Source organism: Bradyrhizobium sp. Rc2d, assembly GCF_900099855.1.
GTDB lineage: Bacteria > Pseudomonadota > Alphaproteobacteria > Rhizobiales > Xanthobacteraceae > Bradyrhizobium.
The window spans coordinates 111,985-166,845 of the sequence record NZ_FNCU01000004.1 but is presented as its reverse complement, the minus strand read 5'-3'; the positions used below and the strand labels follow the sequence as shown (position 1 = coordinate 166,845).

The window sequence follows — 54,861 nt, the reverse complement described above, 5'->3', positions numbered from 1 at the left end:
CCAGCTGCCGTGGCGGCCGGTTAGGCCTGACCGGCTTGGCCCTGAGCGGCCATTTGCCGCTCCATGTTCTGACGATAGAGACCGACGAAGTCGACCGGATCCAGCATCAGCGGCGGGAACCCGCCGTCGCGGACGGCGGTCGCGATGATCTCGCGCGCGAACGGGAACAGCAGGCGCGGGCACTCGATCATGACCAGCGGATGCAGATTCTCCTTCGGCACATTGGCGATCCGGAACACGCCGGCATAGGCGAGCTCGAACGAGAACATCACCTTGCTCGCCGCCTCGGCCTTGCCCTCGACCGACAACGTCACCTCGAACTCCTGTTCGCTGAGGTTGTTGGCGCTGACGTTGATCTGGATGTTGATCTGGGGCGGCTGGCTCTGCTGCTGGAGCGAGCTCGGCGCGTTCGGATTTTCGAACGAGAGGTCCTTGGTATATTGCGCCAGCACGTTGAGCTGGGGAGCCTGGGCCGCCTCGGGAGGGGTGCCGTTACCGTTGGTCATGAAAGTCTCTCCTTACCCGATTTGGGCTGAATTTCGCGGCGGTTGGCTAACATAGGGCTGCCTCATTCCACAAGGACGAACGACCCCGGGTGAGATATCGGAGCCGCGCCCGCAACTGTGCGGTTCACCCCGGTCTTTTGCGCGAAATTGCGCCCTAAACGATTGAAGAAGCGCGATTTCCGGGCAGGATCGGGTTTCCCCTTAAGCATAAAACGCGCTACACTCAGCGCTGTGCCAAAAGGCGCCATTGGCCGGGCAAGATTTCGTGCCTACATCCCAGGGACCAGACGCGCGGACCTAAAATGGTGATGTAGACTTGCCGTTTCCGTATGGAACGGTCTACTGGCCGGATTGATTTTCCCGGCGACGACCTCAAATCGAAGACCCAAAGCAAAGACCAGAAAGCGAATACGACGTGGACATCTACACTATCATTTTCCTGGCGCTGGCGGTCTTTATCTTTCTGCGGCTGCGCAGCGTGCTGGGACAGCGCACCGGCAACGAACGGCCGCCGTTCGACCGCAATGCGCTCCAGGGTGCCCAGGACAAGAACGTCGTGACCATGCCGGGCAAGGTGATCGACCAGGCCCCGCTGGCGCCGACGGCCGAGCCGGCCCCGCCCGTCGACCGCTGGAAGGGCCTAGCCGAGCCGGGCACCCCGCTCGCGCAGGGTCTCGACGCCATCGTCGACAAGGATTCCACTTTCGACCCGCGCCATTTCATCTCGGGTGCCCGCGGCGCCTATGAGATGATTGTGCTCGCCTTTGCCAATGGCGACCGTCGCGCGCTGCGCGACCTGCTGTCGTCGGAGGTCTATGAGAGCTTCGATGCCGCGATCAAGGAGCGCGAAAAGAACGAGCAGAAGACCGAGACGCGTTTTGTCTCGATCGACAAGGCTGAGCTCGTCGGCGCCGAGCTGCGCGACCGCACCGCCCAGCTCACCGTACGCTTCGTCTCGCAGATGATCTCGGCCACCCGCGACAAGGCCGGCAACATCGTCGACGGCAGCGCCGACACGGTCGCCGACATCACCGACATCTGGACTTTCGCCCGCGACACCTCCTCTCGCGATCCGAACTGGAAGCTGGTTGGCACCGGAAGCGCGAATTAAGATCTTCTTGAAGAACAGCGCGACGGCGCTTTGCGCAGGTGTCGTCGTGCTGTCGTCGTTTTCGCTCGGCGCTGAGGCGGCGCGGCGTCACTACCGCAGCCACCACCATCATCCCCCGACATTGCCTGCCGCCCCGCCGCGGGCCTTGCCCTATCCGCAACTTCCCCTGCCGTTCGAGATTTCCGGCGCGCAATATCTTCCGCTGGCGTGGGCGGACGTGAAGGGTTGGAGCGAGGACAATCATCTTGCCGCCTACAAGACCTTCCGTGCGAGCTGCCGGTCGATCAACGCGCAGACCGGCGTATCCGAGCCGAAGGCCGAATCCAAAGCCGAATCCAAAGCACTTGGCGCCTCGCTGAGCGAGCCCTGCCGGGCCGCCAAATCGCTCGCGCTCACCGACGACGCCAAAGCCAAAACCTTCTTCGAGGACAATTTTTCGCCCTTGCGCATCTCGCGCCTCGGCGAGCCCGACGGCTTCGTCACCGGCTATTACGAGCCCGTGCTGGAGGGATCGCGGACGCAGACCGACGTCTACAACGTTCCAGTCTATCGCCGCCCCTCCAACCTGTTCGTGCGCGGCTACAAGCAGGACTCGGTCAGCCTGCCCAACAAGGGTCCGGTCTATCGCAAGATCGGCCGCCGCAAGCTGGTGCCCTATTATGACCGCGGCGAGATCGAGGACGGCAAGATCGCCGGCCGCGGGCTGGAGATCGCTTGGCTCAAGGACCCCACCGATCTCTTGTTCGCGCAGATCCAGGGCTCGGCGCGGATCAAGTTCGACGACGGCGGCACGGTCCGGCTCAATTACGACGCCTATAACGGCTATCCCTACACGGCGGTCGGCCGCATCCTGATCGAGCGCGGCATCATTCCGAAGGAAGAGATGTCGATGCAGAAGATCAGGGAATGGATGACGCAGAATCCTGAGGGCGCCAAGGAGCTGCGCCGCCAGAACCGCGCCTACATCTTCTTCCGCGAGGTCAATTTGTCCGACAAGGAGGAGGCGGTCGGCGCGCAGGGCATTCCGCTGACGGCCGGCCGCTCGATCGCGGTCGACAAGTCGCTGCACGTCTACGGCACGCCATTCTTCATCGAGGGCGAACTGCCGATCGATTCCGAACGCGCCAAGACACCGTTCCACCGGCTGATGATCGCGCAGGACACCGGCTCGGCCATCATCGGACCTGCCCGCGCCGATCTTTATTTCGGCGCGGGCGCCGACGCCGGCCGCGTCTCCGGGCGGCTCCGCCATCCCATGCATTTCGTGATGCTGGTGCCGAAGAGCCTCGATCCCAGCGTGCGCGGCACGCGGTTGCCGGTGCCGGACCCGCGTCCCTCGGAAAAGATCGCAAAGCTGTTTCCGCAGACCGACCCGGCGAAGGATCCGAAGAACGCGGCGGCGTCGGCGCAAGCTGCTGAATCAACCAAGGCTGGCGCGCCCTCGCCTGCCGTGCCACAAGCCAAGGACGCCACCGTTGCGGTGGCAAGCCCGGTGCCGCTGCCGGAGCCGCGTCCCAACATCAAGCCCGACCGCGAACAGCGCAAGCGCGCGAATCGTCGTTCCCACCCGCAGCAATGAAGCGACCGTCCCGTCCGCCCGTGCTGGAGCCGCGTCCCTCGCCGCGCCGCCGTGCGCTGAGCGAGGAGGAGCGCGCACTGTGGGACAATGTTGCGAAACAGGTCAAGCCGCTGAGGAAGTCTCGCGTGGCGAAGGCGCCGGCCGCGCCGCGCGGTGAGCCAGCACCGACGCTCCCGTCCGCACGACCCGCGCCGCCCGCAAGGCCGGTCGCCGCTGCGCCGGTGCCGCGCGTCGCAAAACCGTCCGTCCCGCCATTGGCGCCGATCGGCAAGCGCGAGCGCGCAAAGCTATCGCGTGGGCGCAGCGAGATCGAAGCGCGGCTCGACCTGCATGGCATGACCCAGACGCGCGCCCATCGTGCGTTGACCGGCTTTCTGCACCGCGCCCAGCACGACGGCCTGACTTTCGTTCTGGTCATCACCGGCAAGGGCCGCAGCGGCGGCGAAAGCGGCGTGCTGCGCCGCCAGGTTCCGGAATGGCTCAGCCTGCCGGAATTCCGCGCCTTCGTCGTCGGCTTCGAGGAGGCCCATATCGGCCATGGCGGCGAAGGTGCGCTGTATGTGCGGATTCGGCGGGCGAGGGTCTAGAGCGGCCGGACAATTGCGAGCGCGGACTTCTCTTGCCTCTCCCGCTTGCGGGAGAGGCCGACGCGCGAAAGCGCGGCGGGTGAGGGCTCTCTCATCTTGGGCAATCTCTTTGTGGAGACACCCTCACCCCAGCCCTCTCCCGCAAGCGGGAGAGGGAGCGCACTGCCTAAAACGGCCGGATGATTCCAACGCGCGGGATCAGCGTGATGATCAGGCCGAAGGTGTTCGTCTTCCGATCCTCGGCCGGAATCGGCGACGTCTCGCGCGCGGCAGGAAGCATCTTCACCGCATGCAGGATCAGGAACATGCAGACCGCCCAGTTCGAGATCCAGCGCGAATAGTCGAACACCATCGCGAACATCACGAGATAGGCGAGGCTGATGCCGATCACTGCCGCGAGGACGAGGCGCCGGTGCATATCCTTCGCGAGCGCGTCGATCAGGCTCGCAAGATAACGCCACAGCGGCGTGTGCAGCCAGATCAGTAGCGCAAACACGGGCACGCCGAGAATGTTGTGCGGCAGCCGGCCCCAGGTGTCGGCAACCTCCTTCGCCAGCGGCTGATACCAGATGTAGCTGAATTGCAGCAGATCGGTGCGGGATGGATCGGCCATCCGGCTCTTGAGATACGCGACGAAATCCGCTTCCGGGATCGGCATCGTTCCCAGAAACTGCGCCGCGAAGAACAGCGCGGAGACGATGGCAAAAGCGGCGACACCGAACGTAATGTTGGTGCGATTGCAGCCACAAGCCAGGTAATGCCTGATCACGACGATGGTGATGATCGTCGGCACATACATCAGGAGATGGATGTGATGGATCAACACGAGCACGATCGAGAACAACGCAGCCGTCGCCACGAAGAGCAGCGAGCCCGCCGGCATCAGCAAGAGGACGATCGCCAGCGCGCAGCCATAGATGTCGAAATGGCCGAGCGTATGCATGAAGTTCTTGAGGAAGAACGGCGAGCCCGCGGTGAAGACGAACAGCGGCAGCGTCTTCGCGGTGAAGCCGAACGTCTTCTGGAACAGCCTTGCGTACAGCCCCAGCGTCGCCAGCCACGTCACGCCGCCGAGCGCGAACACCAGCCATACCGGCACCTTCGGCGTGAACAGCGCGACGATCGCCCCGATCAGCGCGCGCTTGATGAAGCCGAAATGGTAGTCGACGAGGAGGTGGATATAGGGGACGTAAGGCGGCAGCTGGATCTTGTGGACGAAGACACCGACGAGGACGGCGGCGTTGATCGCGAGCAGCAGGCGCCAGGGGTTTTGCCAGAGGCTAGCGGGCATTTGGTACTTGCCGCGCATAAAACTCCGCCGTCGTCCCGGACAAGCGAGCATAGCGAGCGCTGATCCGGGACCCATAACCACAGAAGGTCGTTTGAGCCGAGATCGGAGTCGCCATCTGTTTCAACAAGGACCGCCGGGGGTAATGGGTCCTGGCTTTCGCCAGGACGACGGCGGAATAGATACAGCGCCGGGGCAAAATTACAAAATAAACCGGCTCAGATCGGCATTCTTGGCGAGGTCGCCAACGTGCTTCTGCACGTAGTCGGCATCGACCCGGACGGTCTCGCCATTGCGGTCGGGGGCGGTGAAGGAGATCTCGTCCAGCACCCGCTCCATCACGGTCTGGAGCCGCCGCGCGCCGATGTTCTCGACGGCGGAATTGACGGCCACGGCGACGTCGGCCAGCGCATCGACCGCGCCATCGGTGATGTCGAGCGTCACGCCCTCGGTTTGCATCAAGGCGACATATTGCTTGATCAGCGAGGCTTCGGGCTCGGTCAGGATGCGCCGCATGTCGTCGCGGGTCAGCGCCTGCAATTCGACGCGGATCGGCAGGCGCCCCTGCAATTCCGGCAGCAGGTCCGAGGGCTTTGCGACGTGGAAGGCGCCGGAGGCGATGAACAGGATGTGGTCGGTCTTGACTGCGCCGTGCTTGGTCGAGACCGAGGTGCCCTCGATCAGCGGCAAGAGATCGCGCTGCACGCCCTCGCGGGAGACATCGCCGCCGACGCGGCCGTCACGGGCGCAGATCTTGTCGATCTCGTCCAGGAATACGATGCCGTTGTTCTCGACGGCGCTGATCGCTTCCAGCGTGAGCTGCTCGGTGTCCAAGAGCTTGTCGGATTCCTCGTTGACGAGGATCTCGTGCGAGCCCTCGACGGTCAGCCGCCGCGTCTTGCTGCGGCCGCCCAGCTTGCCGAAGATGTCGCCGATCGAGATCGCACCCATCTGCGCGCCCGGCATGCCCGGGATCTCGAACATCGGCATGCCACCGCCGGACGACTGCGTCTCGATCTCGATTTCCTTGTCGTTGAGCTCGCCGGCGCGCAGCTTCTTGCGGAAGGATTCGCGGGTTGCGGAAGAGGCATTGGCGCCGACCAGCGCATCGAGCACACGCTCCTCGGCCGCGAGCTGCGCCCGCGCCTGCACGTCCTTGCGCTTGCGTTCACGCACCTGGACGATCGCGACCTCGACGAGATCGCGCACGATCTGCTCGACATCGCGGCCGACATAGCCGACCTCGGTGAACTTGGTCGCTTCCACCTTCAGGAACGGTGCATTTGCGAGCTTGGCGAGCCGTCGCGCGATCTCGGTCTTGCCGACGCCGGTGGGGCCAATCATCAGGATGTTCTTCGGCAACACCTCCTCGCGCAAGGAGCCTTCGAGCTGCTGCCGCCGCCAGCGGTTGCGCAGCGCGATCGAGACGGCGCGCTTGGCATCGGCCTGGCCGACGATGAAACGGTCGAGTTCGGAAACGATTTCGCGGGGGGAGAAGTCTGTCATGGCACCTTAGCTAGGGTCAGATGCGCCCTGGGACAAGCCGCTTTTTTCGGCCATCAGATGATCGGCGGACCGGATTGCCATTGCTTCACGGCGTCCACCGGATGGATCAGCATCAGGATATTGAGTGTCAGATTGTCGCGAATGTGGAGCGCCAGCATGATTTCGAAGGCGAGCCCGACCAGAATGGTTACTGACACCGGCAGCACACGGGCAACGAGGAACCCCAGCACCATGAAGACCGTGTCCGACTGCGAGTTGACGATGCTGTCGCCGTAATAGTCCAGCGAGATCGTACCGGCGCGGTAGCGTTCGATGATGAACGGCGAGTTTTCGACGATTTCCCAGGCACCTTCGATCAGCATGGCGATGATCAGCCGCGCCGGCCATGACAAAGGCAGCGCGGGAAGTCGCGCAAACAGCAGCCAGGTCAAACCGTAGAACAGGAAGCCGTGCAGGACGTGGGAGAAACTGTACCAGTCGGCGATCTGCTGGGAATTCTCCGAGCTGTTCACCACGCCATGCCACAGCTTCACATAGCCGCAGGTGCAGATCGGCACGCGTCCCACCGCGAACAGGATCGAGGCTTGCAGCACCAGCAGCAACAGCGCGATGCCGACCCAGGCGAGCGGCGGTACCGCCACTTTGCTCTGATGCGTGCTCGTCAGCGTCACGATTCACGCACCATCAACAGCGCCGGTCCATCCGGCGTCTCGACCATGCGGTCGCGGACGAAGCCCGCCTTCTCGTAGGCGCGTATCGCGCGCGCGTTGAGCGGATCAGGATCGGTGACGATCCGCGGCACCCCGTTCCGCAGCTGCGCCTCGACGAACTGGCGAATGAACGCCGCGCCATGGCCGCACGCGATCATGTCGCTTTCGCCGACGAACTGGTCGATCCCACGCGTGCCCTCCGGTTGCGGCCCGAAGCCCGTATTCCAGGCGGTCAGGCGGTAGCATTGAAGATAGCCGAAGGGCCGGTTGCCGGCCAACACGATGAACTGGTCCATCGCGGGTTCAGTGAGGTCGCCGCTGACCAGCGCAAGCTGCTCATCGGGATCGCCCCACCATTCCCGCACATGCGTCTCGCCCAGCCACCGCCGGATCAGCGGCAGATCGGCCGGGGTCATCGGGCGGAAGATGTAGGTTATGGCCATCAGCTAGCCGCGGCGATGCTGCGCCCCCTCTCCCGCTTGCGGGAGAGGGGTGTTTCCGCAATGGGACAATCCCCCAGAGGAGAAAGCCCTCACCCGCGCCTTCGGCGCGACCTCTCCCGCAAGCGGGAGAGGTTACAGCCAGTCCGGTGCCCCGCCGTTGAGTCACAGGTAGGCCCTACCCTGTCGCCAGGCTCTCGATGGTCACATTCCGGTTGGTGTAGACGCAGATGTCGGCGGCGATGTCGAGGGAGCGGCGGACGATGGTCTCGGCGTCCTTGTCGGTATCGAGCAGGGCGCGGGCCGCGGCGAGCGCATAATTGCCGCCGGAGCCGATCGCCATCACGCCGGCCTCGGGCTCGAGCACGTCCCCGGTGCCGGTCAGCACCAGCGAGACGTCCTTGTCGGCCACGATCATCATGGCCTCCAGCCGCCGCAGATAGCGGTCGGTGCGCCAGTCCTTGGCCAGCTCGACCGCAGCGCGGGTCAGCTGCCCCGGATATTGCTCGAGCTTGCTCTCCAGCCGCTCAAAGAGCGTGAAGGCGTCAGCGGTCGCGCCGGCAAAGCCGCCGATGACGTCGCCCTTGCCGAGCTTGCGGACCTTCTTAGCGTTGGACTTGATCACGGTCTGGCCGATCGAGACCTGGCCGTCGCCGCCGACCACCACCTTGCCGCCCTTGCGGACCGTCAAAATCGTGGTGCCGTGCCAGCCCGGCGAGCTGTTCTGGGAAACCTGCATGAATGATCCTCGTTGTCGGGCCTGATTTAGGCGGTCGGGGCCAATGGGACAACCGGCGGACAACGGGCCGCTCCGGGCCTAATTCGCTCACCATAGGCAGAAGTAGAGGCCCGGCTACCCGTTCCCGCAGTAGCGAAGGCGTCATTTGGCTGTTAAAAGACCGGCGTTTTCGGCCCCGAACTAGGATGAAAGCTAGTTTTGATGCGCACCGCGACGATCAAGCGCAAGACCAAGGAGACCGACATTGAGGTCACCGTGAACCTCGATGGCACCGGCGTGGCCAATATCGCGACCGGCATCGGCTTTTTCGACCATATGCTCGATCTCCTCGCCCGCCATTCCCGCATCGACCTCACGGTCAAGGCGGTGGGCGACCTGCACATTGATCATCACCATACCACCGAAGACACCGGCATCGCGCTCGGCCAGGCGGTCAAGCAGGCGCTTGGCAACATGGCGGGCATCACCCGCTACGCCGGCGTGCACATGCCCATGGACGAGACGCTGTCGCGCGTGGTCATCGACATCTCGGGCCGGCCGTTCCTGGTGTTCAAGGCCGACTTCCCCCGCGACAAGATCGGCGAGTTCGACACCGAGCTGGTGCGCGAGTGGTTCCAGGCCTTCGCCATCAATGCCGGCGTGACTCTTCACGTCGAGACCCTATATGGCGATAACAGCCACCATATCGCCGAGTCCTGCTTCAAGGGTCTGGCGCGGGCGCTGCGCACTGCGGTCGCGATCGATCCGAAGGCTGTGGGCGAAATCCCGTCCACCAAGGGCTCGCTCGGCGGCTGACGTCTCGGTCCGGCGGCGGGCGCCGCCTCCGGTATCACTGAATTCAGAGAACGGGGCATCACCATGCCTGTCTACACGGTTCATGCTCCCTCCCCTGCCGGAGCCGATTTGCGTGCCACCGACAAGTTCGTCTTCGTGCGCGACGGCTTCCACTTCTGGGCGATGATCTTCGGCCCGGCCTGGCTGCTGTGGAATCGGCTGTGGCTGGCGCTGATCGGCTGGCTGATCTTTGTGGCCGCGTTCAATGCGGGGCTGTCCAGCCTCGGTCTCGGGCGCTCGTCGATCTTCTACGCGGATCTCATTATCGCCCTGCTGATGGGCTTTGAGGCCTCGAGCCTTCGCCGTTGGACCTTGTCGCGCGGCAAGTGGCGGCAGCTCGACGTCGTGATTGCCGACAAAGAGGACACCGCCGAGCACCGCTTCTTCGAGCGCTGGAGCCAGAAACAGCACGGCATCGTCAACGATCAATGGGCCGTCGATCGCGGCGGCCCGCCGCCGACCCGCGGCGTGCCGGGTCAGCAATTCTCGAACCCGCCGCCATTGCCGGCGGGCGGCATCATTGGGTTGTTTCCAGAACCGGGAGGGTCAAGATGAGCGTCGCCATCATCGATTACGGTTCCGGCAATCTGCATTCCGCCGCGAAAGCCTTCGAGCGCGCCGCGCGCAGCCTGGACAATCCGCAAAAGGTGTTCGTTACCAGCGATCCGGACCAGGCCTACAGCGCCGACCGTCTGGTGCTGCCGGGCGTCGGCGCCTTCGCCGATTGCCGGCGCGGACTTGATGCCGTCAACGGCATGGTCGAGGCGATCACCGAAGCGGTGCGCGTCAAGGCGCGGCCCTTCTTCGGAATCTGCGTCGGCATGCAGTTGATGGCAAGCCGCGGCAAGGAGCATGTCACGACGGACGGCCTGAATTGGATCGGCGGCGATGTCGAGAAGATCACGCCGCGCGACGAGAACCTGAAGATCCCGCACATGGGCTGGAATACGCTGGAGGTTTTGCGCGAGCATCCGGTGCTGAACAAGCTGCCGCTTGGCCCCAAGGGCCAGCACGCCTATTTTGTGCACTCCTATCACCTCAACCCCGCCAACGAGGCGGACGTGCTGGCGCGCGCCGATTACGGCGGCCCTGTCACCGCGATCGTCGCGAAGGACACCGCGATCGGCACGCAATTTCACCCCGAGAAGAGCCAGCGTTTCGGCCTGGCCCTGATCTCGAACTTTTTGCGATGGAAGCCGTGATCCTCTTTCCCGCGATCGACCTCAAGAACGGCCAATGCGTGCGCCTCGAGCAAGGCGACATGGCGCGGGCGACCGTGTTCAACCTCAATCCCGCGGCGCAAGCGCAGAGCTTTGCCGCGCAGGGTTTTGAGTATCTCCACGTCGTCGACCTCGACGGTGCCTTTGCCGGCAAGCCGATGAATGCCGAGGCCGTCGAGGCGATGCTGAAGACGATCAAAATTCCGGTGCAGCTCGGCGGCGGCATTCGCGATCTCGCCACCGTCGAAGCCTGGCTCGACAAGGGCATCACCCGTGTCATCATCGGCACCGCCGCGGTGCGCGATCCCCAGTTGGTGAAGGCTGCGGCGAAGAAATTCCCCGGCCGCGTCGCGGTCGGTCTCGATGCCCGCGACGGCAAGGTCGCGGTCGAAGGCTGGGCCGAGACCTCGCAGGTCACGGTGCTGGAGATCGCAAAGCGTTTCGAGGATGCCGGCGTTGCCGCCATCATCTTCACCGACATCGCGCGCGACGGCCTGCTCAAAGGCCTGAATCTAGATGCGACCATCGCACTCGCCGACGCAATTTCGATTCCAGTGATCGCCTCCGGCGGCCTCGCCTCGATCGAGGACGTCAAGGCGATGCTGACGCCGCGGGCCAAGAAGCTCGCCGGCGCGATCGCCGGCCGTGCGCTCTACGACGGCCGGCTCGATCCCGCCGCCGCCCTCACCTTGATCCGCAACGCATGCGCCTAGGAGCTGACACATGTTCAAGGTGCGCGTGATCCCCTGCCTCGACGTCAAGGACGGAAGGGTCGTCAAGGGCGTCAACTTCGTCGATCTGCGCGATGCCGGCGACCCTGTCGAAGCCGCGATCGCCTATGATGCCGCCGGGGCCGACGAGCTCACCTTCCTCGACATCACCGCGACCCATGAGAACCGCGGCATCATGCTGGATGTGGTCCGGCGCACGGCGGAAGCCTGCTTCATGCCCGTCACCGTCGGCGGCGGCGTGCGTGAGGTCAACGACATCAAGACGCTGCTGCGCGCCGGCGCAGACAAGGTCTCGATCAACAGCGCCGCGGTGTCGCGACGCGAGTTCGTCAAGGAAGCCGCCGAGAAGTTCGGCGAGCAGTGCGTGGTGGTGGCGATCGACGCCAAGCGCGTCAAGCGTCCGGGCGGCGACCGCTGGGAGATCTTCACCCATGGCGGACGCAATTCGACCGGTATCGACGCCATCGAATATGCCCAGGAAGTGGTCTCGCTCGGCGCCGGTGAAATCCTGCTCACCTCGATGGACCGCGACGGCACCCGGCAGGGTTTTGACATTCCGCTGACCCGGGCGATCGCCGACAGCGTCTCCGTCCCGGTGATCGCCTCGGGCGGCGTCGGCAATCTCGACCACCTCGTCGACGGTATCCGCGACGGGCACGCCACCGCCGTGCTGGCCGCCTCGATCTTCCACTTCGGGGAATTCACCATCCGCGAAGCCAAGGAGCACATGGCCCGCTGCGGACTGCCCATGCGCCTCGATGCCTGACGACTCCCGTTCACAAAAGTGCTACACGAGCCGGTGAGGACCGGCTCGTTCGGCCGGACCGCGTTTTCCGAGTAGTCTGTATGCCGCGTTTCACGATCCACGATCTGGCCGAGACCATCGATGCCCGCGCGGCCTCCGGTGGCGAGGCGTCCTATACCCGCAAGCTTCTGGACAAGGGCGCCGAGCATTGCGCCAAGAAGTTCGGTGAGGAAGCAGTCGAAACCGTAATCGCAGCAGTCGAAAACGATCGCGCGCATCTGATCGCCGAAAGCGCCGACCTGCTCTACCATTTCCTTGTGCTGCTCAAGGCACGCGGCGTAAAGCTGGAGGAGGTCGAGGCCGCGCTGGACAAGCGGACGTCGATGTCAGGGTTGGAAGAAAAGGCGTCGCGCAAGAGCGGCAACTAGCCGAGGTGGAAAGATCGCGTCATGGATATCCGCGCACCCGAGCAGCAGTATAATCCGTACCGCGTCTATACGCGCGAGCAGTGGTCCAGGCTGCGCGACGACACGCCGATGACGCTGGAGCCGGGCGAGTTCGACCGGCTGCGCTCGCTGCACGATCGCCTGGACTTGCAGGAGGTCGAGGACATCTACCTGCCGCTGTCGCGCCTGTTGTCGATCTATGTCGACGCCATGCAGCGCCTGTATTACGCCGAGCGCCAGTTCCTCAATATCCGCGACCGAAAAGTGCCCTACATCATCGGCGTCGCCGGCTCGGTCGCCGTCGGAAAATCCACCACGGCCCGCGTGCTTCAGGCGCTGTTGGCGCGCTGGTCGCCGCGGCCGAAGGTCGAACTGATCACGACCGACGGATTTCTGTATCCCAACGCGGTGCTCGAGCGGCAGGGCATCATGCAGAAGAAGGGTTTTCCGGACAGCTATGACTTGCCGCTGCTGCTCAGCTTCCTCTCCGACATCAAGTCCGGCCGTCGTCACGTCCGCGCGCCGGTCTATTCGCATCTGACCTACGACATCGTGCCAAACGAGTGGGCCGAGATCGATCGGCCCGATATTCTGATCGTCGAAGGCGTCAACGTGCTGCAGACCGGAAAGCTGCCGCGTGATGGCAAGGCGGTGCCTGTGGTCTCCGACTTCTTCGACTTCTCGGTCTATATCGATGCCGACGAGGCGGCGCTGCGGCAATGGTACATCAAGCGCTTCCTGGCGCTGCGCGACACCGCCTTCACCAATCCAAAATCCTACTTCAACCGCTACGCCCTGTTGTCGGACGAGGAAGCGACCGCCACCGCGATCGCGATCTGGGAACGCACCAACCTCGCTAATCTCGAGGACAACATTCTGCCGACCCGTCCACGCGCGACGCTGATCCTGAAAAAGGGCGCCGACCACACGGTGGAGAGCGTGGCGCTCAGGCGGCTGTAATCGCGTCGGTGAACATGGGTCCGTGGCTGGTCCGGGCTGAGTGTCTTTTGTTGCTGACCGACAATCGGTATTCCGCTATGCCTTCAAAAACGGCTGGGAGGCAGCATGGTTGATCGTCTCAGAAGCGCCGCGGAGCAGCTTGAAGCGCCGATCTGCCCGGACTGCCATATCGAGATGAAGTGGTTCCGCTCCGAACTGCTCGCGGACGAGCCGACCCCGATCATCGCGCATCTCTTCGTGTGCCCACATTGCAAGCGCGCGGCAAAGACGGACACCATATTCAAGGGCCCCCAAACGCCGCCTGATAAGCTCGCTGCGCCGCGTTTTACTGCTCATGAAGGAACGATCGTCCCGCCGGACGACACGGGGCATGCTCGGCTCCCGGCCTGCCCCGCACCATAGCTGGCGCCGGCCGGGCTCAGGTTCCCATGAGATTCGCGATCAGACTGCCAGGTGCCGGGACGGGGCCAGCCCGGCCAGCGCCTCGTCCAGCTTCTCGCGGTCGAGCGGCTTGATCAGGAATCCGTTCATGCCTGCCTCGAAGCAGGCGTAGCGGTCCTCGACCAGCGTATTGGCGGTGAGCGCCAGGATCGGCGTGTGCTGGCGACCCGTGGCTGCCTCATGTGCGCGGATGCGTTTTGTCGTCTCGATGCCGTCGAGCTGCGGCATCTGGATGTCCATCAGCACGAGGTCATAGGGCGTGCCGGCCGATGAAGCGGCGAGCCAAGATTCGAGCGCCGCTTCGCCATGGACGGCGATGACGACGCGATGGCCGAGTTTGGTGAGCAGCGAGCGCATCAACAATGCGTTGATCTCGTTGTCCTCGGCAACGAGAATCGAAAAGCCCCTCGCCTGCGTTGCGCTGGTGGATTCTGCCACCGGCTCCGGCGCGAGATCGGGCGAGGCGACCTCCGGCGTTAGCGCGAGGCGTGTGGCGAGCGAGGCCGCGCGCAGCGGCTTCACCAGGAATCCGGTGAAGGCCGGGGAGAATTTCTCGTGGCGCGAGCTCGACGTCAGCAGCACGAGCCGCTGCATCGCATGCGCCCGCGCCGCTTCGCCGAGATGGTCGGCAGCGGCAGGACCGATCGCGCGATCGACCAGCATGGCGTGCCATGAACGCTCCGGCAGCAGCGCCTCGGCGACCGCCGCATCCGCAACCATGCAGGTCTGGCCGCCCCAGCGTTCCAGGCGCCGCGCGATCAGCGAAGCCTCGATGCCCTCGGCAACGAGGAGTAGCGATTTGCCGGCGAGATCGGGGCTGGGGAATGCCGTTTGTCCGGCGCCGGCTTGTGACGGGGCCAGTGGCACCGCGACCTCGAAGGTCGAGCCCTTGCCCGGTTCGCTCGTGAGCGTGATCCGGCCGCCCATGCGCTTGACGATGCGCTCGCTGATGGAAAGGCCAAGCCCCGTGCCGCCATAGGTGCGCGCGACGCGCTCGTCCGCCTGCTCGAACTCCCGAAAGATGCGCGACTGCGCTTCCGGCGCGATGCCGATGCCGGTGTCGCGGACCAGGAAGCTGATCTCGTTCGGCCAGATGCCGGGCTCGACGATCAGCGCGACGCCGCCGCGCGCGGTGAACTTGATGGCATTGCCGGCGAGGTTGAGCAGCACCTGGCGCAGCCGCGCGGCATCGCCCACCACCTCGAGCGGCAGGCGCTCGTCGATATAGGACGCGATCTCGAGAGTCTTGGCCTGTGCCCGCGGCGCCAGAAGCTCGGTGATCTCCTCGATCAGCGTGGACAAGGCGAAGGGACGTTGCTCGAGATCGAGCTTGCCGGCTTCGATCTTGGAATAGTCGAGCAGCTCCTCGATCAGCGTCATCAAGGCTTCGCCGGAGGTTTTCACCGCCTTGGCATAGGTCGTCTGCTCCGGCGTCAGCGTGGTGTCGAGCAAGAGGCCGCCCATGCCGATGATGCCGTTCAGGGGCGTGCGGATTTCGTGCGAGGCCATCGCCAGGAAGCGCGATTTCGCGCGGTTGGCGGCATCGGCCTGGTCGCGCGCGTCGGACAAAGCGCGTTCGGTCTCGGTGCGATCGGTGACGTCACGTCCGACGCTCTGCAATTCGGCGGGCTGCCCGGCATCGAGGCGGACATAGCCCTCGCGCCAGGCGATCCAGCGCGCGCCCAGCGGGGTTGCGATCTTCTGGTCGTGAACGCGTGTGCCGCTGCTCTCGCGCGCGCTGTCGCCCTGCTCCAGCACGTCGAAATCGAAGCGGGTGCCGACCAGCGCGCTCCGCGTCTGTCCGGCCAGCGCGCAATAGGCGTCATTGGCAAAGGTGATGCGGCCGTTTGTGTCGCGCAGCACGATCAGGTCGCCCTGCTGTTCGAACAGGCTGCGGGCGCGCTCTTCGGCTTCCTTCAGCTCCCAATTGCGGTCGATCAGCGTCTCGTTGTGGGCGGCGAGCGTGCGCAGCCGCTTGTTGACGAAGCGCAGCCGCATGCTCAGCGTCGCAAGGCCGAGACAGGCGAGGGCGAACAGGAAGCTCGCGCCAATCGCGAACGCATTCGGATCGTAGCCGGAATTCTCGGACCGGCTGCCGGAGACGAAGCCATAGGCGGCGCCGAACGTCGCCGAGAAGATCATGAAGGAACGGATCGCGAAAGCGATACGGGGATGCTGTCGCCTGAAGCGGCGCATGCGCACCTTGATCCGGAACGTCCGACCCATCACCACCGACCCCGACTCTTGTCCGAAACCCCGCGCTCGCCGTGTGCGACGATGTCGCCTCGACCTTGCGAACAGTTTGAGGCTTTGGTGCCGCCTCGAAACAGGGTTTACGAGGCGTTAATGCTTCAGAGCATGATCCGGAAAAGTGTGTAGCGGTTTTCCGAAAAGATCATGCTCAAACAAAAGGCTAAAGCGCGATCCTGATATCATCGCGCTTTAGAGCGAGGCGGCCTGGAGCTGGTGGTGGCCACCGCGGGCGCCGACGATCAGTGCTGCCGCCTCGCGCTGCGAGAACGTCTTCGAGCGCACATAGATGCGGTAATCGGCCGGCCCTTCGGTGGAGAGATAGATCACCTGGGCGCCGTCGACGGGCTGCGCCGCGATCGAGACCAGGCGCGTCGACGGAGTGGCCTGGCAGGTTTCCGATTCCGAACCGAGGCCGTCGTCCACCACCGCGAAGTCCGCAGCGTCGGCATCGTCGGTGACCTGAACCCGCACCGTGGCCTGCGCGGGATCGTCGGTGAAGGCGACGTGCACGCCGGCGGTCCAGAACAGAGTTGTGAGCTCGACCGAGGTCTCGCCGAGGGCAATGCAGGGATGCGAGACCGATCCGATCTCGGCGCGGGCGAACACCGCAGCCGCCAACAAGGGAACAACCGAGGTCAGGATCTTGAAACGCAACATGACACTCTACTCGCCGGGCCCTTTGGAGAACTCGTTGGGCCTTATGGTTTGCAGAGCGTAAAGGAAACTCGTTACCGCCGGGTTGATGCGCGGAATGATCAGGCCAACTGCCGCACATCCTCCGCGAGTGCGCGGTAGGACAGGGCCTCGGCGAGGTGCAAGCGGCCGATCTTGTCCGCGTTGTCGAGATCGGCCAGCGTGCGCGCGACCCGCAGCACGCGGTGATAGCCGCGCGCCGACAGCCGCATGGTCTCGGCGGCGTCGCGCAATAGCTTCTGGCCTTGCGCATCCGGCTTGGCGACCTCTTCCAGGACCGAGGCCGGCGCCTCGGCATTGGTGCGGACGTGGGGCAGGCCGGCATCGGCATAACGCGCAAGCTGGATGTCGCGTGCGGCCGCGACGCGCGCGGCGACCTCGGCGGAGCCTTCCGCCGGCGGCGGCAGGATCAAATCGGCCGCGGTCACTGCCGGCACCTCGATGCGCAGATCAATGCGATCCATCAGGGGACCGGAGATGCGCGCCTGGTAGTCGCCGGTGCAGCGGTCGATGCGGCCGCGCTTGCAGGCATAGCCGGGCTCGAACGCATTGCCGCAGCGGCAGGGATTCATTGCGGCCACCAGCATGAAGCGGGCAGGGTAGGTGACGCGGTGATTGGCGCGCGACACCGCGACCTCGCCGTTCTCCAAGGGCTGGCGCAGCGAATCCAGCACGCGCGGATCGAACTCGGGCAGCTCGTCGAGGAACAGCACGCCCTGATGCGCCAGCGAGATCTCGCCGGGCTTGGCGCGCATGCCGCCGCCGGTGAGCGCGGCCATGCTGGCGGAATGATGCGGCGAGCGGAACGGCCGCCGCGCGGTCAGCGCGCCACCCTCGATCTCGCCGGCGACGGACGCGATCATGGAGACTTCGAGCAATTCGCCCGGCGACAGCGGCGGCAGGATCGAGGGCAGGCGCGCCGCCAGCATCGACTTGCCGGCGCCGGGCGCACCGATCATCAGCAGGTGATGCCCGCCGGCAGCTGCGATCTCCAACGCCCGCTTGGCGCTTTCCTGGCCCTTGATATCGCGCAGGTCGAGGGACGAGGCGGCGGCTTCATGCACCTTCGGTGAGGGCCGCGACAGCACCTGCGTGCCCTTGAAATGGTTGGCGATCTGAATGAGCGATTGTGCGGCGATGATCTGAATGTCCGGGCTCGCCCAGGCCGCCTCCGAGCCGCAGGCGGCGGGGCAGATCAGGCCCTCCTCGCGTCCATTGGCGCCGATCGCGGCGGGCAGGACGCCTGCGACCGGCGCGATCGACCCGTCGAGGCCGAGCTCGCCCAGAACCGTGAAACCCGTCAGCGCATCCGGCGGGATCGCGCCGATCGCCGCCATCAGCCCGAGCGCGATCGGCAGGTCGTAATGGCTGCCCTCCTTGGGCAGGTCGGCCGGCGCCAGATTGACGATGATCCGCCGCGCCGGCAGCGCCAGCCCCGAGGCGATCAGGGCCGAACGGACCCGCTCGCGCGCCTCCGACACCGCCTTGTCCGGCAGGCCGACGATGGCGAAGGCCGGCAGGCCCGGGGCGACCTGCACCTGCACGTCGACCGCACGGGCCTCGATTCCCTCAAAGGCGACGGTAGAAACCCGCTGAACCATGCTCGAACCAGCCTGCCCTCTCGCGCAATTAGGGGTAGCAGAGCCTGGCACCTTTCGCAAGAACAATACGGGAACATATCCGGGGCCAAGCAAGCCCTAACCGATCGTAAACGCGATGCCGACACTACGCTTCGAATGAGAGCGGCTCTCCTCAGCACATTCCAACGAATGTCCGCTACTCCTGGGGCTGCGGGATGGGCCGTGATCTAACGGGTGAAGAATTCAAATGCTTGCAAATCGCCGGAGAAGCGAACGCCGGGTGTGCAGCCGGCTGGCCAAGATCCATTTTGGCGCGGGCTCGCTGCCGCGCGACTGCACGATCACGGATATCTCGGATGGCGGCGTGAAAGTCGTGGCGGAATTCCTGGAAGTGCCGCCGCAATTCACCATCATCTTCGCGCCCGATTATTCCCGCCAATGCCGCCTGCGCTGGCGCATCGGCTGCGAGTTCGGCGCGGAGTTCGTCGATTAGGCCTTAATGGCCGCGCCTCCTTAACCGGGCTTTAGCGTTAATGGGTAAGCATCTCTGATCAGTCGCCGAGTGATCAGAGTATGCCCAAGCGTCCGTCCGCCGCCTTTCCTTCGGCGAAATTCCTGCTTCCCGCGTTCATGGTGCTCGTCCTCGGCGGCTGCCAGACCAATGGCATCGAGGATGTGACCGGCGCGCTCGGGGTCAGATCTGAAGCCGCCGTCAATGCCGACGCCAGGCCGGACATGGACGCGCTGCGCGAACGCTACCGCTCCAAGCCCGGCGATCCCAACGTTGCGCTCGCCTACGGCAAGGCGCTGCGCGAGAGCGGCCAGCGGGCGCAGGCCGTCGCGGTGATGGAGCAGGCCGTGCTCGCCCATCCCAGCAACAAGGCATTGCTCGCCGGCTATGGCCGCGCGCTTGCCGACAACGGCAATTTCCAGCAGGCCTTCGACGTTCTCGGCCGTGCGCATACGCCCGAGGATCCGGACTGGCGCATCCTGTCGGCGCAGGGCGCGGCACTCGATCAGCTCGGTCGCAACGAGGAGGCGCAGCAATATTACGCGACCGCCTTGAAGATCGTGCCCGACGAGCCGCAGGTTTTGTCCAATCTCGGTCTGTCCTACATGCTCCAGAACAATCTGCCGCGGGCGGAGGAGACGATGCGCCGCGCGCACGAGCGCAATCCCACTGACCCCCGCGTGCGCGCCAATCTCGCGCTCGTGCTGGGACTGGAAGGAAAACAGGCCGAGGCCGAGGCCATCGTGAAGGCCGATCTGCCGCCGGATCAGGCGGCGGCAAAGGTCACGGCGCTGCGGCAATTGCTGGCGAAGAAGCAGCAGCGGGCGGACAGATAGCCCGCGCTTTTCGTGGTTTCTCGTTTTGACGCGTTGTCTTGACGCGAACCGGTAGCCACTTCGCTCGAAGACGCTTCTAGCCTTACGACGCCTTGCGATGCGGAGCGGATCCGCGGCCCGACCTGCCCTTCAGCTTTTTCAGCAGCGGCCCGAGCAGCGAACGCTTCGGCTTCTTCACCTCGCCGCGGCCGGCGAGGCGGTTCGCCATGCTCTGAAACAGAAGGGTGGTGCGGTGACTCTTGGAGACCTCCGCGATCATCTGGCCATTGTTGGCGGCGGTCGAGAACAGCTTGGAATCGAACGGGATCACCGCGAGCGGCTGGCTCTCCATGGTCTTGGCGAAGGCTTTGACCTCGATCTCCGCGCGCTTGTGCATGCCGACCTGGTTGAGGCAGTACAGCGGCGGCCGGTCGTTCGGCCGCGCCGCCTTGAGCACGCTCAGCATGTTCTTGGTGTTGCGCAGATTGGCGAGATCGGGCTCGGCCACGATCACGATGTCGTCGGCGTTGACCAGCGCGCGCCGGGTCCAGCCCGACCATTGGTGGGGAACGTCGAGCACGATGCAGGGCGTGGTCATGCGCAGCGTGTCGAACACCGCGTCGAAGGCTTCGGCGCCGAAATCGTAGACGCGGTCGAGCGTCGCGGGCGCGGCCAGCAGGCTGAGCCGCTCGGTGCATTTGGCGAGCAGGCGCTCCATCAGTGCCGTGTCCGGCCGGTCCTGCGACAGCACCGCGTTGGCAATGCCCTGCACCGGATCCTGATTGTAGTCGAGGCTCGCGGTGCCGAAGGCGAGGTCGAGATCGATCACGACGGAATCGAGCGCGAGATCGCGGGCGATGGTCCAGGCCACGTTGTGCGCGACGGTGGACGCGCCGACGCCGCCCTTGGCGCCGACCACCGCGATGACACGGCCGGTGATGATGGCTTCCGACGCCGAGAACAGGCTGCAGATCGAGCGAACCACGTCGAGGGTTTCGACCGGTCCGACCACGTAATCGTTGACGCCGCGGCGGACCAGCTCGCGATAGGGCGCGGTGTCGTTGGGATTGCCGATCACCACGACGCGGGTGCCGGGATCGCAGACGCCGGCGAGGTCGTCGAGCCCCTCCAGGATGTCGCGCGTGCCGTCGGATTCGATCACGATCACGTTCGGCGTCGGCATCGATTCATAGACTTCGATCGCCGCAGCGAGGCCACCGTCCCTGGCAGTGAGATGCGCCTTGGCCAGCCGGCGATCCTCCCCCGCCGCGGTCACCGCGGCGAGTGTCTGCTCGGTCTCGCAAAAGGCCTGCACCGAGATGCGGGGAACCGGCGCAATGTGTTCGTCGGGGTGCCGCGGATCGTCCGCGTCTTCGTCGTGGATGCCAATCATTTGCCGGTGTCGCTGAGTTTGGCCTTGTCGGCCTCGGGATAGGCGGTCGCAGTGGGCGAGCCCTTGCGATAGCGGTCGAAGGCGATGTCGCGCCGAGCGGTGTAGGCGGGCGTCTCGGCGCGCGGCTGTTCGAGGTCGGCGGGGTTGTCGATCATGGCGGCGAGGTTGCGCTGGCTGGCGCAGCCCAGATTGAAATATGGCCGGTTCTCGTTGTAGCCGGGGTCGAGGATGTTCGGACCAACGTCTTCCGGCCATAGCCCGCAGGGTCCGGCCACTGCGCTGATCTTGGAATAGCTCAGCCGGATCGTCGGCAAGAGGCCAGGATCCTCGGGACGATAGGGATGCTGGACGATGGCGCGCGAGGGCACGCCGCCGGATGTGAGCACGGAGCGGATTTCCTGATAGGTCGCCGCCGCCGCGCGCGAATTCGTGGTGTCGGTGGGCACGTCGACGACGACGGAGCCGGTGCCTTCGCGCACCCAGTCCCGGGCAATGCCGGCGACGTCCGCGTGCTGCGCGGCCGAGAGGCCGCCGCGCGCCTTGCCGACGAAGATCACGATCGAGCGCTTGCCCTCCTGCACCGCGATCGGGTGGCGCTGGCGATAGTCGGTCGGCACCGTCTGAGTGACGATTTCACCGGTGGTGTTGCACGCGCCCAGCATGACGGACAGTCCCGTCAGCGCCAGCGCGACGCTGAAGTGGCGGCGTCGGTCGGCTATCGTCCTCGTCATCGCTTGATCCCCTCTTGCCCCGTTTCCTGCCCAGTTTCTTGCCCCGTTCCCCAGGCCGTCCGCTCGTTGTCAGTCGATGATGAAACCGAAATCGCCGGGCGTGCCGTTGATGGGATCGACGCGGCGCGCGATGCCATAAAGGCGGTTCATGCGGCCGAGCAGCGCCGTCTGCGCGTCGGAGGCCGGCGCGAAACCGTCGTCGGGCCGCGACAATTCCTTCTGGGCGACGGCGCGCACCACATAGGGCGTCACGATCACCATCAGCTCGGTCTCGTTGTTGACGAAGTCCTGGCTGCGGAACAGCGCGCCGATGATCGGCACCTGGTCGACGCCGGGCAGGCCGTTGATCGCCTGCTTGGTGTGCTGCTGGATCAGGCCGGCCATCGCCATCGAGCCGCCGGAGGGAATTTCCAGCGTCGTTTCGGCGCGGCGGGTCTGAACCGAGGGGATGGTGATGGAGTTGCTCGAGGTCGAGGACACCGCCTGCGTCAGCGTGATCGCGTTCGTATTCGACAGCTCCGAGACCTCGGTCATGACGCGCAGGCTGATGCGGCCTTCGCTGAGCACGACCGGGGTGAAATTCAAGGAGATGCCGAACTTCTTGTATGTGACCTGGGTGGTGCAGACGTGGGTGACCGGATCGCAGGAATAGCCGGCCGGAATCGGGAATTCGCCGCCGGCGATGAAGGTTGCGGATTCGCCCGAGATCGCGGTCAGGCTCGGCTCGGCCAGGGTTCGCATGACGCCGGCGCTTTCCATCGCGCGCATCGTGGCGCTGACGGTGGCGACGCCCTTGGCGAGGCCGGCGACGCCGAGCCCGTTGTTGGCGACGATCGGTCCACCAGAGACCGAGAACGGGTTGGAGTTGTTGAAGTTCACCACCGCGGTGCCGGCGTTCAGGCTGGCGCTGAGATCGACGCCCAGCTGCTTGACGATATCGCGGCGGACTTCGCCGACGACGACCTTGAGCATCACCTGGTCGCGGCCGCGCACGACGATGTTGTTGACGACCTTGTCGCTGCCGCCGACGAGCTTTGCGGCGACGTCGCCGGCCTGCTGGGCCTCGACCGGGCTAGAGACCGAGCCGGTCAGCATCACGCTGTCGCCGACGCCTTCGATCTGCACGCCCGGTAGCGACTGGCGCAGCGCGGCGCGCATGCCGTTGAGGTCGCGCTTCACCGCGATGTCGTAGGAGGCGACCTGCTGGCCGTCGGCGGTGAAGAACACCACGTTGGTCTGGCCGACCTGGCCGCCGATGATATAGGCGCGCTGCGCCGAGCGGATCACCGCGTTGGCGATCTTGGGATCGGCCACCAGCACGTCCTTGACCTCGCGCGGCAGGTCGATGACGACGGACTTGCCGACGCCGAGTGACAGGAAGCGTGTCCGTGCCGGCGCGATCGTCGCGACCGGCGACACACCGAGATCAGGCGCTTGCATCGGTGTCTGGTCCCCGACCGGCGCGTCCGCGGCACTGAGCCGGTCGGGGGCTGCGAGCAGCCCCAGCATCAGCATCGTCCCCGCCAAGAACGAGCGCGCGCGCTTCCCCCGAATGCGCACGCCCGTCCGATCATCCCCGTAGTTCATGCTATCCCCATCATCACTTCTGTGACGTCAGTTGCCGCGCCTGCACGCCGTAACGGATTACATTCACGCCGGCGGGACGCTTGACCGCCTGGTCCTCGGGCGTGCCATCGACTGCGTTGGCATCGACGATGCTCCGCAGCGCGAGCTGGAGCGTGCCGCCCTGGCGCGCAGCCGACAGCGTGGCGACCTGGTCAGGCTTGAGCTCGAGCGTGACGGTCTTGCCGATCACGGCGGTCTGGCCGTCCTTCTCCTTCGGCGCCTGGTCGATCGCGAGCACGCGGATGTTGGTCAGGATGACCTCGGACACGATCAGGTCATTGCCGCCGGTCGGTCCGTTGGTCTCGGGATTCTTCAGGCGGCGGGTCAGCACGATGTCGACGCGGTCGTTCGGCAGGATGAAGCCGCCGGCGCCGGTCTCGGCTGAAATTTCGGTGGAGACGGCCCGCATGCCGGAGGGCAGGATCGCAGCCATGAAGCCGGAGCCTTCGGCCCTGACCAGCTTCTGCTCGCGGATCGGCTCGCCCTGCATCAACGGCACGCGCGCGATCGAGCCGGCGATCTGGGTCTGCGCCTCGGGCCTGCTGTCGCGGCGGATGAAGGCGTTGCTGGCGGTCGCCGCCGGCCAGGCCTGCCATAGCAGGTCCTCAGGCTTCACGGCCTGGCCGAGCCCTATGTCGTTCTTCGCAACGAGGACCTCGACCGTCGGCAGCTTCTCGGCGACGGGCAGAACGGGTGCGGGCGCACTCTGATAGCTGCTCGCCAGATACGCAGCGACGCCGCCGGCGCCCAGTGCGATGACGAGAACGACAATGCGTGCGGTATTCATACGCTTCTACTCTTACGCGGGGCACTCGAACCGCACGTGGCGGGTTCCCCCGCGTCGATGAGTAGGGAGTAAAAGTATAAGGGGTGTTGCGAGGTCGAATGTGATGGCCGATCACGCTGCGGGTTTTCGGCAGATGGTGAACGCGGCGTTATTCGGTCGGCCAGCGGCCCCGTAGATTCACGTAGCGCGTGAGACGCGTGCAGATGCAGCGCGGGGGCGTCATGGTGAATGGGTGGTTAGTGATGGGGTGCGGAGGGGCGCCGACGAGGTCAGAGAGACGGAAGCAACGCGCAACATTATCATTGTCGTCCCGGCGAAGGCCGGGACCCATACCGCGTGATCTCTCGATGATGGGACGCAGAAGTACTGAGCGCGAATCTTAGCCAAACCGCTCCCTGTGGTTATGGGTCCCGGCCCCCGTGCGCAATTGCGCACTAGGCCGGGACGACGTTGGGGAGAGATCGGGGAATGCCAACGCAATCTTGCGGAGCCTACTTCTTCCGCTTCTGCTCGATCGCGTCCCAGATCTTCGCCGCCACGTCCGGGCCGCCGAGCCGCGTAATGGCGCGGATGCCGGTCGGCGAGGTGACGTTGATCTCGGTGAGGTTGCCGTTGATGACGTCGAGGCCGACGAACAGAAGGCCGCGCTCGCGCAGCGCCGGGCCGACGGTGGCGCAGATCTCGCGCTCGCGCGGGGTCAGCTCGGTCTCCTGCGCCGCGCCGCCGCGCACCATGTTGGAGCGGAGGTCGTCCGCGGCCGGCACGCGGTTCACCGCACCGGCGAACTCGCCGTTGACGAGGATGATGCGCTTGTCGCCGTGCTTCACCTCGGGGATGAACTGCTGGATCACCCACGCCTCTTTGAACGTCACCGAGAACATGTCGAACAGCGAGCCGAAATTCATGTCCTGCGGCATCACGCGGAACACCGCGGCGCCGCCATGGCCGTGCAGCGGCTTCATGACGACGGCACCATGCTTGTCGCGAAAGGCGTTGATCTCGTCGAGGTCGCGCGAGATCAGGGTCGGCGGCATCAGCTGCGGAAAGTTCATCACGAACAGCTTTTCCGGCGCGTTCCGCACCGAGGCGGGATCGTTGACGACCAGCGTCTTCGGATGGATGCGCTCCAGGAAATGCGTCGAAGTGATGTAGGCGAGGTCGAACGGCGGGTCCTGGCGCAGCAGCACCACGTCAAAGCCGTTGAGCGCCTCGCGCTTCGGCTCCCCGAGGGTGAAATGGTCGCCGGGCTCGTCGCGCACGGTGAGGAGCTGAACCGGAGCGACCAGCTCGTCGCCGACCATCGAGAGCTTGTCCGGCGTGTAATAGGACAGGCCGTGGCCGCGCTTCTGCGCCTCCAGGAGCAGTGCAAAGGTGGAATCGCCCTTGATGTTGATGCGGGCGATGGGGTCCATCTGGACGGCGACGTTCAGTTTCATGGTCTGCCTTTCAGGTCGAGGCGTCGAATGCCGCCAACACATGGCGCGGAAGTGATCGCGGCGCAATCAGCATGGCGTCGAATCGCAATTCGAATTCGGCATGCTCGGGATGCGCCACGAGCCAGCCTTGTGCGGCATCGATGATGCGCTGCTGCTGGCGCGGCGTCACCGCGAAGGCGGCATCATCCAGCGTCGCCCGCGCCTTGACCTCGACGAAGGCGATCAGATTGCGGCGGCGCGCCACGATGTCGATCTCGCCATGCGGGGTGCGATAACGCTTGGCGAGGATGCGGTAGCCCTTGGCCATGAGAAAGGCGGCGGCGCGGCTCTCGGCGGAGATGCCGGTGCGGAACGCGGCGATGCGCTCGGGCGAGGCGACTTTCGGTTCCGCCGGGACCTCAGTCTTCGCCATCGCCGCCCCGCAAATCCTTGTGCAAGTCTTTTGCGAGCTCGAGCGCGCGGGCATAGACCTCGCGGCGCGGCCGGCCCGAGAGTGCGACCGCATGCGCCACGGCATCCTTGACGCTGTGCGCGGCCAGCTGCTCGCGCAAGAGACCGTCGAGCGCATCCGATGCCAGCACGTCGGCGTTTGCTGCAGGCGGACCGATCACCAGAACGAATTCACCGCGCGTCTCCGGCGCGTCGGCTTGCCGCGCGAACTCGGCGAGGGGCGCGCGCCTGACCTCCTCGTGCAACTTCGTCAGCTCGCGGCAGACCGCGGCATCTCGCTCACCCATGATCTCGGCGAGATCGGTCAAGGTGGCCTGCATCCGATTTCCCGATTCGAACATCACCAGTGTCGCGTCGATGCGGGCGAGCTCGGCAAGGCGCGACCGCCGCGCGGCCGATTTCGTCGGCAAAAAGCCTTCGAAGAAGAAGCGGTCGGTCGGAAGCGCGGCGACGGACAGCGCCGCCAGCACCGACGACGGGCCGGGCAGCGCATACACCGCATGACCGGCGGCGCAGACCTCGCGCACCAGCTTGAAGCCGGGATCGGAGATCAGCGGCGTGCCGGCGTCGGAGACCAGCGCGACCGAGCCGCCTGCCGCAAGCGCCTCCAGGATTTTTGGGCGCGCGGCTTCCGCGTTGTGCTCGTGGTAGGGCTTGAGTTGTGCGGCGATGGCGTAGCGCTCGGTCAGGCGCCGGGTGATGCGGGTGTCCTCGCAGGCGATGACGTCGACGCCGGCGAGCGTCTGAAGCGCCCGCAGCGTGATGTCGCCGAGATTACCGATGGGCGTCGCCACCAAATGAAGGCCCGGCGCCGCCTTCGGCGCCGTAAGCCGATGGGCGTCGATGGAGAAGCCGCGCGAGGCGGCATCTTGAGCTTCAGACGTATTTATCGGGGCCGGCTTTGCGCGCATAATGAAGTCAACTTAGGCACGATCCGCAGGGCTGGGAACCGGCTCTTCGAAAAAGATCGTGCCGAGGTGAGGGCGGACGGGAATGTGATCGATCCGGGATCGCGTTGCGAGGGAGTGAGGGTCCTCGCGCCATATTCGCGACCGAAACGCCGCCTTGATGCTGCGTAAGTGCGTGAACAGTTGGCCAGGACGGGGAGGCGGCCGGGTTAAGTGGCTATTATCCTTTTGTTTTGGTTAACTATTCGTCGACAATATGCCTGAATCCCCGGCTTGTGTCGTGGAAGGAGTGACCGGCTGCCGACGGCCGGTCGGAAGAGAAGTTGCCATGGTGGGCCCGCGTCATCCCAGATATTCCTCTTCGGAGGAGTCTTCCGCTCCCGGGCCCCGATCGTCGGCGACCCGGCGGAGTGCGCTCGGCCTCCTGCTCGGCGCGCCCTTGCTGTCGGCCTGCGCCGGCGTGCAGCAGAGTCTCAGCCAGTTCTCCAATCCGTTCTCCAGCTCGGCGCCCCCGGCTCAGCCGGCTGGCCCGCCGCAACAGGCCGCGACCGCGGGCACCGGCGGGGTGAAGGTCGCCGTGATCCTGCCGCTCTCGGCCGCCGGCAATGCGGGGCTCGCGGCGCAATCCATGCGCAACGCCGCCGAGATGGCGCTGGCCGAGTTCCAGAATCCGAACATCCAGCTCCTGATCAAGGACGACAATGGCAGCCCGCAAGGCGCGCAAGCGGGTGCGCAGCAGGCGGTCGATGAGGGCGCCGAGATCATCCTGGGACCGCTGTTCGCGCAGTCGGTGCCGGCGGTGGCGCAGGTCGCGCGCACACGCGGCATTTCGGTGATCGCGTTCTCGACCGATTCCAGCATCGCCGGACGCGGCGTCTATCTGCTGAGCTTCCTGCCGGAGTCCGACGTCAACCGCATCGTCGAATATTCCGCCAGCATCGGAAAGCGCTCGGTCGCCGTGCTCGTGCCCGACAATGCCTATGGCAACGTCGTCGAAGCCGCCGTGAAGGCGGCGGTGCCGCGGCGCGGCGGGCGCATCGTCGCCTTCGAGAAATACGGCGCCGATCGCGCCACCCCGGCGCGGACCGTGGCGCAGCAGCTCGGCAGCGCGGACGCGCTGTTCATTGCCGATGACGGCGATGCCGTCGTCTCAGTCGCGGATGCGATGACTGCGGCGGGCGCCAATTTGCGTAACATCCAGCTGCTCGGCACCGGCCTGTGGGACAATCCGCGCGTCTATGCCAGCGCTGCGTTGCAAGGCGGTCTCTATGCCGCGCCGGACCCGGCCGGCTTCCGCGCCTTCTCCGGCCGCTACCGCACCAAATACGGCGCCGACCCGATACGCACCGCGACGCTCGCCTATGATGCGGTCGCCCTCGTCGCCGCGCTCGCGCGCACGCAAGGCACCACGCGCTTCTCGCCTGATGTGCTCACCAACCCCTCGGGCTTTGCCGGCATCGACGGCCTGTTCCGCTTCCGCGCGGATGGCACCAACGAGCGCGGCCTTGCGGTGATGAAGGTGACGCAGGGGGGCGGCGTTGCGGTGGCAGGCTCGCCGAAGAGCTTTGGGGCGTAACGAGATGCCGTAGGGTGGGCAAAGGCGCGCTTCGCGCCGTGCCCACCATCTCTCCGCAAGATCGCATGAGAGTGGTGGGCACGCTTCGCTTTGCCCACCCTACGGCATCTCGCTACGCCGCCAAATCCGCGACCACAGCATCCAGTACCGGAAAACCGCTGCTGGTCACGCGCAGGCGGCCCGTCGCATCGACCGTGATCGCGCCTTCCTCGCGGAGCAGCGCGATGCGGCCGGGGTCGAGCGGGCGGCCGGAGAGGGCTCTGTAGCGCTCGGGGTCGATGCCTTCGGCGAGACGCAATCCCATCAGCAGAAATTCGTCGGCGCGTTCCTCGCTGTTGAGGAGCTCGTCGGTGACCACGCCGTCGCCGTTGGTCTCGACCCGCATCAGCCAGGCTTCGGGGCGCTTCTCGGTGGCGGTGGCATGGCGCACGCCGTCGATGTCGAGCCGGCCATGGGCGCCGGGGCCGATGCCGGCATATTCCTCGCCGCGCCAATAGACCAGATTGTGCCGGCACTCGGCGCCGCGCCGCGCGTGATTTGAAATCTCGTAGGCCGGCAGACCAAGCTTGTCGCAGGTTTCCTGCGTGACGTCGTAGAGCGCACGCGCGACGGCTTCGTCCGGCGTCTTCAATTTGCCGGCCTGGTGCAGGCCGAAGAACGGCGTGCCTTCCTCGATCGTCAATTGATAGAGCGACAGATGCTCGGCCGCTTCATCGATCGCGAGACGCAGCTCCTCGGCCCACATCGCCGGCGTCTGGTCAGGACGGGCGTAGATCAGGTCGAACGAATAACGATCGAACGAGCGGCGCGCGATGGCGACGGCATCGAGGGCCTCGCGCGCACTGTGCATGCGGCCGAGTGCCTTCAACGAGGCATCGTCGAGCGCCTGCACGCCGAGCGAGACGCGGTTGACGCCGGCGGCGCGATAGCCGGCGAAGCGTGTGGCCTCGACGCTGGTCGGGTTTGCCTCCAGCGTCACCTCGACATCGTCAGCAACATGCCAGTGCTTGCCGATCGCATCGAGCACTGCGCCGACGGTAGCGGGCTGCATCAATGACGGCGTGCCGCCGCCGAGGAAGATCGAGGTGACCTCGCGGCCGGGCGCGCGCTCGGCGGTCGCTGCGATCTCGCGGGCGAAGGCCGAGGCGAAGCGCGCTTCGTCGATTGGTGCGTGGCGGACATGGCTGTTGAAGTCGCAATAGGGGCATTTCGACAGGCAGAACGGCCAGTGCACGTAGACGCCGAAGGCTTCCTTAGCGCGGCTCAAGGCAGATCTCCGCCAGTTTCACGAAGGCGCGGGCGCGGTGCGAGAGACCGAGGCCGAGCGGCGGCAGGCCGTGCTTCTCGATGCTCTCCATCTCACCGAAGGTGCGGCTGTGGCCATCGGGCAAAAACATCGGATCGTAGCCGAAGCCGGCGGTACCGCGCGGCGGCCAGACCAGCGTGCCGTCGACCCGCGCCTCGACCTCTTCGAGATGATCGTCGGGCCAGGCGACGCAGAGCGCGGAGACGAAATGCGCGGTGCGCTGCGCCGGAATCGTCGCGCCGCGCTCCTGGAGCAGGCGCTCGACCTGCGCCATCGCCACTGCGAAGTCTTTGTTTGGCCCGGCCCAGCGCGCGGAGAAAATGCCGGGCGCGCCATCGAGCGCGTCGACGACGATGCCGGAATCATCAGCGAAGGAAGCAAGCTTGCTCGCCCGCGCCGCCGCGATCGCCTTGATCGCGGCATTGCTGCGGAAATCGTTGCCGGTCTCTTCGGGCTCGCTCAGGCCGAGCTCACCGGCCGACACCGCCTCGATGCCGTACGGTGCAAGCAGCTCCCGCATCTCGGCGAGCTTGCCGGGATTGTGGGTGGCGATGACGAGCTTGTCCGTGATTCGGCGGTGCATGGCCTATTGACTACGCCACAGCCAGTTTCTGCAAGTCTACCAGACGCGCGACGCCCTTGCGCGCCAGCGCCATCAACGCCAGGAACTCGGTTTCGGTGAACGGCTCGCGTTCCGCGGTGCCCTGCACCTCGATGAGGCGGCCGTCGCCGGTCATGACGAAATTGGCGTCGGTCTCGGCTTCCGAATCCTCGGCGTAGTCGAGATCGAGCACCGGCGTGCCGTTGTAGATGCCGCAGGAGATCGCGGCGACGTTGTCACGCAGCACGTTGGTCTTGATCATGTTGCGCGCCTTCATCCAGTTGATGCAATCGGCGAGCGCGACCCAGGCGCCGGTGATCGAGGCCGTGCGGGTGCCGCCGTCGGCCTGGAGCACGTCGCAATCGACCGTGATCTGGCGCTCGCCGAGCGCTTCCAGATCGACGATGGTGCGAAGCGAGCGGCCGATCAGGCGCTGGATCTCGACGGTGCGGCCGCTCTGCTTGCCGGCGGAGGCCTCGCGGCGGGTGCGTTCGGAGGTTGCGCGCGGCAGCATGCCGTATTCGGCGGTGACCCAGCCGCGGCCTTGGCCCTTCAGCCACGGCGGCAGGCGGTCTTCCAGCGTGGCGGTGACCAGCACATGGGTGTCGCCGAATTTCACCAGGCACGAGCCTTCCGCATATTTGACCACGCCGCGCTCCAGCGTCACGGGGCGCAATTCGTCGGGCGCACGGCGGCTTGGCCGCATGGGAAATCCTCCAAAACTCACGGGAAAGGCTGTTCGCGGTGCTTGTAGGAGGGGCGAGGGTAGGCGGCAAGGTTTTTTCACCCTCTGATTTCGAGCCTGTAAACGCCACGCTTGTCAGGAGCGCCCGGGATAGACAAATTATGAGTATCTGAGAGGAGTTACCGTCTGTGGCCCATCACGATCCGATCCATCTGATCGCGCCGCGCGCAGGCCTCGCCCAGCTCAACGAGCGTTCCCGCGACATCTTTCGTCAAATTGTCGAAAGCTATCTCGCGACCGGCGAGCCGGTGGGCTCGCGCAACATCTCGCGCCTGATCGCGATGCCGCTGTCGCCGGCCTCCGTGCGCAATGTCATGGCCGATCTGGAACAGCTCGGCCTGATCTATGCGCCCCATACCTCCGCCGGCCGGCTGCCGACGGAACTCGGTCTGCGCTTCTTCGTCGATGCCTTGATGCAGGTCGGCGACCTCAACGAGGCCGAACGGCAATCCATTCAGAGCCAGCTCTCTTCCGTCGGCGAGGCGCAATCGGTCGAGGCGGCGCTGGACCAGGCCTTGATGCGGCTGTCGGGCCTGACCCGTGCCGCCGCGGTCGTGCTGACGCCGAAATCCAATGCGCGGCTCAAGCACATCGAATTCGTCCGCCTGGAACCGGAGAAGGCGCTGGTGATCCTGGTCGGCGAGGATGGCCAGGTCGAAAACCGCGTGCTGACGCTGCCGCCCGGAGTTCCCTCCTCGGCGCTCACCGAAGCCGGCAATTTCCTCAATGCGCGGATCCGCGGCCGCACGCTGGCCGAGGCGCGGCTCGAACTCGAGACCGCGCTCGGCGAAGCCCGCGCCGAGCTTGATCAGCTGACGCAAAAGGTGATCTCGGCCGGCATTGCAAGCTGGTCCGGGGGCGAGAACGAGGACCGCCAGCTCATCGTCCGCGGTCACGCCAATCTGCTGGAGGATCTGCACGCGCTGGAGGACCTTGAGCGGGTGCGCCTGTTGTTCGACGATCTCGAGACCAAGCGCGGCGTCATCGACCTGCTCGGCCGGGCCGAGACCGCCGAAGGCGTGCGAATTTTCATCGGGAGCGAGAATAAGCTGTTCTCGCTGTCGGGTTCCTCCACCATCATCTCGCCCTATCGGGATGCCGCCGGCCATATCGTCGGCGTGCTCGGCGTGATCGGCCCGACGCGACTGAATTATGCCCGCGTGATCCCCACCGTGGACTACGCCGCCCGCATCGTCAGTCGCCTTTTGGGGGGCTGACCGGCGTTTCCTCCGATCACAGGCGCTTGATTTTCGTAAGCTTAGGCACGATATCCGGGCCAACAATCCCCTGAGACGAGTTCGAGAACAGAGCCGATGACCGATCAAGACCGGCAACCCGAAGACACGACCGCGCCCACCGGCGAGCCCGTGGTCTCGAAGCCCTACATCATGCCCGACGATCCCGAGCCGGGCTCGGTCGAGACGTTGCAGAAGGAATCCGCCGAGGCGCGCGACCGCATGCTGCGGACGCTGGCCGAGATGGAGAACTTGCGCAAGCGCACCACCAAGGAGGTCGCCGACGCCCGCCTCTACGGCATCACCGGCTTTGCCCGCGACGTGCTGGAGATCGCCGACAACCTCCAGCGCGCGCTCGATGCCGTTCCGGCCGAGGCCCGTGCGGCGGCCGATCCCGGCCTGACCTCGCTGATCGAGGGCGTCGAGCTCACCGAGCGCTCGCTGCTCAACGCGCTGGAAAAGCACGGCGTGAAGAAGTTCGATCCGCAGGGCCAGAAGTTCGACCCGAATTTCCAGCAGGCGATGTTCGAGGTCCCGGATGCGTCGGTGCCGTCGGGCACCGTGGTGCAAGTCGTGCAGGCGGGCTACACCATCGGCGAGCGCGTGCTGCGTCCCGCCCTGGTCGGTGTCGCCAAGGGCGGCGCGAAGACAGCGCCCACGGCCAACAACAACAATGAGTCGAGCGGCGCGGCGAATTGAGTCTCACATCCGCGTTTGAGACCCTCATCCTTCGAGACGGCGCTGACGCGCCTCCTCACCATGAGGGTCTGGCAGAGCTGCGCGTCGCTTACGCACTCACCGCGATATCCGCAGATTGAATCCGCTTCACGCCGGCCTTGGCCATATCGGCCCAGGCCTTTGCCAGCGAGCCCTGCGTGTCGATGCCGCGGCAGGCGTCCTCCACCACATAGACCTCGAAGCCCGACTTACGCGCATCGAGCGCCGTCCAGGCGACGCAGAAATCGGTCGCGAGGCCAGCGACGAAGACGCGCTTGATCTTGCGGCCCTTCAGATAGCCGGCAAGGCCCGTCGAGGTCTTGCCGTCGGCTTCGAGGAAGGCCGAGTAGCTGTCGACGTCCCTGTGAAAACCCTTGCGGATGATGAGTTCGGCGTGCGGGATCGCAAGGTCCTTCGACAGCACGGCACCGTCGGTGCCCTGCACGCAATGGTCCGGCCACAGCACCTGCTTGCCGTAGGGAAGATCGACGGTCTCGAACGGCTTCTTGCCGGAATGCACCGACGCGAACGAGATGTGGCCGGGCGTATGCCAGTCCTGCGTCATCACCACGTTCGCAAACGCTTTCGCGATCTTGTTGATGACGGGCACCACCTGCTCGCCTTCCTTCACCGCAAGGCTGCCGCCGGGCAGGAAGCAGTTCTGCACGTCGATCACGAGCAGCGCGGAGGCCTCGTCCGGCTTGATTGACGCGGCCGCAAACAGCGCGGTTGGAGTGAGGCCCGCGAGCGCCGTGGTCGCAAGCGCCGCCAACATGTGTCGCCGATCCAGCATCGTTCGTCTCCCCTCCAGGATGATGATCCACGGGAAGAAAGCCTAGTTCCGTTCGCATACGAACAGAAGCCCGAAAATGCAGCCGGGTTTGATGAGGGGTTGGGCTCTATCTTCTCGTCGTCCCGGCGAAGGCCGGGACCCACAACCACAGGGAATGGTCGTAGGACGAGCTGGTAACTCCGAGTCTTCGCAAAACTATTGCTGCGGCGTATGGGTCCCGGCCTTCGCCGGGACGACACCGAGTTTGTTGGACGAGCGAGCGTGCCTACCCCTTCGGCTGGATGCCGTCGCGCACGGCGCGGAAGCGGGTGAAGGCGGCTTGCCACTGGTCGCGCGGGGCGCTGGCGATGATGCGCAGCGAGGCGCCGCCGCTCGAGAAGCGGATCCACTGCACCACGGTCACCGGCGTCTTGTCCTTGCCGCTGACGCCGTCGATCCGGGTCTCGAAACCCTGCTGGCCGTTGATGCGGATCGGCTCGGACATGGTGACGCGCGATTCGCGCACGCCGGGAATCTGGAGCGCCGCCTCCTGCGCAAAGCGGGCGCGGTCGTCGGCCTGCTGCGGGGTGGCGCCGATCAGGCCGAGGATCATGAACGGCTTCGACTCATAGCCTGCGCTCTCGTTGCCGTCGGCCAGGATGATGCTCGAGCCCGGCGCCAGCGTGCGGATGTCCTTGAAGTCGGCGAGCTCGGTGATCTTGAACGGCATCAGCGCGATCTGCTCTTCGGCCGAGACCTGCTTGCGGGTGGTGGCGCTCGCAAACATCTGGCGCACCGCTTCATCGGTGTAGATCTTGGTCGCATTCTCCGGGATCTGCACCGCGACATAGCCGGAGAAGCCTGCGCCCGGCACGATCATCGAATAACGCCTCACCGGAGTGTCGCCGGCCTTGCCGCTTTCGGTGGTGAAATAGGCAAGGCCCGCGGGGGTCTCGATCTTGTCCTGCTTGACGCCGTTCGCACCGGCCGGATTGGAATTGAAGGCGCTCACGACCTCGCCATAGGCTGCAGGCGGCAGCTCGGTGATCAGCACTTTGACGCTGCCGTCCTCGCTCTCGAAGCCCGGAAAGGACTTGGCCGTGCTCAGCCCGATCAGCGGCACCATGCCGAGGCGCAGGCCAGGCGGGTAAACGGCGTCGGCAGCAAGGGCCGGAAGCGCCGAGGCGACGAGGAGGACGAGCGCGGCGAGGGGGCGGATCAGCTTCATGGGCACTCTGATTGGTTCACATTGAGGCCGTTCGATGGTCGGCCATTGGGCCGCTTTGTCGCGCGGAGCAGCTGCGCTGCGGTTGCCGGCCGGACCGCCTTTTAGCGGGTTTGGCCTTGCCGCAACAGGGTGGGGCGGACTGCCATAGCGGGGGCTTGCCGAGGCCTGAACCTGTTAATATTTCCTCACCCGCAAGGGTGGTTGAGCCCGGATATGATCTTCCAAAACCCGATGTTTTCGCGGCCGAAACTTGCGTTCGGTCCTTGCGGGCCCCTCCCCCCCTCCTATATGAGCCTCAATCATCGCAATATCGCGGATGTTTGATCTTAGGGGGTTTCGGTCGGGTGCCTTCTGGGCCCAGCCAACCTGCCGCAAAAAGAAGGATATCAGGACCATGGGAAAGGTCATTGGGATCGACCTCGGCACCACGAACTCGTGCGTCGCCGTAATGGATGGCAAGAACGCCAAAGTCATCGAGAATTCCGAAGGCATGCGCACGACGCCTTCGATCGTCGCCGTCACGGATGACGGCGAGCGCCTCGTCGGCCAGCCGGCCAAGCGTCAGGCCGTCACCAATCCCGAGCGCACCTTCTTCGCAGTGAAGCGCCTCATTGGCCGCCGCTACGACGACCCGATGGTCGAGAAGGACAAGAAGCTCGTTCCGTACAAGATCGTGAAGGCTTCCAACGGCGACGCCTGGGTCGAGGCCGACGGCCAGACCTACTCGCCCTCGCAGGTCTCGGCGTTCATCTTGCAGAAGATGAAGGAGACCGCGGAGGCCCATCTCGGCCAGAAGGTCGACCAGGCCGTCATCACCGTTCCCGCCTACTTCAACGACGCGCAGCGCCAGGCGACCAAGGACGCCGGCAAGATCGCGGGCCTCGAAGTGCTGCGCATCATCAACGAGCCGACCGCGGCCGCGCTTGCCTATGGCCTCGACAAGACCAAGGCCGGCACCATCGCGGTGTACGACCTCGGCGGCGGCACCTTCGATATCTCCATTCTCGAAATCGGCGATGGCGTGTTCGAGGTGAAGTCGACCAACGGCGACACCTTCCTCGGTGGCGAAGATTTCGACATGCGCCTGGTCGGCTATCTCGCCGACGAATTCCAGAAGGAGCAGGGCATCAACCTGCGCAACGACAAGCTCGCTTTGCAGCGCCTGAAGGAAGCCGCTGAAAAGGCCAAGATCGAGCTGTCCTCGACGACGCAGACCGAGATCAACCTGCCCTTCATCACCGCGGACCAGACCGGGCCGAAGCATCTGACGATGAAGCTCACCCGCGCCAAGTTCGAGGCGCTGGTCGACGACCTCATCCAGAAAACGGTCGAGCCCTGCCGCAAGGCGCTGAAGGACGCCGGCGTCACCGCCGGTGAGATCGGCGAAGTCGTGCTGGTCGGCGGCATGTCGCGCATGCCGAAGGTCCAGGAAGTCGTGAAGCAGCTGTTCGGCAAGGAGCCGCACAAGGGCGTCAACCCGGACGAAGTCGTGGCGATCGGCGCCGCGATCCAGGCCGGCGTGCTCCAGGGCGACGTCAAGGACGTGCTGCTGCTCGACGTGACCCCGCTGTCGCTGGGCATCGAGACGCTGGGCGGCGTGTTCACCCGCATCATCGACCGCAACACCACGATCCCGACCAAGAAGAGCCAGGTGTTCTCGACCGCCGAGGACAACCAGAACGCGGTCACCATCCGCGTCTTCCAGGGCGAGCGTGAAATGGCGGCCGACAACAAGATGCTCGGCCAGTTCGACCTGATGGGCATTCCGCCGGCCCCGCGCGGCATGCCGCAGATCGAGGTGACCTTCGACATCGACGCCAACGGCATCGTCAACGTCTCGGCCAAGGACAAGGCCACCGGCAAGGAGCAGCAGATCCGCATCCAGGCCTCGGGCGGCCTGTCGGAAGCCGACATCGAGAAGATGGTCAAGGACGCCGAGGCCAATGCCGAGGCGGACAAGAAGCGCCGCGAGGCGGTGACCGCCAAGAACGAGGCGGATGGCCTGGTGCATTCGACCGAGAAGGCGCTGGCCGAGCACGGTTCGAAGGTCGCCGAGAGCGAGCGTCGCGCCATCGAGGATGCCGTCAGCGACCTCAAGGAAGCGCTGAAGGGCGACGATGCCGAGGCGATCAAGGCCAAGACCCAAACGCTGGCCCAGGCGTCGATGAAGCTCGGCGAGGCCATGTACAAGCAGCAGGCCGAGGCCGACGCCAAGAAGGATGCGGCCAAGGACGACGTCGTCGACGCGGAATTCACCGAGGTCGACGACGACAAGAACAACAAGAAGTCCGCTTAAACCCCAAGAGGGTGACGATGCGGACGGCTTGGACCCCAGACGCGCTAAAGGCCTCCTCCCTCGCGGGGGAGGCCAACGTGTCGGGACGGGCGGGACAGATGCTCGTTACGATCAATCAATTCCCAGCCGTTATGCTCAATGTTGCTACGCTGCCCTCTGCCGCGACGCGCAAGGCCGCCTATATCAAGGCTGCCTATGTCGTTGCGCAGCGGCGTCGTTTCGCCCCGACTTGATTCGCGATTGGATAGACCGAGTCCGACATGTCCACGTCCACCAAGCGCTGCTACTACGAGACCCTCGAAGTCGAACGCGACGCCGACGAATCCAAGCTGAAATCGTCGTTCCGCAAGCTGGCGATGAAATTCCATCCGGACCGCAATCCCGGGGATGAAACCAGCGAGGTCAAGTTCAAGGAAATCAACGAGGCCTACGAGATCCTCAAGGACAAGGACAAGCGCGCCGCTTACGACCGTTACGGCCACGCCGCGTTCGAGCAGGGCGGCGGCTTCGGCGGCGGCGGTGCCGGTTTCGGCGCGGGCTTCGCCTCCTCCTTCTCCGACATTTTCGAAGACCTGTTCGGCATGGCCGGACAGCGCAGCCGCGGCGGCCGCGAGCGTGGCGCCGACCTGCGCTACAACATGGAGATCACGCTCGAGGAAGCCTTTGGCGGCAAGACCGCGCAGATCGAGATTCCGGTCTCGGTCACCTGCGAGGCCTGCTCGGGCATCGGCGCCAAGGCCGGCACTAAGCCGAAGACCTGCTCGACCTGCGGCGGCGCGGGCCGCATGCGGCAGTCGCAGGGCTTCTTCACGCTCGAGCGCACCTGTCCCGGCTGCCAGGGCCGCGGCCAGACGATCGAGGATGCCTGCCCGTCCTGCGCGGGACAGGGCCGGGTCACCCGCGAGCGCACGTTGTCAGTCAATATTCCGCAAGGGGTCGAGGACGGCACGAGGATCAGGCTCGCCGGCGAGGGCGAGGCCGGGGTCCGCGGCGGCCCGCCCGGCGACCTCTACATCTTTCTGTCGCTGGCCCAGCACCAGTTCTTCCAGCGCGACGGCGCCGATCTGCATTGCCGCGTGCCGATCTCGATGGTGACGGCCGCCCTTGGCGGCGAATTCGAGGTGCCGACGATCGAGAAGAGCAAGGCGAAGGTGAAGGTGCCCGCCGGAACCCAGTCGGGCCGTCGTTTCCGCATTGCATCAAAGGGCATGCCGGTGCTGCGCTCGCGCCAGATGGGCGACATGTACGTCCAGGTCGTGGTCGAGACCCCGCAGAACCTCACCAAGAAGCAGCAGGAATTGCTGGCCGAGTTCGAAAAGCTCTCCTCCGGCAACACCCAGCCGGAATCCGACGGATTCTTCGCCAAGGTCAAGGATTTCTTCGGCAACCGGGCGAGTTGACGTGTCTTGACCGTGCCGCCTTCGGCCTATACGTCTTTATGACCATTTTCTGACACGCCGCGTCCCGCGGTCCCGTCCGGTCCTGACATGCCATTGCCATCGTCCGCGCGTGCGTTGAAGAAGCCTCGTCTTGATGACGAGGTGCGCTTTCTCAGATCTTGGATCGAAAAGCCGCTTCACATGGGCGCGGTGATGCCGTCGGGCAAGCTTCTGGCCCGGACCATGGCCCATTACGTCGATATCGATTCCGACGCTCCGGTGGTCGAGCTCGGGCCCGGCACCGGCGCCATCACCTCGGCTCTGATCGAGCGCGGCATCGACCAGAAGCGCCTCGTCCTTGTCGAGTACAATCCCGGCTTCTGCGCCCTGCTGCGCGACCGCTACCCGCAGGCCAAGGTGGTGCAGGGCGATGCCTATCGCTTGCGCGACACGCTCTGGAATGTCTTGAGCGCGCCGGCCTCCGCGGTCGTCTCCGGCCTGCCGCTTGTCACAAAACCGATGCTGACGCGGCTGCGGCTCATCCGCGACGCCTTCACGGCGCTGGCGCCCGGTGCGCCGTTCATCCAGTTCACGTATGCGGTGGTGCCGCCGATCCCGAAATCGCTGCCCGGCGTGTCCACAGAGGCCTCGGAACGGATCTGGATGAACCTTCCGCCGGCCCGCGTCTGGGTGTATCGCAAGGACTAATTCCGCCGGCTCCTCTTTTTGCGCGGCGGGCTCGTTTCGCCGAACGCATTGGATTGGATGTCAGCTCCCAAGATCCTGGTCATTCCCGGCTCGCTGCGCACCGGCTCGCATAATGCGAAGCTGGCAGCGCTCGCAGCCTATGAATTCGACCAGGCCGGCGTCGACGTCACCAGCATCTCGCTCGCTGATTTTCCGCTGCCGATCTATGACGGCGATCTCCAGGCCAAATCCGGCGTGCCCAAGCACGCTATCAATCTCAAGCGCATGATCGGCGCCCATCACGGCGTGCTGATCGTCACGCCCGAATACAATGCATCGGTGCCGCCGCTACTGAAGAACGCGATCGACTGGGTCAGCCTCGTGCACGATCTGCACGAGGCGCGCGGCGACGTGTTCCGCAACCGCGTCTTCGCGCTCGCCGGCGCCTCGCAGAGCCGGCTGGGCGCGGCCCGTGCGCTGCAGGCGTTGCGGCTGATCCTGACCTCCTGCCACGCCCATGTGATTGCCAGCCAGCTCACGCTTGCCTTTGCCGATCAGGCCTATGACGATATGGACAGGCTGAAGAACGAGGGCGATATCGCCGCGTTGAAGCAGTTGGTGCGGCAGTTGATCGACATTTCCCAACGCATGATGTGAGGTGACATGACGCCAGCCGAGATCGCCCCGAAAGACCGCCTGATCGTCCCGCTCGACCTGTCGAGCCCGGAGGCTGCCGAGGCGATGGTCGCAAAGCTTGGCGACAGCGTCACCTTCTACAAGATCGGCTACCAACTCGCCTATGCCGGCGGCCTGCCGCTGATCGGCAAGCTCGCCGACAAGGGCAAGAAGGTATTTGCCGATCTCAAGATGCACGACATCGGCAACACGGTGATGCGCGGTGTCGAGAGTGTCGCCAAGCTGGGGGCGACTTTCCTTACCGTCCACGCTTATCCGCAGACCATGAAGGCGGCCGTCGAGGGACGTGGCGGCTCGGGCTTGAAGATTCTCGCGGTCACCGTGCTGACCTCCTACGACGACGACGATCTGCACGCGGCCGGATATCGGCTCGGCGTCTCCGAGCTGGTCGAGGCCCGCGCCCAACAGGCGCAGGTGCTCGGTGTCGATGGCCTCGTGTCCTCGCCCGAGGAAGTGGGCGCCCTGCGAAAGATCGTCGGTCACCAGATGAGCCTCGTCACGCCAGGCATCCGCCCCGCGGGCGCGCCGAGTGGCGACCAGAAACGGATCATGACGCCGGGTCGTGCGATCGCCGCAGGTGCCGATTATCTCGTCGTCGGACGTCCGATCCTCGAGGCCGCCGACCCAAGGGCCGCGGCCGACGCCATCCAGGCCGAGATCGCGCAAGCGCTCGGCTGAGCAACAACCAGGGAGAGAAGAACAATGGCAAAAGGCTACTGGATCGGGCGCGTTGATGTGAGCAATGACGAGGGCTACAAGCCCTATGCCGTCGCCAACGGTCCAATCTTCAAGAAATGGGGTGGTCGCTTCGTCGTTCGCGCCGGCAAGTTCACCACTGTCGAAGGCGCCAGCCGCAACCGCAACGTCGTGATCGAATTCCCGGACTACGAGACCGCGCTCGCCTGCTACAACTCGCCGGAATACCAAGCCAACATCAAGGTGCGCCAGCCGCACTCCATCGCCGAGCTCATCATCATCGAGGGCTATGACGGCCCGCAGCCATCGGACGGCTGAGGCACGATCTTTCTTACCCTCCCCTGGAGGGGGAGGGTCGATCGCGCGCAGCGCGAGCGGGGTGGGGTGATCTCTCCGCTCGGGCACGGTTGGTTGCGGAGAGACCGTCACCCCACCCCGTCACGCAATCTCGCTTTGCTCGATCGCGTGCCGACCCTGCCCCTCCAGGGGAGGGTGGGAGCGGGCCTCTGATCCCCCTCGGTTGCCGGAACTGCCTCCCCCCGCTACAACGGCCCCAGAGAGGATCACACCATGTCCGACATGCGCTTGATTGTTGCTGGGGCTGGCGGCCGGATGGGCCGCGCGCTGACGCGGGCGATTGCCGAGAGCAAAGGTGCGGTGCTGGCCGGCGCGCTGGAGGCGCCGGGCTCGGACTTGCTCGGCAAGGATGCCGGCGTGCTCGCAGGCCTGCCGGCCAACGGCATCACGCTCTCCGCCGATCTCTGGGCAATGTCCAAGGATGCTGATGGCATCCTCGATTTCACCGTGCCGGCCGCGACCATCGCCAATGTCGCGATCGCCGCCCAGCGCGGCCTTGTCCATGTCATCGGCACCACCGGGCTGTCGGCCTCCGATAACGCCGTGATCAAGAGCGTGACCAACCGCGCCGTCGTGGTGCAATCCGGCAATATGAGTCTGGGCGTCAACCTGCTTGCCGCCGTGGTCAAGCGCGTCGCCAAGGCGCTGGACCAGAGTTTCGACATCGAGATCGTCGAGACCCATCATCGCATGAAGGTCGACGCGCCCTCGGGCACCGCGCTGATGCTGGGCCAGGCAGCAGCTAGCGGGCGCGGCATTCAGCTCGACGAACACGCCGCGCGCGGCCGCGACGGCATCACCGGCGCGCGCCGGCCCGGCGACATCGGCTTTGCCTCCTTGCGCGGCGGCACCGTGGCCGGCGATCACAGTGTCAGCTTCCTCGGCCAGTTCGAACGCCTGACGCTGTCGCATCACGCCGAGGACCGCATGCTGTTCGCCCATGGCGCGCTCAAGGCGGCGCTATGGGCGCATGGCAGGGCGCCGGGGCACTACTCCATGGCCGACGTGCTCGGCCTGTCCGACATCTGAACAAGAGCATGATCCGGACCCGAAGGGCCGCGTTAGCGCAAAGTGCGAAGCGGTTTTCCGACGAGGTCATGCTCAGAACAATAAACTAGATGGAAAGCAGTTGATGAGCGAACGTCTTCTCGTGCTCGTGCGGCACGGCCAGAGCGAATGGAATCTGAAGAACCTGTTCACGGGGTGGAAGGATCCTGACCTCACCGAGCTCGGCGTGAGCGAGGCCAGGGAAGCCGGCCGCAAGCTGAAGGCGCAGGGCCTCGTGTTCGACGTCGCCTATACCTCGGTCTTGACGCGCGCGCAGCACACGCTCGACCTCATCCTCGGCGAGCTCGGGCAGGAAGGCCTGCCGACCTCGAAGAACCTCGCGCTGAACGAGCGCGACTATGGCGATCTCTCCGGCCTCAACAAGGACGATGCCCGCAAGAAGTGGGGCGAGGAGCAGGTGCATGTCTGGCGCCGCTCTTACGACGTGCCGCCGCCCGGTGGCGAAAGCCTGAAGGATACGCTGGCACGGGCGCTGCCGTACTACGTGCAGGAGATCCTGCCCGGCGTGCTCAACGGCAAGCGCACGCTGGTCGCCGCCCACGGCAACTCCTTGCGCGCGCTCATCATGGTGCTGGAAAAGCTCTCGCCCGAAGGCATCTTGAAGCGCGAGCTGGCGACCGGTGTGCCGATCATCTACCGGCTGAATGCGGATTCGACCGTGGCCTCGAAGCTGGATCTGGCCGGGTAATGACGATCCCGTAGGGTGGGCAAAGGCGCACAGCGCCGTGCCCACCATTCTTCCGCAATCGCTGATGCATGGTGGGCACGCTTCGCTTTGCCCACCCTACGGCAGCTTCGCCGGGACGGCGATCTACTGCACCCCCACCCGCCCGGCCTCCCAGCCCAGCATCGCCTGCTTGCGGGTGATGCCCCAGTGATAGCCGGTGAGCGTGCCGCTCTTGCCGAGGGCGCGGTGGCAGGGCACGACGAACGAGACCGGGTTCTTGCCGACCGCAGCGCCGACGGCGCGCGAGGCCTTCGGGCTGTTGATGTTGCAGGCGATGTCGGAATAGGACACCGCGCGGCCCATCGGGATCTTCAGCAGCGTCTCCCATACCCGCACCTCGAAATCGGTGCCGATCAGGACCACGCGCAGCGGCTGATCCGGCCGCCACAGCTTGGGGTCGAAGATGCGCGCTGCCAGCGGCGCGGTGCCGTCGTGATCTTCCACATAAGTGGCCTTCGGCCAGCGCCGCGTCATGTCGGCAAGCGCGGCCTTCTCCTCACCGTGGTCGGCGAAGGCGAGGCCCGACAGGCCGCGGTCGGTCGCGATCACGATCGCGGTGCCGAACGGCGAGGGATGGAAGCCGTAGCGCAGCGTCAATCCGGCGCCGCCGTTCTTCCATTCGCCGGGCGACATCGCTTCGTGGGTGACGAAGAGATCGTGCAGGCGGCCCGGGCCTGACAGGCCGGAATCGAGCGCCGCATCGAGGATGCTCGCGGAGTCCCTGAGCAGCCCCTTGGCATGGTCGAGGGTGAGCGCCTGCATGAAGGCCTTCGGCGTGATCGAGGCCCAGCGGCGGAACAGATGGTGCAGCTCATCGGGCGTGACGCCGGCCGCATCGGCCATCGCCTCGATGGTCGGCTGCGCGCGCCAGTTTTCCGAGATGAACGCGATCGCCCGGCGCACGGAATCATAGTCGCGCAGCGCGGCGTTCTGGGGGCCCGGCTTGGCCAGGCGCTGGTCATGTATGGCGAGTGTCATCATGACCGGAAATGTAGGAGGGGGAAGGGTGCGAAACCACCCGATTTCTGATCTGGAATCAGGTGATCGGATTGTAGGTCGGGCCGCGCTTGGCGGCGTTCAGCGCCTCTATCAAGCCTTTGTAAAAGCTCGACTTTTCGTCCGGTCCCAGGAAGCGGGCGATCTGGATCTGGTGACCGCGCGAGATCAGATAGAGATGCTCGATGCCAAAATCCTCGTCGATCTCCATGTCGAGCCGGACCCAGAGCGGATTGAACGTCCATTCGACGACCTGGCCGCGATCACTGATGCGGCGCACCCGCAATTCGGAAGGGGTGATCACGATCTCCTCGCTGGCCCGTGCCGCGCGGAAATTGGCCTTGAAGGCCCACCAGATCACGAGAACGTCGAGCCCGAAGAAGCCCAATACCGGCCAGGCCCCCATCATCAGGAAGGCAAGGCCCGTGACGAAGCTGACGACGCTCAGGAACAGCATCACGGCGAGGAAGCCGGTGCGGTTCAGCGAGCGGTGTGGCGTCAGCAGCGCGGAGAAGATCTGCACTTCGCGCTGATCTTCAGAGCCCTTGCGCTCAATTTCGTTGCCTGTGCTCATCGTCCCTCAGTATATCCCGATCATGGCGAAAATCACCCGCAAGCCGGCTCCGCGCAAAGCGGCCGTGCCGAAGAAGAAGGCAAAACCGGCCGCGGCAAAGCCGAAACCGCCCGCGAAAAGGTCGCGCAAAGCCGCAAAACCCTGGACGCCCGCCGAAATTCACGAGGCCTTCAGCCGTTTCCGCAAGGCCAATCCGGAGCCGAAGGGCGAGCTTGAGCACATCAATCCGTTCACGCTGCTGGTCGCCGTGGTGCTGTCGGCGCAGGCGACCGACGCCGGCGTCAACAAGGCGACGCGCGCATTGTTCGAGGTGGCCGACACCCCGCAGAAGATGCTCGACCTCGGCGAGGAGCGCCTGCGCGAATACATCAAGAGCATCGGCCTCTATCGCACCAAGGCAAAGAACGTCATTGCGCTATCGGCAAAAGTGCTCAGCGAGTTCGGCGGCGAGGTGCCGCGCACGCGCGCCGGGATCGAGTCGCTGCCCGGCGCCGGACGCAAGACTGCGAACGTCGTGCTCAACATGGCCTTTGGCGAGCACACCATGGCGGTCGACACGCATGTCTTCCGCGTTGGCAACCGTACCGGGCTTGCGCCGGGCAAGACACCGCTCGAGGTCGAGCTCGGTCTCGAAAAGGTGATCCCGGCCGAGTTCATGCGGCACGCCCATCACTGGCTGATCCTGCACGGCCGCTACACCTGCCTCGCGCGCAAGCCGCGCTGCGAGGTCTGCCTGATCAACGATCTCTGCCGGTGGCCGGAGAAGACAGTCTGAGGCAGTGCCGCGTCGGGCACGTCACCGCATCTGTCGCGCCGGCTCGATCAGCTCGGGCCGCGAGCCGGACAGGCGCTTGTGCATATGGACCATGAAGGCCATGCCGAAGATCGGCGTTGCCAGATTCACGATCGGAATCGAGACGAAGGCGGCGATGAACAGGCCGGCGGTGAAGATGATCGCGGCGTTGTCGCGCCGCATTGCCTTCGCTTCCTCTGGCGGGCGGAAGCGCATGGCCGCGAGCTCGAAATATTCCCGGCCGAGCAGCCAGGCGGCGGCGAGGAAGAAGATCAGGAAGCCGGCACCGGCGAATAGCACCAGCGGCAGAGCGGCGAGATAGACCAGGATCGTCAGCAATGCGGTCTTGACCCCCTCGAGGATTGCCTGGCTGAACGGCAGCGCGACACCGGGCCGCTCGGCGGGATAATGCTCACGCTCGACGATGTCGGCGACGTCGTCGACGAACAGGCTCGCCACCAACGAGGTGATCGCGGGCATCAGGAAAATGCCGCCGAACACGACGCCGAGGCCGGCCGCGATCGAGACGATCCACGAGAGGACCTCGAGCGATGAGTGCCAGCCCGGCCCAAGCAGACCCTCCAGCCAGACCTCACCAGAGGTCGCAAACCAGCTGAGAAGCCGCTGCAGGCCGATCGCCAGCACGGTGATCAGCACCAGCGCCAGCCCGATCGATCGCCACAAGATCGAGCGCATCGGCGGCGAGATCATTTGCGACAACGCCTTCACGGCGGCATCCAGCATGGGGCACCCTCTCCCGAAACCACCCGCGAGAGGTAGACACCCGATGCGGCTTCGGCAAGGGCGGGCGGCTCCGCCGCCATCGGCTGCGAACGCGGCGCGAATTCTTGCTTACCCTCCCCTGGAGGGGGAGGGTCGGCACGTGATCGAGCGAAGCGAGATTGCGTGACGGGGTGGGGTGATCTCTCCACTCGGGCACTGTTCGTTGCGGAGAGACCGTCACCCCACCCCGCTCGCGCTGCGCGCGATCGACCCTCCCCCTCCAGGGGAGGGTAAGAGCCGCTACGCTCTCCTAGAGTAGCCTACTCATGCCGATGACCGTGCCCGTGCTTCCGCGCCTTCACGTGCTTGCCCTCGCCGGTCGGGATCATCACCACGCGGCCGTAGCGCACGCCGCGTTCGGCGATGATGTGATCGGCGAAATGCTTGACCTCGGAGGCCGCGCCGCGCAGCGCGGTCATCTCCATGCAATTGTTGTCGTCGAGATGGACGTGCAGGGTCGCGAGCGCGAGGTCGTGATGGCCGTGGAATTCCTGTACCAGGCGTTTTGAGAGATCGCGCGCGGCGTGGTCGTAGACATAGACGAGGCCGGCGACGCAGGGGCCGGTCTGCGCCGTGTCCTCGGTGCTCTGTTGCAGGCCGGCGCGTGCGAGATCGCGGATGATCTCGCTGCGGTTCTGGTAGCCGCGTGCTTCCGCCGCCGCGTCGATCTCTGCCAGCAGATCATCCTCGATCGTGATCGTAATTCGCTGCATCAGATGCTCTCCGTGCGTGCCGCGGGATGACGCTGGCTCATTCGTGTGTAGCCCGGATGGAGCGAAGCGCAATCCGGGACAATCTCTATGCAGACAGAACCCGGATTTCGCTTCGCTCCATCCAGGCTACGCACACCTTACCTCGCTCCGCGAGCGAGGCGAGAGGGTGCGCCATCCTCACAGTCGCGTCGCGCGCAAGCGCAACGCGTTGCCGACCACGCTCACCGAGGACAGCGCCATCGCCGCCGCGGCGATGATCGGCGACAGCAGCACGCCGAAGGCCGGATAGAGGATACCGGCCGCGATCGGGATGCCGGCGGCGTTGTAGATGAAGGCGAAGAACAGGTTTTGGCGGATATTGCTCATCGTCGCCTGCGACAGTCTTCGCGCCCGCACGATGCCGACGAGATCGCCCTTGAGCAGCGTCACGCCGGCGCTCTCCATCGCCACATCGGTGCCCGTGCCCATGGCGATGCCGACTTCGGCCGCCGCCAGCGCCGGCGCGTCGTTGACGCCGTCGCCGGCCATTGCGACGCTGCGGCCGGCCTTTTGCAGCTTGGTCACCACCGCGCTCTTCTGGTCCGGCAACACCTCGGCCTCGACATCGGCGATGCCGAGCCGGCGCGCCACCGCTTGTGCCGTCGTGCGGTTGTCGCCGGTCAGCATGATGACTTTGATGCCTTCGGCCGCAAGGGCCTTCAGCGCCTCCGGGGTCGAGGCCTTGACCGGATCGGCGATCGCGAACAGGCCGGCAAGCCGGCCGTCCACGGCCATGTTGATCACGGTCGCGCCGTCGTCGCGCAGCCGCTCGGCTTCGGCATCGAGCGCCTTGGTGTCGATGCCGATCGACGTCAGATATCTGGCATTGCCGAGCACGATGGTCTTGCCGTCGACCTTGCCGGTCGCGCCCTTGCCGGTCGGCGAGTCAAAATGCTCGACTTGGCCAAGAGTGAGCTGCTTCTCTTTTGCCGCGCCCACGATCGCGTCGGCCAGGGGATGCTCGCTGGCACGCTCGACGCTGGCGGCGAGGCGAAGGACATCATCCTCAGCAAAGCCGGCAGCTGGCACGATCGCCACCACCTTGGGCTTGCCCTCGGTCAGCGTGCCGGTCTTGTCGACCACCAGCGTGTTGATCTTCTCCATCCGCTCCAGCGCTTCGGCGTTCTTGATCAGCACGCCGGCTTGCGCGCCGCGACCGACGCCGACCATGATCGACATCGGGGTCGCAAGTCCGAGCGCACAGGGGCAGGCGATGATCAGCACGCTGACCGCAGCGACGAGGCCGAAAGCGAGCCGCGGCTCCGGCCCGAACCACGACCAGGCCGCAAAGGCGGCGAGAGCAACGACGATCACCGTCGGCACGAACCAGCCGGCGACCTGATCGGCCAGCCGCTGGATCGGCGCGCGCGAGCGCTGCGCGTCGGCGACCATCTGCACGATCTGCGACAGCAGCGTCTCGCGTCCCACCTTGTCGGCGCGCATGATGAAGCTGCCGGACTGGTTGAGCGTGCCGGCGATCACCTTGGCTCCGCTCTCCTTGGTGACCGGCATCGATTCGCCCGTGACCAGCGATTCATCGAGCGAGGAACGGCCTTCGAGGATCACGCCGTCGACCGGCACCTTCTCGCCGGGACGAACGCGCAAGCGGTCGCCGGCATGCAGCGTATCGATCTCGACCTCATGCTCGCTGCCATCGGCATCGACGCGGCGCGCGGTCTTCGGCGCGAGCTGGAGCAGCGCCTTGATCGCGCCCGAGGTCGCATCGCGGGCGCGCAGCTCCAGCACCTGGCCGAGCAGAACCAGCACGGTGATGACGGCAGCCGCCTCGAAATAGACGGCGACCGCCCCCTCGTGGCCACGGAAGGTGTCAGGGAACATCTGCGGCGCGACGGTGCCGATGATGCTGTAGACATAGGCGACGCCGGTGCCCATCGCGATCAGCGTGAACATGTTGAGGTTGCGCGTTGCCAGCGACTGCCAGCCGCGGACGAAGAACGGCCAGCCGGCCCACAGCACCACGGGCGTGGCGAAGACGAGCTGGATCCAGTTCGACAATGTCTGGTCCATCCAGTTGTGCGGGCCTGCAAGATGGCCGCCCATCTCCAGCACCACGGCCGGCAGCGCCAGCGCGCCGCCGATCCAGAACCGCCGCGTCATGTCGGCAAGCTCCGGATTGGGCCCGGTCTCGAGGCTCGCGACTTCCGGCTCCAGCGCCATGCCGCAGATCGGGCAGGTGCCGGGGCCGACCTGGCGGATCTCGGGGTGCATCGGGCAGGTGTAGATCGTGCCCGCGGGCATCTCGGGCTCGGGCGCCCCGTCCTTGGCGAGGTACTTGGCGGGGTCGGCGGCGAATTTGGTGCGGCAGCCGGCCGAGCAGAAATGGAAAGTCTCGCCATGATGTGTGAGGTGGTGCTTCGACGTCGCGGGATCGACCGTCATGCCGCAGACGGGATCGAGAACCTTCGTCGCGGCATCGCCATGGTCATGCGTGTGATGATGGGCGTGGCCGGCCTGATCGCCGTGTCCGCCGCAGCAGGAGGACGCCGGATCGGCCGCTGCAGGCGTGGCCTTGGCGGAGCAACCACACCCCGAATGTCCATCTGTGGCGTCGTGATGATGCTTGTCTTCGCTGCTGTTCATTTCCATGCTCCGGCCTTGCAACCTATACCCGGTAGGGGTATATAGGCCGCATGCGCAAGGACATCAAGGCATCTGTCGGAAAACGTCTCGGCCGGATCGAGGGCCAGGTTCGCGGCCTCTCGAAAATGGTAGAGGAAGACCGCTACTGCATCGACATCGTCACGCAGATCTCGGCGGTGCGCGCCGCGCTGCGCCGGGTCGAGGAGGAGATCCTGAAGGATCACGTCGCCCATTGCGTCGAGCACGCCATCGCCAGCGGCGACAAGGCCGATCAGCGCGAGAAGATCGCGGAGCTGATGGCGGTGATCGGACGGGCGGAGCGGTAGGCTCTCACCGTCATTGCGAGGAGCCCTTGCGACGAAGCAATCCAGACTGTCGACGCGGCGGCAGTCTGGATTGCTTCGCTGCGCTCGCAATGACTGTGGAGAGGGACGCGAGATAACTCCTCTTGCGTCGTCCTGGCGAAAGCCAGGACCCATACCGCGGAATCTATCGATTGCGCTCGGTAGGCGTACCGAACGAGGAGTCTTCGCCAAACTGCTCCCTGGGGTAATGGGTCCCGGCCTTCGCCGGGACGACAGTGGAGCTACGCCGCCCTCTCTCTTGCCCGGCCTCGCCGTCGCGGGCGGTACATCGCCAGCCTCTTCAGCAGCGGCACATGGCCGGCGATCTCGGCAGGTTGCTTGCTCACTTCCTCAACCGAAATCTCAGCCGGCGTCTCTTGGTCAATCGCTTCAGGAACGAGCGGCGGCGCACGGAGCGTTTCTGGAAACACACTGAATGTGCCCGCCACCTCCTCGAGCGGCTTCTGCTTGTCGGCCCAGTGCAAGGCCGTGTAGTCGAAGCCGTGCACGATGGTGGGTTTGACTACTTCGAAATAGGGCGAGATGTCGAAGTCGCGGGGCATGTAGAGCGAGGAATCGCGGATGTGCAGGATCTCGCGGCGAGCGGCGCGGCTGCCGGCCTTGGTGATCTTCGGCAGGATCGGGTAGCGCACCGCGTCGAACGCCTGCGCGATCAGCGCCGAGCAGATGATCTTGGTCGGATCGCCCGATCCCAGCGCGATCATGCGCCGCCGCCAGCGCTGTGGCACCGGCAGCGGGAACAGGAAGCGCATGAGGTCGACGATGTTCTTGGTGTCGTAGCCGAAGCCGATGCGGTTGATCGCATAGCGGCAGACGGTTGTGCGGTCCTCATAGGACAGTCCGACCGGGCGGCAGACGCGGGTGTGATAGGGGAAATATTTCGACAAAGGCGCCGAGGTGACGCCCTCGCCGATATTGGCCTCGATCAGCACATGCGGCTCGCCGTCCGCCTCTTCCGCGCCCTCGATCGGACCGACATAGAGCGCAGCATGCGACCAGGTCGACTGCGTCAGGTATTTGATAATGCCGGAGATGCGGTTGTTGCCCTCGACCAGCAGCACGTCGCCGGGCTCGATGACGCCGCGCAGGTGCTCCGGGTCGCTCGGCGTGAACGGCTCGTAGCCCGGCACCTCCTTCGAGAGGTACGCGGCAATCAGCTTGCCGACTGAGTCCAGGACCGTCCCCATTTCGAACTCCCCCCACGGCCTTTTCCGGCCGTCTTTTTCCCTTCTCTATCATGGTCGAAACGTGTTGCAATTCGGTTCATCACTCTGTGAGATCAAGCACGATTGATTCACCATGATGGTTGCTGCGCAACATCAGATACGGCAAGGTTCGCGGGCTGTTCCCGTTTGCCGCAAGTCCCCGGAAACCATGACATGACAATCACGCGCCGCGGTTTCCTTTCGGCGTCGGCGGCCCTTGCCGCGATGCCGGTGCTGCGAGCAACCGCCGCGACCCCGCCGCGGGAGGCTGATATCGTCGTGATCGGCGCGGGGGTTGCGGGAATTGCCGCAGCGCGGCGCATCATGGCCGCCAACCGCAAGGTTGTGGTGGTGGAAGCGGCGGCCCAGATCGGCGGCCGTTGCATCACGGACAGCACGACTTTCGGCACGCCGTTCGACCGCGGCGCGCGCTGGATGCACAATCCCGAGACCAATCCGATGATCCGGCTGGCGCGCAGCGCCGGGCTCGACGTGCTGCCGGCCCCGTCAGGTCAGAAGATGCGCATCGGCCGCCGCAATGCGCGCGCCGGCGAGACCGAGGAGTTCCTGGCCGCGCTGGTCCGCGCCAACCGCGCCATCGACGACGCCGCGCGCGGCAAGCTGGATACTTCCTGTGCCTCCGTGCTGCCGAAGGATCTCGGCGACTGGGCCGGCGCGGCCGAGTTCATGCTGGGCGCGGGCTTTGCGGGCAAGGATCTGAAGGAGCTTTCGGCGATCGACAAGACCCGCGCGCAGGACCGCAATGGCGCGATCGCCTGCCGCCAGGGTCTGGGGACGCTGATCGCGAAACTCGGCGAGCAGGCGCCGGTGGCGCTGTCGACGCCGGCGAGCCGGATCGTCTGGAGCAATCGCGACGTCGGCGTGGAGACCCCGAGCGGCAAGATCGCCGCCCGCGCCGCCATCATCACGGTCTCGACCAACGTGCTGACCTCAGGCGCGATCAAGTTCGCGCCCGACATTCCGAAGCGCACGTTAGACGCGGCATCGAAGCTCACCCTCGGCAGCTATGATCACATCGTGCTGCAACTGCCGGGCAATCCGCTCGGACTGTCGCGCGACGACATCCTCATCGAGCAGAGCAACTCGACGCGCACGGCCCGCATGTTCGCCAATATCGGCGGCTCCTCGCTGTGCTCGGTCGACGTGGGCGGCTCGTTCGGCCGCGATCTCGCCGAGCAGGGCGAGAAGGCGATGACGGCTTTCGCGAAGGAGTGGATCACCAAACTGTTCGGCAGCGAGGCTGCGGCCGCTGTGCAGAAGAGCAGCGCGACGCGCTGGAATGCCTCGCCCTATGTCATGGGCGCGATGTCGGCGGCCTCGCCCGGCGGCCAGCTCTCGCGAAGGGTTTTGGCGGAGCCGATCGGCAACCTGTTCCTCGCCGGCGAAGCCACGCATGACACGCTGTGGGGTACGGTCGACGGCGCCTGGGAAAGCGGCGAACGCGCCGCGGAGGCCGCGCTGCGCAAGATCGGCGCGCTCAAGGACGAGCCCGCGGACGTGCCGACACAGTCGACGAAGAAGCGTAGGGCGAGGCCGCCGCGGAATTGATTCAGTCGTCGTCCTGGACAAGCGCAGCTCTTGGCAACGCGTAGCGTTGTCCAGGGCGGAGCACAGATCCAGGACCCATTACCCCAGGGAGGGGTGTGGCGACGGCTGGTGGTCACCAACCCGGGCTAAAAATGCTGACCGGGGTAATGGGTCCTGGCTTTCGCCAGGACGACGCGAGGATGGTTCAGCGCAACACCCCATCCAGCACCGGCAGCCCCGCAATCACCGCCAGCGCGATCAGCGCGTAGCAAATGCCGCGAAACACCCTCTCGCTGGCGCGGCCAAACAAGGAGGCGCCGAACGCGACGCCGAGCGCGTAAACCGGGCCGACGATCATCGAAAGCACGAGCGACTCGCGCGAGATCAGGCCCGTCGTCGCGTAACTGACCATCGAGAAGAAATCCGACGCGCCGAAGAACAGCACGATGTTGGCGCGCGCGACGATCGGCGCGATCGGGCGCCCGAGCCAATAGCCGACGATCGGCGGGCCGCCGGTCTGCGCCAGCCCGCTACAGAAGCCGGAGAGGCCGCCGATGCCGACCGAGAGCCAGGCGTGGTCCTTGCCGTGATAGCGCCAGCCCGACAGCAGCAGGAGCAGCAGCGCGGCAACGAAGCAGGAGATGATCCAGCGCGTGGTGACGGGCTCGAGCACGCTGAGGAAATAGGTGCCAAGGGGCACGCCGATCAGCGCGCCCAACACGATCACGGCAGTGGCCCTGCGGTCCGCCTTGCGCCAGGCATCGCGCAAGAGGGGCGCGGCCGCGACGAAATCGATCACGAGCAGCAGTGCAGCCACGAGCCGCGGCGCAGCGATGCTGCTCGCCAGCGGCATGAAGATCAGCGCCGCGCCGAAGCCGGAGAAGCCGCGGGCGGTGCCCGAAACGAAAGCGACGGCGCAGAGCGCCATCGCAATGGTGAGGCTGACGTCCTTGGGAAGAAAGTCGGTGAGACTCATCCCCGCAAGGTGCCACCGGTCTTCTTCGTGACCTCGGCAACGACCTTCGCGGCCACAGCCTCAATCTCCTGGTCGGTCAGCGTCTTCTCGCGCGGCTGGATGGTCACCGCGATCGCGATCGACTTCCTGCCGTCGTCGATGCCCTTGCCCTCGTAGACGTCGAAGACGTTCACGCCGGTGATCAGCTTCTTGTCGACGCCTTGCGCGGCGCGCACGATGTCGCCGGCCTTAACGGTACGATCGACGATGAAGGCGAAGTCGCGCGAGACCGGCTGGAACGCCGACAGCTCGATCACAGGCTTGGCACGGGTCGGCTTCTTCTTCGCCTCGGGGATGCGGTCGAGAATCACCTCGAACACCATCAACGGGCCGTCGGCGCCGAGCGCCTCGAGCGCGCGCGGGTGCATCTCGCCGAAATGGCCAAGCACGTTCTGCGGGCCGATCTGGATCGTGCCCGAGCGTCCCGGATGCAGCCAGCCGGGACCACCGGCGACGATCTGAAGCGCCTGCATCGGCGCGCCCGCAGCGGCGAGCACCGCCAGCGCGTCCGCCTTGGCATCGAACACGTCAGCCTGCGCCGAACCGGACCAGTGCCGTCCCAGACCTTCCGAAGAAGCAACGCCGCGGCGCACGCCGCTCGCCGCCATGAACTGATCCTGCGGGCGGTCGCCCCTGAACAGCTGCCCGACCTCGAACAGTGCGACATCGCCAAAGCCGCGATCGGCATTGGCCTGCGCCGCGGCGATCAGGCCCGCCAAAAGGGTCGGGCGCATGTCGGACAGGTCCGACGCGATCGGGTTGGCGACTTCGAGCTCGCGCTGACCGCCGCCGAACAATTTTGCCGCAGGTTTTGCGATGAACGACCAGGTCACCGACTCGACCATGCCGCGGCTTGCCAGCGCGCGCCGCGCGCGGCGGGTGCGGAGCTGAAGCGGTGTCAGCACCGGCTTGCGCGCGTCCTCGCCGCGCTCGAACGGCGTTTCCGGCACCTTGTCGACGCCGAAGATGCGGACAATCTCCTCGACGATGTCGGCCTTGCCGTGCACGTCGGTGCGCCAGGAGGGAACTGCGACCTTCACCACCGGGCCCGGGCCCGCCATCATGAAACCGAGATGGGTCAGGATGCGCTTCATCTCTGCTTGCGGCACTTCGATGC

At 65.5% G+C, this 54,861-nt stretch carries 58 protein-coding genes (2 of these 58 cut by a window edge); 29 read left to right on the top strand and 29 right to left on the bottom strand.

Annotation, left to right across the window (positions count from 1 at the left end; translation table 11 throughout):
- Window positions 1-24, top strand: partial view of a DNA polymerase III subunit epsilon gene (dnaQ, locus tag BLV07_RS08630; RefSeq protein ID WP_091882592.1) — the end only. The gene continues 693 nt to the left of window position 1, outside the view; only the last 24 of its 717 coding nucleotides appear in the window; its start codon lies off the left edge, out of view; it ends in the stop codon at window positions 22-24.
- Here the strand turns inward: dnaQ and secB are convergent.
- Entirely contained in the window at window positions 21-506 is a 486-nt protein-coding gene (gene secB, locus BLV07_RS08625; protein ID WP_091882589.1) for a protein-export chaperone SecB, read from the bottom strand. The genes dnaQ and secB overlap by 4 nt on opposite strands.
- A 415-nt stretch (window positions 507-921) precedes the next feature.
- Here secB and BLV07_RS08620 point away from each other — a divergent pair, with 415 nt between their 5' ends.
- From BLV07_RS08620 to BLV07_RS08610, 3 genes are read left to right on the top strand one after another with little or no spacing between them, the layout of a single operon-like run.
- Window positions 922-1,617: a Tim44/TimA family putative adaptor protein gene (locus tag BLV07_RS08620; RefSeq protein WP_091882587.1), complete on the top strand. Its 696-nt coding sequence runs from the start codon at window positions 922-924 to the stop codon at window positions 1,615-1,617.
- Window positions 1,595-3,196: a murein transglycosylase A gene (gene mltA / locus BLV07_RS08615; protein WP_176945417.1), complete on the top strand. Its 1,602-nt coding sequence runs from the start codon at window positions 1,595-1,597 to the stop codon at window positions 3,194-3,196. Before BLV07_RS08620 ends, mltA begins: the two co-directional genes overlap by 23 nt.
- Window positions 3,193-3,783 (top strand): Smr/MutS family protein, encoded by a 591-nt coding sequence (locus BLV07_RS08610; RefSeq protein WP_091882584.1) that lies wholly within the window; start codon window positions 3,193-3,195, stop codon window positions 3,781-3,783. The genes mltA and BLV07_RS08610 overlap by 4 nt, the downstream gene beginning before the upstream one ends.
- Window positions 3,784-3,949: 166 nt before the next feature.
- On the opposite strand, the gene BLV07_RS08605 is transcribed toward BLV07_RS08610, so the two are convergent.
- The 5 genes from BLV07_RS08605 to hslV all read right to left on the bottom strand — a co-directional run bounded on the left by BLV07_RS08605 (window position 3,950) and on the right by hslV (window position 8,466).
- Window positions 3,950-5,074, bottom strand: coding sequence for a hypothetical protein (locus tag BLV07_RS08605; protein ID WP_091883036.1), 1,125 nt, complete (start codon window positions 5,072-5,074; stop codon window positions 3,950-3,952).
- 198 nt (window positions 5,075-5,272) lie between these two features.
- A complete protein-coding gene (gene hslU, locus BLV07_RS08600) occupies window positions 5,273-6,577 on the bottom strand; it encodes an ATP-dependent protease ATPase subunit HslU (protein WP_091882581.1) in 1,305 nt (434 codons plus the stop codon).
- A gap of 53 nt (window positions 6,578-6,630) precedes the next feature.
- Entirely contained in the window at window positions 6,631-7,248 is a 618-nt protein-coding gene (locus BLV07_RS08595) for a DUF2585 domain-containing protein (protein WP_091882578.1), read from the bottom strand.
- Window positions 7,245-7,730: a GNAT family N-acetyltransferase gene (locus tag BLV07_RS08590; protein WP_091882575.1), complete on the bottom strand. Its 486-nt coding sequence runs from the start codon at window positions 7,728-7,730 to the stop codon at window positions 7,245-7,247. The genes BLV07_RS08595 and BLV07_RS08590 overlap by 4 nt, the downstream gene beginning before the upstream one ends.
- A gap of 175 nt (window positions 7,731-7,905) precedes the next feature.
- Complete coding sequence (gene hslV / locus BLV07_RS08585; RefSeq protein ID WP_091882572.1) at window positions 7,906-8,466, bottom strand: ATP-dependent protease subunit HslV; 561 nt, start codon at window positions 8,464-8,466, stop codon at window positions 7,906-7,908.
- A gap of 201 nt (window positions 8,467-8,667) precedes the next feature.
- On the opposite strand from hslV, the gene hisB reads away from it, so the two are divergent.
- The 8 genes from hisB (at window position 8,668) to BLV07_RS08545 (ending at window position 13,804) form a co-directional block, all read left to right on the top strand.
- Entirely contained in the window at window positions 8,668-9,261 is a 594-nt protein-coding gene (hisB, locus tag BLV07_RS08580) for an imidazoleglycerol-phosphate dehydratase HisB (RefSeq protein ID WP_091882569.1), read from the top strand.
- A gap of 63 nt (window positions 9,262-9,324) precedes the next feature.
- The gene (locus BLV07_RS08575) at window positions 9,325-9,855 is read left to right on the top strand and encodes a DUF2628 domain-containing protein (RefSeq protein WP_091882566.1); all 531 of its coding nucleotides are present in this window, start codon (window positions 9,325-9,327) and stop codon (window positions 9,853-9,855) included.
- Complete coding sequence (gene hisH / locus BLV07_RS08570; protein WP_091882563.1) at window positions 9,852-10,502, top strand: imidazole glycerol phosphate synthase subunit HisH; 651 nt, start codon at window positions 9,852-9,854, stop codon at window positions 10,500-10,502. Before BLV07_RS08575 ends, hisH begins: the two co-directional genes overlap by 4 nt.
- A complete protein-coding gene (gene hisA, locus BLV07_RS08565) occupies window positions 10,499-11,233 on the top strand; it encodes a 1-(5-phosphoribosyl)-5-[(5-phosphoribosylamino)methylideneamino]imidazole-4-carboxamide isomerase (protein ID WP_091883033.1) in 735 nt (244 codons plus the stop codon). Before hisH ends, hisA begins: the two co-directional genes overlap by 4 nt.
- Window positions 11,234-11,243: 10 nt before the next feature.
- On the top strand, window positions 11,244-12,017 hold the full coding sequence (gene hisF / locus BLV07_RS08560) for an imidazole glycerol phosphate synthase subunit HisF (protein WP_091882560.1): 774 nt from the start codon (window positions 11,244-11,246) through the stop codon (window positions 12,015-12,017).
- 80 nt (window positions 12,018-12,097) lie between these two features.
- Window positions 12,098-12,424 carry a phosphoribosyl-ATP diphosphatase gene (locus BLV07_RS08555; protein ID WP_008539706.1) on the top strand — a complete coding sequence of 109 codons (327 nt, stop codon included), beginning with the start codon at window positions 12,098-12,100 and terminating at the stop codon, window positions 12,422-12,424.
- Between the two features lie 21 nt (window positions 12,425-12,445).
- Window positions 12,446-13,402 carry a type I pantothenate kinase gene (coaA, locus tag BLV07_RS08550; protein WP_091882557.1) on the top strand — a complete coding sequence of 319 codons (957 nt, stop codon included), beginning with the start codon at window positions 12,446-12,448 and terminating at the stop codon, window positions 13,400-13,402.
- Between the two features lie 105 nt (window positions 13,403-13,507).
- Window positions 13,508-13,804, top strand: coding sequence for a hypothetical protein (locus BLV07_RS08545; protein WP_244551021.1), 297 nt, complete (start codon window positions 13,508-13,510; stop codon window positions 13,802-13,804).
- Window positions 13,805-13,843: 39 nt separating this feature from the next.
- Here the strand turns inward: BLV07_RS08545 and BLV07_RS08540 are convergent, their stop codons facing one another.
- From BLV07_RS08540 to BLV07_RS08530, 3 genes are all read right to left on the bottom strand, one after another.
- Window positions 13,844-16,069 carry a PAS domain-containing hybrid sensor histidine kinase/response regulator gene (locus BLV07_RS08540; RefSeq protein ID WP_176945416.1) on the bottom strand — a complete coding sequence of 742 codons (2,226 nt, stop codon included), beginning with the start codon at window positions 16,067-16,069 and terminating at the stop codon, window positions 13,844-13,846.
- Between the two features lie 216 nt (window positions 16,070-16,285).
- On the bottom strand, window positions 16,286-16,753 hold the full coding sequence (locus BLV07_RS08535; RefSeq protein ID WP_091882550.1) for a hypothetical protein: 468 nt from the start codon (window positions 16,751-16,753) through the stop codon (window positions 16,286-16,288).
- A 98-nt stretch (window positions 16,754-16,851) separates the two neighbouring features.
- Window positions 16,852-18,390 (bottom strand): YifB family Mg chelatase-like AAA ATPase, encoded by a 1,539-nt coding sequence (locus tag BLV07_RS08530; protein ID WP_091882546.1) that lies wholly within the window; start codon window positions 18,388-18,390, stop codon window positions 16,852-16,854.
- Between the two features lie 226 nt (window positions 18,391-18,616).
- Between BLV07_RS08530 and BLV07_RS08525 the strand changes: the two genes are divergently transcribed.
- Both BLV07_RS08525 and BLV07_RS08520 read left to right on the top strand, forming a co-directional pair.
- On the top strand, window positions 18,617-18,862 hold the full coding sequence (locus BLV07_RS08525) for a PilZ domain-containing protein (RefSeq protein WP_018644993.1): 246 nt from the start codon (window positions 18,617-18,619) through the stop codon (window positions 18,860-18,862).
- Window positions 18,863-18,942: 80 nt separating this feature from the next.
- Window positions 18,943-19,716: a tetratricopeptide repeat protein gene (locus tag BLV07_RS08520; protein WP_091882543.1), complete on the top strand. Its 774-nt coding sequence runs from the start codon at window positions 18,943-18,945 to the stop codon at window positions 19,714-19,716.
- 82 nt (window positions 19,717-19,798) lie between these two features.
- Here BLV07_RS08520 and BLV07_RS08515 read toward each other — a convergent pair whose 3' ends face one another.
- The 7 genes from BLV07_RS08515 to rsmI form a co-directional block, all read right to left on the bottom strand.
- Window positions 19,799-21,088, bottom strand: a complete 1,290-nt coding sequence (locus BLV07_RS08515) for a CpaE/TadZ family protein (RefSeq protein ID WP_091882540.1) — start codon at window positions 21,086-21,088, stop codon at window positions 19,799-19,801.
- A complete protein-coding gene (locus BLV07_RS08510) occupies window positions 21,085-21,819 on the bottom strand; it encodes a CpaD family pilus assembly protein (protein WP_091882537.1) in 735 nt (244 codons plus the stop codon). The genes BLV07_RS08515 and BLV07_RS08510 overlap by 4 nt, the downstream gene beginning before the upstream one ends.
- Window positions 21,820-21,888: 69 nt before the next feature.
- On the bottom strand, window positions 21,889-23,406 hold the full coding sequence (locus BLV07_RS08505; RefSeq protein ID WP_091882534.1) for a type II and III secretion system protein family protein: 1,518 nt from the start codon (window positions 23,404-23,406) through the stop codon (window positions 21,889-21,891).
- A gap of 13 nt (window positions 23,407-23,419) precedes the next feature.
- Window positions 23,420-24,232, bottom strand: coding sequence for a Flp pilus assembly protein CpaB (gene cpaB / locus BLV07_RS08500; RefSeq protein WP_091882530.1), 813 nt, complete (start codon window positions 24,230-24,232; stop codon window positions 23,420-23,422).
- A gap of 491 nt (window positions 24,233-24,723) precedes the next feature.
- A complete protein-coding gene (gene gshB, locus BLV07_RS08495) occupies window positions 24,724-25,668 on the bottom strand; it encodes a glutathione synthase (protein WP_091882526.1) in 945 nt (314 codons plus the stop codon).
- A 10-nt stretch (window positions 25,669-25,678) separates the two neighbouring features.
- Window positions 25,679-26,080 carry a YraN family protein gene (locus BLV07_RS08490; RefSeq protein ID WP_091882523.1) on the bottom strand — a complete coding sequence of 134 codons (402 nt, stop codon included), beginning with the start codon at window positions 26,078-26,080 and terminating at the stop codon, window positions 25,679-25,681.
- The gene (gene rsmI, locus BLV07_RS08485) at window positions 26,067-27,029 is read right to left on the bottom strand and encodes a 16S rRNA (cytidine(1402)-2'-O)-methyltransferase (protein ID WP_091882520.1); all 963 of its coding nucleotides are present in this window, start codon (window positions 27,027-27,029) and stop codon (window positions 26,067-26,069) included. The genes BLV07_RS08490 and rsmI overlap by 14 nt, the downstream gene beginning before the upstream one ends.
- Before the next feature lie 325 nt (window positions 27,030-27,354).
- Here rsmI and BLV07_RS08480 point away from each other — a divergent pair, with 325 nt between their 5' ends.
- A complete protein-coding gene (locus tag BLV07_RS08480) occupies window positions 27,355-28,602 on the top strand; it encodes a penicillin-binding protein activator (RefSeq protein WP_176945415.1) in 1,248 nt (415 codons plus the stop codon).
- A gap of 112 nt (window positions 28,603-28,714) precedes the next feature.
- On the opposite strand, the gene hemW is transcribed toward BLV07_RS08480, so the two are convergent.
- Genes hemW through rph form a run of 3 tightly spaced genes read right to left on the bottom strand, consistent with a single transcriptional unit; the run spans window position 28,715 to window position 31,215 of the window.
- Window positions 28,715-29,869: a radical SAM family heme chaperone HemW gene (gene hemW / locus BLV07_RS08475; protein ID WP_091882516.1), complete on the bottom strand. Its 1,155-nt coding sequence runs from the start codon at window positions 29,867-29,869 to the stop codon at window positions 28,715-28,717.
- Entirely contained in the window at window positions 29,856-30,491 is a 636-nt protein-coding gene (gene rdgB / locus BLV07_RS08470; RefSeq protein ID WP_091882512.1) for an RdgB/HAM1 family non-canonical purine NTP pyrophosphatase, read from the bottom strand. The genes hemW and rdgB overlap by 14 nt, the downstream gene beginning before the upstream one ends.
- 10 nt (window positions 30,492-30,501) lie before the next feature.
- Window positions 30,502-31,215, bottom strand: coding sequence for a ribonuclease PH (gene rph, locus BLV07_RS08465; RefSeq protein WP_091882509.1), 714 nt, complete (start codon window positions 31,213-31,215; stop codon window positions 30,502-30,504).
- Window positions 31,216-31,382: 167 nt separating this feature from the next.
- Here rph and hrcA point away from each other — a divergent pair, with 167 nt between their 5' ends.
- Both hrcA and grpE read left to right on the top strand, forming a co-directional pair.
- The gene (hrcA, locus tag BLV07_RS08460) at window positions 31,383-32,471 is read left to right on the top strand and encodes a heat-inducible transcriptional repressor HrcA (RefSeq protein ID WP_091882505.1); all 1,089 of its coding nucleotides are present in this window, start codon (window positions 31,383-31,385) and stop codon (window positions 32,469-32,471) included.
- Between the two features lie 96 nt (window positions 32,472-32,567).
- Window positions 32,568-33,188, top strand: coding sequence for a nucleotide exchange factor GrpE (grpE, locus tag BLV07_RS08455; protein WP_091882502.1), 621 nt, complete (start codon window positions 32,568-32,570; stop codon window positions 33,186-33,188).
- An 88-nt stretch (window positions 33,189-33,276) separates the two neighbouring features.
- Here grpE and pncA read toward each other — a convergent pair whose 3' ends face one another.
- On the bottom strand, window positions 33,277-33,999 hold the full coding sequence (gene pncA, locus BLV07_RS08450) for a bifunctional nicotinamidase/pyrazinamidase (protein ID WP_091882499.1): 723 nt from the start codon (window positions 33,997-33,999) through the stop codon (window positions 33,277-33,279).
- A gap of 265 nt (window positions 34,000-34,264) precedes the next feature.
- On the bottom strand, window positions 34,265-35,206 hold the full coding sequence (locus tag BLV07_RS08445) for a hypothetical protein (protein WP_176945414.1): 942 nt from the start codon (window positions 35,204-35,206) through the stop codon (window positions 34,265-34,267).
- Between the two features lie 394 nt (window positions 35,207-35,600).
- Between BLV07_RS08445 and dnaK the strand changes: the two genes are divergently transcribed.
- The 9 genes from dnaK (at window position 35,601) to BLV07_RS08400 (ending at window position 43,073) form a co-directional block, all read left to right on the top strand.
- Window positions 35,601-37,502, top strand: coding sequence for a molecular chaperone DnaK (gene dnaK, locus BLV07_RS08440; protein ID WP_025033017.1), 1,902 nt, complete (start codon window positions 35,601-35,603; stop codon window positions 37,500-37,502).
- Window positions 37,503-37,600: 98 nt separating this feature from the next.
- Window positions 37,601-37,735 (top strand): hypothetical protein, encoded by a 135-nt coding sequence (locus BLV07_RS49710; protein ID WP_283806514.1) that lies wholly within the window; start codon window positions 37,601-37,603, stop codon window positions 37,733-37,735.
- Window positions 37,736-37,762: 27 nt separating this feature from the next.
- Window positions 37,763-38,902 carry a molecular chaperone DnaJ gene (dnaJ, locus tag BLV07_RS08430; protein ID WP_091882489.1) on the top strand — a complete coding sequence of 380 codons (1,140 nt, stop codon included), beginning with the start codon at window positions 37,763-37,765 and terminating at the stop codon, window positions 38,900-38,902.
- A gap of 87 nt (window positions 38,903-38,989) precedes the next feature.
- Window positions 38,990-39,589 carry a class I SAM-dependent methyltransferase gene (locus BLV07_RS08425; protein ID WP_091882486.1) on the top strand — a complete coding sequence of 200 codons (600 nt, stop codon included), beginning with the start codon at window positions 38,990-38,992 and terminating at the stop codon, window positions 39,587-39,589.
- A 57-nt stretch (window positions 39,590-39,646) separates the two neighbouring features.
- Complete coding sequence (locus BLV07_RS08420) at window positions 39,647-40,225, top strand: NADPH-dependent FMN reductase (protein WP_091883027.1); 579 nt, start codon at window positions 39,647-39,649, stop codon at window positions 40,223-40,225.
- A gap of 6 nt (window positions 40,226-40,231) precedes the next feature.
- Window positions 40,232-40,942, top strand: a complete 711-nt coding sequence (pyrF, locus tag BLV07_RS08415; protein WP_091882483.1) for an orotidine-5'-phosphate decarboxylase — start codon at window positions 40,232-40,234, stop codon at window positions 40,940-40,942.
- A 24-nt stretch (window positions 40,943-40,966) separates the two neighbouring features.
- The gene (locus tag BLV07_RS08410) at window positions 40,967-41,278 is read left to right on the top strand and encodes a DUF1330 domain-containing protein (RefSeq protein ID WP_091882479.1); all 312 of its coding nucleotides are present in this window, start codon (window positions 40,967-40,969) and stop codon (window positions 41,276-41,278) included.
- Window positions 41,279-41,530: 252 nt separating this feature from the next.
- Window positions 41,531-42,346: a 4-hydroxy-tetrahydrodipicolinate reductase gene (gene dapB / locus BLV07_RS08405; RefSeq protein WP_091882476.1), complete on the top strand. Its 816-nt coding sequence runs from the start codon at window positions 41,531-41,533 to the stop codon at window positions 42,344-42,346.
- Between the two features lie 103 nt (window positions 42,347-42,449).
- Window positions 42,450-43,073 (top strand): 2,3-bisphosphoglycerate-dependent phosphoglycerate mutase, encoded by a 624-nt coding sequence (locus tag BLV07_RS08400; protein ID WP_091882473.1) that lies wholly within the window; start codon window positions 42,450-42,452, stop codon window positions 43,071-43,073.
- Window positions 43,074-43,196: 123 nt separating this feature from the next.
- On the opposite strand, the gene BLV07_RS08395 is transcribed toward BLV07_RS08400, so the two are convergent.
- Window positions 43,197-44,093 (bottom strand): methylated-DNA--[protein]-cysteine S-methyltransferase, encoded by an 897-nt coding sequence (locus BLV07_RS08395; protein WP_091882470.1) that lies wholly within the window; start codon window positions 44,091-44,093, stop codon window positions 43,197-43,199.
- A 55-nt stretch (window positions 44,094-44,148) separates the two neighbouring features.
- Window positions 44,149-44,682, bottom strand: a complete 534-nt coding sequence (locus BLV07_RS08390; RefSeq protein ID WP_091882466.1) for a DUF2244 domain-containing protein — start codon at window positions 44,680-44,682, stop codon at window positions 44,149-44,151.
- 22 nt (window positions 44,683-44,704) lie between these two features.
- On the opposite strand from BLV07_RS08390, the gene nth reads away from it, so the two are divergent.
- On the top strand, window positions 44,705-45,457 hold the full coding sequence (gene nth, locus BLV07_RS08385; RefSeq protein WP_176945413.1) for an endonuclease III: 753 nt from the start codon (window positions 44,705-44,707) through the stop codon (window positions 45,455-45,457).
- A gap of 21 nt (window positions 45,458-45,478) precedes the next feature.
- Here the strand turns inward: nth and BLV07_RS08380 are convergent, their stop codons facing one another.
- The 3 genes from BLV07_RS08380 to BLV07_RS08370 form a co-directional block, all read right to left on the bottom strand.
- Window positions 45,479-46,219 carry a sulfate transporter family protein gene (locus BLV07_RS08380; RefSeq protein WP_091882459.1) on the bottom strand — a complete coding sequence of 247 codons (741 nt, stop codon included), beginning with the start codon at window positions 46,217-46,219 and terminating at the stop codon, window positions 45,479-45,481.
- A gap of 299 nt (window positions 46,220-46,518) precedes the next feature.
- On the bottom strand, window positions 46,519-46,971 hold the full coding sequence (gene nikR, locus BLV07_RS08375; protein WP_091882456.1) for a nickel-responsive transcriptional regulator NikR: 453 nt from the start codon (window positions 46,969-46,971) through the stop codon (window positions 46,519-46,521).
- 177 nt (window positions 46,972-47,148) lie between these two features.
- Window positions 47,149-49,611, bottom strand: a complete 2,463-nt coding sequence (locus BLV07_RS08370; RefSeq protein WP_176945412.1) for a heavy metal translocating P-type ATPase — start codon at window positions 49,609-49,611, stop codon at window positions 47,149-47,151.
- 50 nt (window positions 49,612-49,661) lie between these two features.
- Between BLV07_RS08370 and BLV07_RS08365 the strand changes: the two genes are divergently transcribed.
- Complete coding sequence (locus tag BLV07_RS08365; protein ID WP_024338640.1) at window positions 49,662-49,937, top strand: metal-sensitive transcriptional regulator; 276 nt, start codon at window positions 49,662-49,664, stop codon at window positions 49,935-49,937.
- Between the two features lie 260 nt (window positions 49,938-50,197).
- On the opposite strand, the gene BLV07_RS08355 is transcribed toward BLV07_RS08365, so the two are convergent.
- The gene (locus BLV07_RS08355; RefSeq protein ID WP_091882445.1) at window positions 50,198-51,163 is read right to left on the bottom strand and encodes a YiiX/YebB-like N1pC/P60 family cysteine hydrolase; all 966 of its coding nucleotides are present in this window, start codon (window positions 51,161-51,163) and stop codon (window positions 50,198-50,200) included.
- Window positions 51,164-51,355: 192 nt separating this feature from the next.
- On the opposite strand from BLV07_RS08355, the gene BLV07_RS08350 reads away from it, so the two are divergent.
- Complete coding sequence (locus BLV07_RS08350) at window positions 51,356-52,750, top strand: flavin monoamine oxidase family protein (RefSeq protein ID WP_091882441.1); 1,395 nt, start codon at window positions 51,356-51,358, stop codon at window positions 52,748-52,750.
- A 184-nt stretch (window positions 52,751-52,934) separates the two neighbouring features.
- On the opposite strand, the gene BLV07_RS08345 is transcribed toward BLV07_RS08350, so the two are convergent.
- Together BLV07_RS08345 and pheT are read right to left on the bottom strand one after the other, a co-directional pair.
- The gene (locus BLV07_RS08345; RefSeq protein WP_091882438.1) at window positions 52,935-53,705 is read right to left on the bottom strand and encodes a sulfite exporter TauE/SafE family protein; all 771 of its coding nucleotides are present in this window, start codon (window positions 53,703-53,705) and stop codon (window positions 52,935-52,937) included.
- Window positions 53,702-54,861 carry the 3' end of a phenylalanine--tRNA ligase subunit beta gene (pheT, locus tag BLV07_RS08340; RefSeq protein ID WP_091882435.1) on the bottom strand. 1,249 nt of this gene lie beyond the right edge of the window, so 1,160 of the gene's 2,409 nt are visible here — the last part of the coding sequence; the start codon falls outside the window, past its right edge — the gene reads right to left on this strand; the stop codon is at window positions 53,702-53,704. Before pheT ends, BLV07_RS08345 begins: the two co-directional genes overlap by 4 nt.

Coding starts and splice junctions, on each gene's coding strand:
- BLV07_RS08365 (WP_024338640.1), top strand. CDS start 49,662: ATGCGCAAGGACATCAAGGCATCTGTCGGAAAACGTCTCGGCCGGATC.
- pncA (WP_091882499.1), bottom strand. CDS start 33,999: ATGCTGGATCGGCGACACATGTTGGCGGCGCTTGCGACCACGGCGCTC.
- BLV07_RS08490 (WP_091882523.1), bottom strand. CDS start 26,080: ATGGCGAAGACTGAGGTCCCGGCGGAACCGAAAGTCGCCTCGCCCGAG.
- BLV07_RS49710 (WP_283806514.1), top strand. CDS start 37,601: ATGCTCGTTACGATCAATCAATTCCCAGCCGTTATGCTCAATGTTGCT.
- BLV07_RS08350 (WP_091882441.1), top strand. CDS start 51,356: ATGACAATCACGCGCCGCGGTTTCCTTTCGGCGTCGGCGGCCCTTGCC.
- BLV07_RS08420 (WP_091883027.1), top strand. CDS start 39,647: ATGTCAGCTCCCAAGATCCTGGTCATTCCCGGCTCGCTGCGCACCGGC.
- cpaB (WP_091882530.1), bottom strand. CDS start 24,232: ATGAATACCGCACGCATTGTCGTTCTCGTCATCGCACTGGGCGCCGGC.
- secB (WP_091882589.1), bottom strand. CDS start 506: ATGACCAACGGTAACGGCACCCCTCCCGAGGCGGCCCAGGCTCCCCAG.
- BLV07_RS08390 (WP_091882466.1), bottom strand. CDS start 44,682: ATGAGCACAGGCAACGAAATTGAGCGCAAGGGCTCTGAAGATCAGCGC.
- BLV07_RS08520 (WP_091882543.1), top strand. CDS start 18,943: ATGCCCAAGCGTCCGTCCGCCGCCTTTCCTTCGGCGAAATTCCTGCTT.
- BLV07_RS08545 (WP_244551021.1), top strand. CDS start 13,508: ATGGTTGATCGTCTCAGAAGCGCCGCGGAGCAGCTTGAAGCGCCGATC.
- hslV (WP_091882572.1), bottom strand. CDS start 8,466: ATGCAGGTTTCCCAGAACAGCTCGCCGGGCTGGCACGGCACCACGATT.
- rph (WP_091882509.1), bottom strand. CDS start 31,215: ATGCGGCCAAGCCGCCGTGCGCCCGACGAATTGCGCCCCGTGACGCTG.
- nth (WP_176945413.1), top strand. CDS start 44,705: ATGGCGAAAATCACCCGCAAGCCGGCTCCGCGCAAAGCGGCCGTGCCG.
- BLV07_RS08425 (WP_091882486.1), top strand. CDS start 38,990: ATGCCATTGCCATCGTCCGCGCGTGCGTTGAAGAAGCCTCGTCTTGAT.
- dnaJ (WP_091882489.1), top strand. CDS start 37,763: ATGTCCACGTCCACCAAGCGCTGCTACTACGAGACCCTCGAAGTCGAA.
- BLV07_RS08555 (WP_008539706.1), top strand. CDS start 12,098: ATGCCGCGTTTCACGATCCACGATCTGGCCGAGACCATCGATGCCCGC.
- BLV07_RS08370 (WP_176945412.1), bottom strand. CDS start 49,611: ATGAACAGCAGCGAAGACAAGCATCATCACGACGCCACAGATGGACAT.
- rdgB (WP_091882512.1), bottom strand. CDS start 30,491: ATGCACCGCCGAATCACGGACAAGCTCGTCATCGCCACCCACAATCCC.
- hisH (WP_091882563.1), top strand. CDS start 9,852: ATGAGCGTCGCCATCATCGATTACGGTTCCGGCAATCTGCATTCCGCC.
- BLV07_RS08345 (WP_091882438.1), bottom strand. CDS start 53,705: ATGAGTCTCACCGACTTTCTTCCCAAGGACGTCAGCCTCACCATTGCG.
- BLV07_RS08395 (WP_091882470.1), bottom strand. CDS start 44,093: ATGATGACACTCGCCATACATGACCAGCGCCTGGCCAAGCCGGGCCCC.
- BLV07_RS08510 (WP_091882537.1), bottom strand. CDS start 21,819: ATGACGAGGACGATAGCCGACCGACGCCGCCACTTCAGCGTCGCGCTG.
- BLV07_RS08505 (WP_091882534.1), bottom strand. CDS start 23,406: ATGAACTACGGGGATGATCGGACGGGCGTGCGCATTCGGGGGAAGCGC.
- rsmI (WP_091882520.1), bottom strand. CDS start 27,029: ATGCGCGCAAAGCCGGCCCCGATAAATACGTCTGAAGCTCAAGATGCC.
- BLV07_RS08410 (WP_091882479.1), top strand. CDS start 40,967: ATGGCAAAAGGCTACTGGATCGGGCGCGTTGATGTGAGCAATGACGAG.
- BLV07_RS08400 (WP_091882473.1), top strand. CDS start 42,450: ATGAGCGAACGTCTTCTCGTGCTCGTGCGGCACGGCCAGAGCGAATGG.
- gshB (WP_091882526.1), bottom strand. CDS start 25,668: ATGAAACTGAACGTCGCCGTCCAGATGGACCCCATCGCCCGCATCAAC.
- BLV07_RS08530 (WP_091882546.1), bottom strand. CDS start 18,390: ATGGTTCAGCGGGTTTCTACCGTCGCCTTTGAGGGAATCGAGGCCCGT.
- BLV07_RS08515 (WP_091882540.1), bottom strand. CDS start 21,088: ATGATTGGCATCCACGACGAAGACGCGGACGATCCGCGGCACCCCGAC.
- coaA (WP_091882557.1), top strand. CDS start 12,446: ATGGATATCCGCGCACCCGAGCAGCAGTATAATCCGTACCGCGTCTAT.
- dapB (WP_091882476.1), top strand. CDS start 41,531: ATGTCCGACATGCGCTTGATTGTTGCTGGGGCTGGCGGCCGGATGGGC.
- hslU (WP_091882581.1), bottom strand. CDS start 6,577: ATGACAGACTTCTCCCCCCGCGAAATCGTTTCCGAACTCGACCGTTTC.
- BLV07_RS08355 (WP_091882445.1), bottom strand. CDS start 51,163: ATGGGGACGGTCCTGGACTCAGTCGGCAAGCTGATTGCCGCGTACCTC.
- dnaK (WP_025033017.1), top strand. CDS start 35,601: ATGGGAAAGGTCATTGGGATCGACCTCGGCACCACGAACTCGTGCGTC.
- BLV07_RS08480 (WP_176945415.1), top strand. CDS start 27,355: ATGGTGGGCCCGCGTCATCCCAGATATTCCTCTTCGGAGGAGTCTTCC.
- BLV07_RS08380 (WP_091882459.1), bottom strand. CDS start 46,219: ATGCTGGATGCCGCCGTGAAGGCGTTGTCGCAAATGATCTCGCCGCCG.
- BLV07_RS08605 (WP_091883036.1), bottom strand. CDS start 5,074: ATGCCCGCTAGCCTCTGGCAAAACCCCTGGCGCCTGCTGCTCGCGATC.
- hisF (WP_091882560.1), top strand. CDS start 11,244: ATGTTCAAGGTGCGCGTGATCCCCTGCCTCGACGTCAAGGACGGAAGG.
- hisB (WP_091882569.1), top strand. CDS start 8,668: ATGCGCACCGCGACGATCAAGCGCAAGACCAAGGAGACCGACATTGAG.
- BLV07_RS08590 (WP_091882575.1), bottom strand. CDS start 7,730: ATGGCCATAACCTACATCTTCCGCCCGATGACCCCGGCCGATCTGCCG.
- pyrF (WP_091882483.1), top strand. CDS start 40,232: ATGACGCCAGCCGAGATCGCCCCGAAAGACCGCCTGATCGTCCCGCTC.
- BLV07_RS08610 (WP_091882584.1), top strand. CDS start 3,193: ATGAAGCGACCGTCCCGTCCGCCCGTGCTGGAGCCGCGTCCCTCGCCG.
- BLV07_RS08445 (WP_176945414.1), bottom strand. CDS start 35,206: ATGAAGCTGATCCGCCCCCTCGCCGCGCTCGTCCTCCTCGTCGCCTCG.
- BLV07_RS08525 (WP_018644993.1), top strand. CDS start 18,617: ATGCTTGCAAATCGCCGGAGAAGCGAACGCCGGGTGTGCAGCCGGCTG.
- BLV07_RS08575 (WP_091882566.1), top strand. CDS start 9,325: ATGCCTGTCTACACGGTTCATGCTCCCTCCCCTGCCGGAGCCGATTTG.
- grpE (WP_091882502.1), top strand. CDS start 32,568: ATGACCGATCAAGACCGGCAACCCGAAGACACGACCGCGCCCACCGGC.
- nikR (WP_091882456.1), bottom strand. CDS start 46,971: ATGCAGCGAATTACGATCACGATCGAGGATGATCTGCTGGCAGAGATC.
- BLV07_RS08540 (WP_176945416.1), bottom strand. CDS start 16,069: ATGGGTCGGACGTTCCGGATCAAGGTGCGCATGCGCCGCTTCAGGCGA.
- BLV07_RS08535 (WP_091882550.1), bottom strand. CDS start 16,753: ATGTTGCGTTTCAAGATCCTGACCTCGGTTGTTCCCTTGTTGGCGGCT.